This window comes from Hymenobacter gummosus (genome assembly GCF_003970915.1).
Lineage (GTDB): Bacteria > Bacteroidota > Bacteroidia > Cytophagales > Hymenobacteraceae > Solirubrum > Solirubrum gummosum.
Genome location: NZ_RXOF01000008.1, coordinates 168,241 through 225,911, shown reverse-complemented (window position 1 = coordinate 225,911; position 57,671 = coordinate 168,241). Strand labels below are relative to the sequence as shown.

Sequence of the window (57,671 nt, the reverse complement as noted above, 5' to 3'; positions counted from 1 at the left end):
TAACTCGGTGACGGGCGGCGGCGGCGGCGGCGACGGTATTGAGTTTCAGCAGCTCGACAACTTCAACATCCCGGCCACCAACCCCGTCATCAACCGCCTCTGGGGCGGCTGCTACGTGGGCATCGGCCGCGCCAACGTGGTGATTCAGCGCGTGCCCGGCATTGCCAACATGAGCGACGCCCTCCGCCGCCGCTGCATTGCCGAAGCCAAGTTCCTGCGCGCCAAGTACTACTTCGACCTGGTGCGCGCCTACGGCGAAGTGCCGCTGATTACGGTGCCGCCCACCTCGCTCGACCAGGTGAACATCCCGCGCAGCCCCGTCGACCGGGTGTACGACCAGATTGTGCAGGACTTGACGGAAGCCTCCACCGGCAACGATTTGCCCAACAGCTACGCCGGTGCCGACCTCGGCCGCGCCACCAAGCTGGCCGCCATGGGCCTGCTGGCCAAGGTGCAGCTGACCCGCGGCAACCGCTCCGAAGCCGCCCGCGTGGCCAACGAAACCATCACGGCCGCCCGCGCCGCCGGCAAGGACCTCTGGGCCGACTACGCCGACAACTTCAAGGTAGCCAACGAGAACGGCAAGGAGTCGTTGTTTGAGGTGCAGTACGTGTCGGGCCTGAACCAGTGGACCCAGGACGGCCTCGGCTTCAGCGGCAACGAGTTCTTCGGCCCCCGCGGCCAGGGCCTCACCCCGCAGGGCGGCTACGGCTTCAACATTCCCGAGGCCGAGTTCGTGAACGGCTACGAAACCGGCGACCTGCGCCGCGACGTGACCATCTGGAAGCCCGGCGACGCGTACCCGGCCGGCAGCACTTCGCCCTCGCAGCCGGCTTCCCTGCCCGGTTCGCCCAACGGCTACGGCCTGAAGAAGTGGTTTGTGGGCAAGACCAACACCAACATCTGGGACTCGCCGCTGAACATTCCGGTGCTGCGCCTGGCCGATGTGTACCTCATCCTGGCCGAAGCTGACGGCCCCACGGCCCGCGGGCTGGAGGCCATCAACCGGGTGCGCCGCCGCGCCTTTGGCCTGCCCCTCGACCAGCCCTCCACCCGCGACCTGACGGCTAGCACCCCGAACTTCACCGACGCCGTCATTCGGGAGCGGCGCTACGAGCTGGCCTTCGAAAACGACCGGTGGTTTGATTTGAAGCGCACCGGCAAGCTGCTGACCCTGCCCGCCCTGCAGGCCAAGGGCGTGAAGCCCTTCAACATCGTGCTGCCCATTCCGCAGTCGGAGCGCGACGCCAACCCCAACCTGACGCAGAACCCCGGCTACTAACCCAGTAGGAGAGAGGCGGCCGCCGCGCCCCTGCGCCGACGGCCGCCCGCTGCCTTCCCCCAACCCTGCTGCCTGCCCCTGCGCTGCCCTCTGCGGGCGGCTGCCCGGTGCGCTGTTGCCGCGCTATTCCCCTTCGTTTCAACCTCACACGCCCATGACTTCTTTATTCTCAACGATATACCACCGCCCGGCCGCTTGGCTGCTGTTGGCCGGCGCCTGCTGCGCCCTGAGCGCCTGCGAGCAGGAAGAAGGCAAGCTGGACGGCCCCGCACCGGCCGCCAGCTTCACCGTGCAGCTGAATACCGCGCAGTACCCGGTGGTGGCCACCTTCACCAGCACCAGCCAGAATGGCTTCCTCTACCAGTGGGACTTCGGCGACGGCTCCTCCCTGGAGTCGCGCGAGACGGTGACGCACACCTACACCCGGCCCGGCACCTACACCGTGAAGCTGGCCGTGGCCGGCCGCGGCGGCACCAGCTTCGTGCCGCAGACGGTGACCATCCCGACGGCCTGCTCCAACGCCGCCTTCGGCGTGCTGGCCGCCTGCTCGGGCTCGGGCTCCACGTCGTGGACCTTCAGCGACCAGGCCGGCGCCATCAAGCGGCTGTCGGCCTCGGGGGCGGTGCTGTCCTCGTCGGCGGCTCCGCTGCCGGCCTGTCAGGCCGACGACCAGTTTTCGTTCACCAATAACTTCTCGTACGCCTACGACGCGGCCGGCGGCACCTACGCCGGCGGCGCCTGCGGCACGGCCCGCAACAGCAACGGCGCGTTCGTGTTCCGGCCCAACGGCAACCTGGGCCAGATCGTGCTGCAGGGCCGGGGAGCCTTTATCGGCCTGCCCGACTCGGTGAGCAACAAAACCTACGACATCCTGGAGGCCACGGCCACCCGCCTGCGCCTGCAGGGCACCAACCCCGACGGCACCAAAACGGAGGTGACGCTCATGCCCCAGCTGTCGGCCATCGACCGGGCCAAGCAGCTGCTGACCGGCGGCTCCTCGCGCACCTGGGTGCTCGACAACACCCAGCCCGCCGCCATCGTGGTGGGCCCCGACGACGCCAACCCCACCACGTACTACCCCGGCGGCGCGGCCGGCTCGCTGCCCGCCTGCCAGGCCGACGACGAGTTTACCTTCACCACCGCCAACCAGTACACCTACAACGCCCTGGCCGAAACGCTGGTGGCCGGCGGGGCGGGCTGCTCGGCGCCGCGCTCGGGCACCTCGGCCTTCACCTTCGGGGCCGCCACCGGCGCCGGCATTGCGCAGTTTGAGCTGACCTCGCCCACGGCCTTTATCGGCGTGACGGACGCGGCCAACCGCATCTACCGCATTCTGTCCATCGACAACACGCACATGGTGCTGCGCGTGGGGCCGCCCTCGGGTGCCGTGGTGCACACCATGAAGCTGCGCGTGAAGTAATTCCTGGTAGGTGGAAGTGGGTATCAGGTAGTAAAAAGCAGGGCCGGTTTTCGGCAGCTCGAATCTTTCGGTGCCGCGCCCCAGTTACCTGATACCACTTTCCCACCGCCCAATACCTACTACCAAGTATCCCTGATGTTTCTGCTTCCGACCACCCTGCTCCGCACCGCCGCCGGCCTGGGCCTGGCCCTGGGCCTGACGGCCTGCACCGAGGAGCCGCCCAAGCCCATTCCCCAGCCGGCCAAGCCCGAGCCCAACGCCGCCGCCCGCGAGTTTGCGGCCTACACCCAGCTGGTAGCCAGCCACAGCGACGAATTCGACGGCGGCGGCCTGGACCCGCAGAAGTGGACCTACGAAGTGCAGGACGACTGGTACAACCAGGAGCTGCAGGCCACCACCAACTCCACCAACAACCTGTACCTGCAAAGCGGCGAGCTGCACATTCAGGCCCGGCGCGAGCAGCTGCGGGCCAAGCAGTTCACCTCGGCCCGCATCGTCACCAAAAACAAGATGAACTATGGCTTCGGCCGCCTCGACGTGCGCGCCAAGCTGCCGAAAGGGCAGGGCATCTGGCCCGCCATCTGGATGCTGGGTACCAACGACGGGCAGGTGGGCTGGCCGGCCTGCGGCGAAATCGACATCATGGAGCTGCGCGGCTCCCAGCCCGACGTGAACGTGAGTACCGTGCACTACGGGGCCAACACCGCCAGCCACCAGTACAAGGGCACCACCTACCGGCTGCCCACCGGCGACTTTTCGCAGGACTTCCACACCTTCTCGCTGATCCGCAGCGAAAACCAGCTGCGCTGGTACGTCGACGGCACGCTGACTTACACCATCACGCCCAACGACGTGGCGCCGTACCCCTTCAACAACCCGTTCTACGTCATCCTGAACGTGGCCGTGGGCGGGCACTTCGACGGCAACCCGTCGGCCTCGGAGCCCTTCCCGAAGGAAATGGTGGTGCAGTACGTGCGCTTTTATCAGTACCCGGAATAGCGTTGATAGTGCTTCGTGCTTAGTTATTGGTGCCTGGTGCTTAGGTCGTTCTGGCGGGCCTGCATGAACAAGCCTGACCGCACGGCCAACCAGGCACCAAGCACTACCAACCAAGCACCAACCCCCCAAAACGGGGCGGCCCGCGGCAGACGAGAATAGACTGGCCAGGTTGTGGGACCGGCCTTTCTGGGAACAGGGGCGTCTGCCGGGGCCGCACCCACTGGGGCGGTTTGGCCCTGCCTCCGCCGGTCCGCCGGCGCGTTTTTCCACCGACTTTCTTTTCGACCAGCTTATGGCCGCTCCCGTTATTTCCGCTACTTCGCCGCCCGCGGCCTCGGCCACCGGCCCGCAGCCGCGCTACGGCTCCGCCCTGGCTTCGCTCACGGTGCTGTTCTTTATGATGGGGTTCATCACCTGTCTGAATGACATCCTGATTCCCTACCTGAAGGCGGTATTCCAGCTCAGCTACACCCAGGCCAACCTTATCAACTTCTGCTTTTTCGGCGCCTACCTGGTGATGGGCGTGCCGGCGGGGCTGGTGGTAAAGCACCTGGGCTACAAGCGCGGCATGCTGGTGGGCTTCGTGGTAGCGGCGCTGGGGGCGTTTTTGTTTTACCCCGCCGCGGCCAGCCACACCTTCGGGCTGTTTCTGGGCGCGCTGTTCGTGCTGGCCACGGGCATCGTCACCTTGCAGGTAGCCGGCAATCCGTACGTGGCCATCCTCGGTCCGCCCGAAACGGCTTCCTCGCGCCTCACGCTCACCCAGGCCTTCAACTCCCTGGCCACCTTCCTGGCGCCGCTGCTGGGCTCGGCCCTCATCCTGACCAACCTGCCCAAGCTCGACAAACTCTCGGCCGCCGCTGCCGCCGCGCTGGATGTGTCGCCGGTGCAGCGCCTGTACCTGGGCATCGGGGCGGTGATGCTGCTCATTAGCGGGGCGCTGGCCTTCCTGAAGCTGCCGCAGATTACGCACGCCCCGGCCGCCTCCGGCGACACCCGCCGCGCCTGGCACTACCGCCATTTGCTGCTGGGCCTAGTGGGCATCTTCACCTACGTCGGTGCCGAAGTGGCCATTGGCTCGCACATCGTGAGCTACCTGGAGCAGCCCGAGGTGCTGGGCCTGAGCGCCGCCGCGGCCGGGGTGCGGGTGTCGCTGTACTGGGGCTGCGCCATGGTCGGCCGCTTCCTGGGCATCGGGGTGCTGCGCGTGGCCCGGCCCGCCCGGGTGCTGACGCTGACTGCCGTGGGTGCCGTGGCCTTGGTGCTCATTTCCATCAATACCACCGGCGCGGTGGCCATGTGGACGCTGCTGGCCGTGGGGCTGATGAACTCAATTATGTTCCCGGTCATCTTCACGCTGGCCGTGGCCGGCCTGGGCCGCCACACCGAGGACGCCTCCGGGCTGCTGTCGGCGGCCATTGTGGGCGGGGCCATCATTCCGCCGCTGTTCGGCATGGTGGCCGACAGCCAACTGGGGGGCGGCGGCGTGCACGCCCTGCGCCTGGCCTTCCTGCTGCCGGTCGTGTGCTACGTGTACATCGGCTGGTACGGCCTGCGCGGCCACCGGCCCGATTTTACCTCTTACTTGGCGTAGCAGTATGGGCCGCCACCGTGACTCGCTCCGCCTCGACGTGGCCCAGCGCGCGGCGCTGCTCCACTACCTGGCCCGCCCCGACCTGGACCCGCGCCAGCGCAACCGCGCCGAAACCCTGCGCGACTGGGACGCCGCCCGCCCCGTGGCCGACACCGCCCGGCGCCTGGGCATGACGGTGGGCCGGGTGTACGCCCTGCGCCGCCTGTTCCGCCAGCAGGGCCTCGACACCTACCTCAACGCCCCGCCCCAGGGCGGCGCGCCCACCAAGCTCACCCCGGCCGTGGAAGAGGCCCTGGCCGGCCTCATCAGCGGCCCCGAGGCGCCGCAGGCCCGCCACTGGCCGCTGCGCCGCCTGGCCGCCTACCTGGTGGAGCAGGGCTGCACCGCCTCCATCAGCCCCGCCACCGTGGGCAAGGCCTGGCAGCGCCTGCGCCGCCTGCTGCCCGCCGACGCCCCGGCCACCGCGCTGGCCTCCTAGCGCCGCTGGCTTCTTTCCCGATTTCTCATTACCTGATTTCCCCGGCGATGTACCTCCAACGACTTGCCCTGCTCACCCTGCTGACCGGCGCCCTGGCTTTCGACGCCCAGGCCCAGAAGCAAAAAACCAAAACCAAGACCAAGGCCAAAGCCGCCCAAAGCAGCACGCCCGCCCCCAGCGCCGCCGACGTGGAACGCCGCGTGGAAGCCCTGCTGGCCCAGATGACGCTGGAGGAGAAAGTCGGGCAGATGGCCCAGGTGACCCTGGACGTGGTGGGCGTGGGCTCCAACCGCTTCAGCAGCGCCGAGCCCTTCGCCGTGGACCCGGCCAGGCTGCGCGACGCGGTGGTGAAGTACAAGCTGGGCTCCATCCTGAACGCGGCCAACAACCGCGCCCGCACTCCGGAGGTCTGGGCCCGCATCATCCAGCAGATTCAGGCCGCCGCCGCCGAAACCCGCCTGAAAATCCCCGTCATCTACGGCATCGACGCGGTGCACGGGGAGACGTACACGGCCGGCGCTACCATGTTTCCGCAGCAGATAGCCCAGGCCGCCGCCCGCAACCGCCAGCTGGTGCGCCGCGGGGCCGAAATAACGGCCTACGAAACCCGCGCCTCGTCTATTCCCTGGGCCTTTTCGCCGGTGCTCGACCTGGGCTCCGACCCCCGCTCCCCGCGCCAATGGGAAACCTACGGCGAAGACCCCTACCTGGCCGCCGAGCTGGGCCGCGAGGTAATAAAGGGCTACGAGGGCGAGCAAAACAACGTGAACGACCCCACGCACGTGGCCGCCAGCCTCAAGCACTTCATGGGCTACCAGGTGCCGCAGTCGGGCAAGGACCGCACCAACGCCTACATTCCGCTGGAGTCGCTCTACGAGTACCACCTGCCGGCTTTCAAGGCCGCCATTGATGCCGGGGCGCACACCATCATGATCAACTCGGGCCTGATCAATGGGGTGCCCATGCACGCCAACTACGACATCCTGACCAAGCTGCTGCGCGAGCGGCTGGGCTTCCAGGGGCTTATCGTGACGGACTGGGGCGACATCGACAACCTCTACAAGCGGGACCACGTGGTCGGCAACGTGAAGGAAGCCATTGCCCTGGCCATCAACTCGGGCATCGACATGGGTATGCTGGCCTACCAGTACGAGGAGTTCTGCGACAACCTGGTGGCCAACGTGAAGGAGGGCAAAGTGGCCCAGGCCCGCGTCGACGACGCGGTGCGCCGCATCCTGCGCCTGAAGCTGAAGCTGGGCCTGTTTGAGCGGCCGGTGACCTTCCCCAAGGATTACCCCAAATTCGGCAGCCCCGAGCACGAGCGGGCCGCCTACGACATGGCCGCCGAAGCCATTACCCTGCTCAAGAACCAGAACAACGTCCTGCCGCTCAAGAAAACGAGCAAGGTGCTGGTGACGGGCCCCAACGCCAACTCCATGCGTGCCCTCAACGGGGCCTGGACCTACTCCTGGCAGGGCGAGAAAGTGGAGGATTTTGCCGCCAAGTACAACACCATCCTGGAGTCCTTGCAGAAGGAAATCGGGGCCCCGAACGTGCGCTACGTGCCCGGCGTGAGCTACAACCCCAAGCAGGACGGCAAGTACTACGACGAAACGGCCGACCGCATGGACGAGGCCGTGGCCGCCGCCAAGGACGTCGACGCCGTTATCCTGTGCCTGGGCGAGAACAGCTACGCCGAGAAGCCCGGCGACCTGAACGACATGACCCTTTCGCCCCTGCAGATTGAGCTGGCCCGGCGCCTGGCCGCTACCGGCAAGCCCGTGGTGCTGGTGCTCAACGAGGGCCGCCCGCGCGTCATTTCGGCCTTCGAGCAGCAGATGGCGGCCGTGGTGCAAACCTACCTGCCCGGCAACCACGGCGGCGAGGCCCTGGCCGACATCCTGTTCGGCGACGTGAACCCCTCCGGCAAGCTGCCCTACAACTACCCGCGCTACCCCAACGCCCTCGTCAGCTACATCCACAAGTACGCCGAGGAGCAGAAGAAAGGGGAGGGCGTGTACAACTACGAGGCCGACTACAACCCGCAGTGGGAATTCGGCCACGGCCTGAGCTACACCTCCTTCCAGTACGCCGGCCTGGAGCTCGACAAAACCTCCCTCACCAAGGACGGGCAGCTGACGGTGAAGGTGCAGGTCACCAACACCGGCCAGCGCGAGGGCAAGGAGGCCGTGCAGATGTACACCAGCGACCTGGTAGCTTCCCAGATTGCCCCCGACGTGCGCCGCCTGCGCCGCTTCGATAAGGTGAGCCTCAAGCCCGGCGAAACGAAAACGGTGACCTTCACCCTGCCCATGCAGGAGCTGAGCTACACCGGCCGCGACGGGGAAAAAGTGCTGGAAGCCGGCGAGTTTGAAATCCGCATCGGCAACCAGGTGAAGAAGTTCACCCTGACTGATTCGGGCTCGGCCTCGGCCAATTAGCCTGCGCGCCACGACGCCAACAGCGCATAAAAAACTAAACGCCCCGGCCAGCAATGGCCGGGGCGTTTGGCGTTCTGGCCACCGGCGGAGTTGCACAATCGGATACGAATGGTATTTTATATAAATTAAGTATAAAATAATATTGTTTAAAGCCTAAAATGTTCTTTCTTAGCCAATGTAAAGCAGCCGGCAGTCGGTCGGCTTGCTGAGTCCCAAATCTTGTCTCCCGTAGCTACCTCTCCGCCTCGTTATGGAACGCTACCGTCACTACTCCGATGCCTCGCGCATCGTGCTGCCCGTCGTGGACGTGCTGCTCATTTTGGGCGCCTTCCGTGTTGCCGGCTTCATCACCCTCGGCAACTGGTCGTTCGGGGGGCTGTTTCCGGCCCTGTACGCCGTATTTGCGCTGCTGTGGTGGATTCTCTCGGGCCATTACGCCAACGTGTACCGCGTCGACAAGCTCATTACCTACCCCGAGAAGCTGCTCTACGTGGTGCGCACCTTCCTGCTGCACGCCGTGCTGCTCCTGACCGGGGCCGTGCTGCTGCAGCAATATTGGGTACCCGCCCGCTTCCTGGTGTCGGCCTACACCTTGTCGGTGCTGGCCGTGGTGGCCGGGCGCTTTGTCATCACCTTCTCGTACCGGCGCTACGTGCAGTATCTGGCCCGGCCCATCAGCCGCTACGTCATCGTGGGGGTGGGGGAGAGTGGGCAGAGCCTGTACCGCTTCCTGATGTCGCACGACCCGGACGGCAACCAGTTTGCCGGTTTCTTCGCCGACGAGCCCATCCCGGGTGGGCTACGGCCCCTGGTGCGCGGCCGCCTCGACGAGCTGAAAGCCTACTGCCAGCAAAGCCAGATCGACGAAATCTACTTCTCCCTGCCCCTCGACCGGCACGCGCTGATTGAGGACCTCTCGCGCTTTGCCGACGAGCATTTCCTCTCGTTCCGCATCGTGCCCGATTTCAGTGGCACCGTGCGCAAGGACGTGAACGTGTACTTCTACGACCACCTGCCCATCCTCACCATCCGGCACGCGCCGCTGGGCATCCGCACCAACCAGGTGCTCAAGCGCCTGTTCGACATTGCCTTCTCCGGCGCCGTCATCCTGCTGGTTTTCCCCTTCATCCTGCCCGTGCTGGCCCTGCTCATCAAGCTCGATTCGCCCGGGCCGGTGTTCTTCAAGCAGCTGCGGCCCGGCAAGCGCAACCAGCTGTTTCCGTGCTACAAGCTGCGCACCATGCGCCAGGGCCACGGCCGCAGTGAGCTGCAAGCCACCAAGAACGACGTGCGCGTAACCCGCGTGGGCGCCTACCTGCGCAAGTACAACCTCGACGAGCTGCCCCAGTTTTTCAACGTGCTGCTGGGCCACATGTCGGTGGTCGGCCCGCGGCCCAACATGATTTCCCAGCTCGAAGAGTACAGCAAGCACATCAGCCAGTACCAGCTGCGCCACGCCGTGCCACCCGGCATTACGGGCTACGCCCAGGTCAACGGCTACCGCGGCGAAACCCGCGAAGCCGGCACCATGGAAAAGCGCGTGGAATACGACCTGAAGTACATGGAAAACTGGTCGTTCGGCCTCGACATGAAAATCATCGGCCAGACCGTGTGGAACATGGTCCGCGGCGAAAAGAATGCCTACTAAACGGTGAAATAGTGAAGTGGTGAAATGGTGAGTTTGCTGTGCTGACTGCACATACTGCGCAGTTCCGCGCCTTCTGAACGTCAACTCACCATTTCACCAATTCACCAACTCACCACTTGCTTCCCCGGAGGTGGACCGGGGTGTCAAAGTCCTGACCGGGCGCTTCGGACTTACCGGAGCGGGTTCCGGTCAGGGCTTTGAACCCCGGCCGCCGCCGCGGCTTCCGCCTTTACCTGCTCCGCCCGTGCTGCCCCGCTACCCCGTCCTCGATTCGCTGATTTCCACTGGCCCGCCCGCCGCCTTCGTCGATACCGTGCTGCGGCTCGGGGCGGCCCGCTCCTCGTCGTACGTGTGCTTTGCCAACGTGCACATGGTGGTGGAGGCCCACCGCCAGCCCGATTTCGGGCAGGTGGTCAACCGCGCCGCCGTGGTAGCCCCCGACGGCAGCCCCGTGGCCGCGGCCGTGCGCTGGTTTGGCGGCCCCGTCCAGCCCCGGGTGGCCGGTATGGATACGCTGCCGCTGCTGCTGGCCGAAGCCGAGCGGCGGGGGCAGTCGGTGTATTTCTACGGCACTACGCCCGCGGTGCTCGGGGCCATCGAGGCCCGCATCCGGCGGGAGTTGCCCGCGCTGCGCCTGGCCGGCCTGCACGCCCCGCCCTTCCGCCCGCTCACCCCCGAGGAAGACGCCGCCGACGTGGCCCGCATCAACGCCGCCGACCCCGATTTGCTGTTCGTAGCCCTGGGCTGCCCCCGGCAGGAAGAGTGGATGGCCGCCCACCAGGGCCGCGTGCGAGCCTGCATGCTAGGGGTGGGCCAGGCCTTTATGACCTACGCCGGCCTGGAGCGCCGCCTGCCCGCCTGGGCCCGGCGGCTGTGGCTGGAATGGGCCTACCGCCTCTGGCTGGAGCCGCGCCGGCTCTGGCGCCGCTACCTGCTCACCAACTCCCGCTTCCTGTGGCTGATGGCCCGACAAGGCGTGCGGCAGCTGGTTAATCCGCCGAGTGAGCCGGTGGCGTGGTAGAATCACATTCACAGTTCGCTTGGCAGCTGAAAACGGTGCAGGCGCCCTCTTTTATCCAAGAGGTAGCCTTGCGACAGAAGGAGTGGGACGATTAGCGCGAGTATTATGTATTATTCTAATTATGATTATACTTTAAAAAATATTTGATGATATTTATTATTTATAAATTATAATTAAAAATACCTTTAGTTATACTGAGTGATGAGCAAGACGTCAGGCCCTGATTCCGAATAGCGCCTTCTGGCCACCTCAGCCTTTCTCCACCATTTACCGTCTGCGCGATGAAAGCAGTACTACTCGCCGGGGGCTACGGCACCCGCATCAGCGAAGAAAGCGGCATCCGCCCCAAGCCCATGGTCGAAGTGGGCGGCAAGCCCATCCTGTGGCACATCATGAAGATCTACGCCCACCACGGCATCCGCGACTTCGTGGTGTGCTGCGGCTACAAGGGCCACCTGATCAAGCAGTATTTCTCCGACTACTTCCTGCACAGCGCCGACGTGACGTTCCGCATGGACCGCAACGAAATGCAGGTGCACCGCCACCACGCCGAGCCCTGGACGGTGACGCTGGTGGATACCGGGCAGGAAACCATGACCGGCGGCCGCCTGCGCCGCGTGAGGGAGTACATCGGCGACGAAACCTTCTGCATGACCTACGGCGACGGCGTCGGCGACGTGGACATCCGCGAGGCCATCCGCTTCCACCGGCAGCAGGGCGTGCTGGCTACCCTCACGGCCGTGCGCCAGCCGGGCCGCTTCGGGGTGTTCAACCTGGCCGACAACTCCGGTACCATCAATTCCTTTACCGAGAAGCCCGAGGGCGGCGAGACGCCCTGGATCAACGGCGGCTTCTTCGTGCTGGAGCCGGGCGTGTTCGACTACCTCGAAAACGACGGCACCATTTGGGAAAAAGCCCCGCTGGAGCGCCTGGCCGCCGCCGGCGAGCTGGCCGCCTACCGCCACCACGGCTTCTGGCAGCCCATGGACACGCTGCGCGACAAAAACCTGCTGGAAGACCTCTGGAACAGCGGCAAGGCCCAGTGGAAGCTCTGGGGCGACGAGCCCACGCCCGCCCACGAAGACCCCGTGCTGGCCGAAATCCTCCGCTCCCCCGTGCAGGCCCCCCAAGGCCAGCGCGTAGCCAGCCCCACCGTGCTACCGATTGACTAAAAAGGGCAGGAGGGTATGAGGGTAGGAGGGTAAGAGGGAAAAGAGTCTGCTCCAGACCTGACTCCCCGATTCGACTCCTAAACTCCTTCCCTCACACCCTCATACCCTAACCTCCCTCCACCTCGCATGAAACGCATCCTGATTACGGGCAACATGGGCTACGTGGGGCCGGGCGTGGTACGCCGCCTGCGCCAGGCCTTTCCCGGCGCCGAGCTGATTGGCTACGACCTGGGCTTCTTCGCGCACTGCCTCACCGGGGCCGAGTGCCTGCCCGAAACCCGCCTCGACCGCCAGATTTTCGGCGATTTGCGCCACTTGCCGCTCGACTTGCTCACGGGCGTCGACGTGGTGGTGAACCTGGCGGCCATCAGCAACGACCCGATGAGCCACGCCTTCGAGGAAGTGACGCTGGCCGTCAACCACCGCGCCGGCATCGAGCTGGCCCGCCGCGCCAAGCTGGCCGGGGTGCGCTCCTTCGTGTTTGCCAGCAGCTGCAGCATGTACGGCGCCGGCGCCGACGCCCCGCGCCCCGAAACAGCCGTGCTCAACCCGCTCACCGCCTACGCCCGCTCGAAAGTGCTCAGCGAACAGGACCTGGCCCCGCTGGCCGACGACAACTTCCGCGTGACCTGCCTGCGCTTCGCCACCGCCTGCGGCTGGAGCGACCGGCTGCGGCTCGACTTGGTCATCAACGACTTCGTGGCCGGGGCCGTGGCTACCGGGCGCATCAACATCCTCAGCGACGGCACACCCTGGCGCCCGCTCATCCACGTGCAGGACATGGCCCGGGCCATCGAGTGGGCCGTGGAGCGGCCGGCGGCCAACGGCGGGGCCTTCCTGGCCGTGAACGTCGGCGCCGACAGCTGGAACTACCAGGTGCACGAGCTGGCCGCCGCGGTGGCCGCCGCCGTGCCCGGCACCGCGGTGACGCTCAACGCTGAAGCCCCGCCCGACAAACGCTCCTACCGCGTCGATTTCAGCCTGTTCCGCCGGCTGGCGCCCTTCCACCAGCCCCAGCGCACCCTGGCCGACACCGTGGCCGAGCTGCGCGACAACCTGCTGCGCATCGGCTTCCGCGACGCCGATTTCCGCGCTTCCCAGCTCATGCGCCTGCGCGTGCTGACGGCCCTGCGCGAAGCCGGCCGCCTCAACGAGCAGCTGGAATGGCAGCGCAGCCCGGTCCCCGTCGCCGCCCGCCCCACGCTCACCGCCGAACCCGAGCTGGTAAGCGGTGAAATGGTGATTGGTGAAATGGTGAGCTGACGGCCTGGCGGCGCAATGCTGCGCCAGCTACGTCGTCCGCGCACCAGCACATCAAACTCACCATTTCACCACCTCACCATTTCACCTCCTTCGCCATGATCTTCACCGAAACTGAACTTGCCGGCGCTTTTATCATCGACGTGGACCGCATGTCGGATGAGCGCGGCTTCTTTGCCCGCAGCTGGTGCGAAGACGACTTTGCCGCCCACGGCATCCTCACCCCGCCGGTGCAGGCCAATCTTTCCTCCAACCCCAAGCGCGGCACCTTGCGCGGCATGCACTACCAGCTGGAGCCCTTCGGCGAAACCAAGCTGGTGCGCTGCACCCGCGGCGCCATCTACGACGTCATCGTGGACGTGCGCGAGGAGTCGCCGACCTACGGGCAGTGGCTGGGCGTGGAGCTGACGGCCGATTCCTTCCGCATGCTCTACGTGCCGGCCCGCTTCGCCCACGGCTTCGTCACGCTGCAGGACAATACCGACGTGTGCTACCAGGTGTCGGCCAAGTACGCGCCGGGCTACGAGCGGGGCATCCGCTGGAACGACCCCGCCATCGGCATCGAGTGGCCCATAACGCCCACGCTGATTTCCGATAAAGACCGAAAACACCCCGATTCCCAGCTGCTGGTGCCGCACGCCTAGCGCGGTGCCGCGGCTTGCACCTATTCATTTATCCGCCTCCTTTCTGACCCCCAACGCGCCATGAACTGCCGTCACTGCGGAACCGAGCTGCACCACGTGTTTGCCGACCTGGGCCACTGCCCGCCCTCCAACGCCATGCTCACGGCCAGCCAGCTGGAAGAGCCCGAGTTGAACTACCCGCTCAAAACCTACGTCTGCGACAACTGCTGGCTGGTGCAGATTGGCGAGGTGAAAAAGGCCGTCGAGATTTTCGGGGCCGAGTACACCTACTTCTCCTCGTACTCCACCTCCTGGCTGGAGCACGCCCGCCGCTACGTGGAGATGATGATGGACCGCTTTGGCTACACCGAGGACTCCCTGGTGATGGAGGCGGCCAGCAACGACGGCTACCTGCTGCAGTACTTCCACCAGCGCGGCGTGCCCGTGCTCGGCATCGACCCCACGGCCAACACCGCCCGCATTGCCGCCGGCAAGGGCGTGCGCACCCGCGTCGACTTCTTCACCACCCAGCTGGCCCGCGAGCTGGCCGCCGACGGGCAGAAGGCCGACCTGCTGATCTGCAACAACGTGCTGGCCCACGTGCCCGACATGAACGACTTCGTGCAGGGCATGCAGCTGGTGCTCAAGCCCGGCGGCGTGGCCACCCTGGAATTTCCGCACCTGCTGAACTTGGTGGCCGAGTGCCAGTTCGATACCATCTACCACGAGCATTTCAGCTACCTCTCGCTCAGCACCGTGGCCCGCGTCTTCGCCGCCCAGGGCCTCACCGTGTTCGACGTGCAGGAGCTGCCCACCCACGGCGGGTCGTTGCGCGTGTTTGCCCGCCACTCCGCCGACCGCTCGAAGCCCGTCAGCGACGCCGTGCGCGAGCTGCTGGCCCGGGAGCGGGCCGCCGGGATGCTCACGCTGGAGTACTACCAGGATTTCCAGCCCCGCGTCGATACGGTGCGGGCCGAGTTTCTGGAGTTCCTCTTGGAGCAGCGTCGCGCCGGCAAGAAGGTGGTGGGCTACGGGGCCGCCGCCAAGGGCAACACCCTTATCAACTACTGCGGCATCCAGGGCACCAACCTCATGCCGCTGGTGGTCGACGCCTCGCCCTACAAGCAGGGCAAGTACCTGCCGGGCAGCCATATTCCGGTGTTGTCGCCCGAGGCCATCCGCGAGGAGCGGCCCGATTTCGTGGTCATCCTGCCCTGGAACATCCGCCAGGAAGTGTCCGAAAACCTGCGCTTCATTCATGATTGGGGCGGGCAGTTCGTCGTGGCCATTCCCAGCCTGGAAACCTTCAGCTATGCCGGTAGCCCCGCCCACGTGGCACTCACCTGAGGTAGCGGCCGTGCTGCCCGAGCTGGCCCCGGCCGAGCGGCCCGGCCAGGCCATGCACGCGCTGCTGCGCGAGCTGTACCCCCTGTGCCGGAGCATCACCGGCGAGGGCGTGCGCGAGACGCTGCGCGTGCTCGGCCGGTACCTGCCGCCCGGCCTGCAGGTGCGCGAGGTGCCCAGCGGCTCGGCCGTGCTCGACTGGACCGTGCCGCCCGAGTGGAACATCCGCGACGCCTACATCAAGGACCAGCAGGGCCGCCGGGTGGTCGACTTCCGGCGGCTGAACCTGCACGTGGTGGGCTATAGCCAGCCCCTGCCCCGGCAGTGGCTGAGCCGGGCGGCGCTGGATGCGCACCTGCACTCCTTGCCCGCGCAGCCCGCGCTGACGCCCTACCGCACCAGCTACTACCAGCCCGCCTGGGGCTTCTGCCTGCCGCACCAGCTGCGCGAGCAGCTCCGCGACGAGCAGTACGAAGTCTGCATCGACGCCACGCTCGACGCGGCCGGCTCGCTCACCTACGGGCAGCTGGTGCTGCCGGGCGACACGGACGAGGAAGTGCTCTTCAGCTGCCACATCTGCCACCCCTCGCTGGCCAACGACAACCTCGCCGGGGTGGTGGTAGCCACCTGGTTGGCCCGCTGGCTGGCCGCGCGGCCCCGGCGGCGCTACACCTACCGCTTCGTGTTCGTGCCGGGCACCATCGGCGCTATCTGCTGGCTGCACGAGCACCGCGAAACCGTAGTGCCGCGCATCCGCCACGGGCTGGTGTTGAGCCTGCTCGGCGGGCCGGGCGAATTCACCTACAAACGCTCCCGGCAGGGTGCGGCGGCCATCGACCGGGTAGTGGCCCAGGTGCTGCGCCAGGCCGCGCCGGAGGCCCATCAGCTGCGCGAGTTCACCCCCTACGGCTACGACGAACGGCAGTACTGCTCGCCGGGCTTCAACCTGCCGGTGGGCTGCCTCACCCGCACGCCCTTCGCCGAATTCCCGGAGTACCACACCTCGGCCGACAACCCCGGCCTGGTGCGGCCCCGGCAGCTGGCCGCCTCGCTGCGGCTGCTGCGCCAGATCTGCCGCGCCCTGGAGCAGCACGACCGGCGTTACCTGAACCGGCAGCCCTACGGGGAGCCGCAGCTGGGCCGCCGCGGCCTCTACGGCGGCCTGAAGGGCACCGGCAACCCTAAGCAGGCCGAAATGGCCCTGCTCTGGATCCTTAACCTGGCCGACGGGCAGCACGATGTGCTGGCTATGGCCGAGCGCAGCGGCATGAGCTTTGCCGCCCTGCGCCGGGCCATTCGCAGCCTGCGCCGGGCCGAGCTGCTGGCTCCGGTGCCGCCGCCCCGGGAATAGAATCATCAACTGCCGGCTGCGGCCAGCCTTGCTGGAAGTCTTGGCAGCCATCAGCCGGATGGCTGCGCCGCCCCGCCCGGGGGCGCTGGTTTGCTTATTTTCTCGCGTCTGGTGTCCGCAATGGGTGGGGAGCAGGGGTGGGGCCACACTTCAACCTGCTACTGCTATGAATACCGTGTACTACGCCGCTCAAGTCACGGACGACGAGCGTCGCGCTCAGTTGTTCAACGGCCAGATCTTCGTTTATCCGGCCCTGCCCGGGGCTACGGCCCTGGTCAACTTCGCCCGGCAGCTCATCGAGGAGGCCTTCGGGGAGCTGGACCCCGAAACGGCCCAGAACCAACTGCCACCCGCCGCCTACGAGGGCATTCTGAACTCGTTCAAGCCGGTGTTCATCAACCACGGCCGCTCCAAGAAGCTGGTGCGCCAGCTGCTCATCGAGGCCGGCTGCGACCCGGAGAAAACCTACTTCGACGTGCCGCGCATGCGCACGGCCACCAGCAACCGCTACCTCACCCGGGGCATTGCCTACGCCTTCGAGCCCCACCGCGACACCTGGTTTTCGGGCCCGCTGGCGCAGATCAACTGGTGGTTTCCCATCTACGAGCACTACCCCGGCAACGGCATGGCCTTCCACCCCAACTACTGGGCGCAGGCCATTCGCAACGGCTCGGCGGGCTACAACTGCCACGAGTGGTACGCCGAGGGCCGCCGCATTGCGGCCGCGCCCGGCACGCCCGACCGGCGTCAGCGCCCCCAGCCCCAGGAGCCGCTGATGCTGGAGCCGCAGCTGCGCCTGCTCTGCCCAGCCGGCAGCATGGCCGTTTTTTCGGCCGCGCACCTGCACTCCACCGTGCCCAACTGGACCGGCAAAACCCGCTTCAGCATCGACTTCCGCACCGTCAACATCGACGACCTGCGGGCCCACCGCGGGGCGCCCAATTACGACTCGGCCTGCACCGGTACCACCCTGGCCGACTACTACCGCGTGTCGGACCTGGCTCCGCTGCCGGCCGAGCTGATAGCCGAATACGAAAACGGCACCCCACTGCTGCCCGCCCCCGAAGCCCCCGCCTGGACCGCCGCGCCGACGGTGGAGAAGGTGTGATTGAACGACTTAATCTTGAACGTCATGTCGAGCGAAGTCGAGACATCTCGCGTGCTGACTCCTGATAGTAGCCTCAACAATGAAATTACTATCCGGCGGGATGTCTCGACTTCGCTCGACATGACGGCCTGAATACCTCAACGCCCTCCCGACCTTCCGACTGCCGCGTCCGGCGCAGCTTCCCGATTCTCCACCAATCCACCACCAACGCCCATGGATCCCCTGCTGACTTCTGCGCCCCCGGCCACCGCGGCGCCGCCGTCCTTCGCCCACACGCCCCGCCGCTTCGATGCGTCGGTGGCGCTGGGGCCGCGCTTTCACCAGCTGATTCCCGGCGGGGCCCACACCTACGCCAAGGGCGACGACCAGTGGGCCGAACACATGGCGCCCTACCTGGTGCGCGGCCAGGGCTGCCACGTCTGGGATGTCGACGGCAACCAGTTCGTGGAGTACAACGCGGGGCTGCGCTCCGTCACGCTCGGCCACGCCTACCCGGCGGTGGTGCGCGCCGCCCAGCGGCAGATGGAGCTGGGCACCAACTTCGGCCGGCCCGCCGTGCTGGAGCTGGAGCTGGCCGAGGAGTTTCTCGACTTCACCGGGGCCGGCGACATGGTCAAGTTCGCCAAGAACGGCTCCGACGTGACCAGTGCCGCCGTGAAGCTGGCCCGCGCCTACACCGGCCGCGACTTGGTAGCCATCTGCCACGACCACCCCTTCTTCTCCGTCGACGACTGGTTTATCGGCAGCACCCCGCTGCAGGCCGGCGTGCCCCGGGCCGTGCAGCAGCTCACCGTGAGCTTCCGCTACAACGACCTGGGCAGCCTCCAGGTGCTGGTCGACCAGTACCCCGGGCAGCTGGCCTGCGTGGTGATGGAAGTGGAGAAGGATACCCCGCCGGCCGAGGGCTTCCTGCCGGGCGTGCAGGCCCTGTGCCGGCGCGAGGGCATCGTGCTCATCTTCGACGAAATCATCACGGGCCTGCGTTGGCACAACCGCGGCGCCCAGGGCCTGCACGGCGTGCAGCCCGACCTCTCCACCTGGGGCAAGGCCCTCGGCAACGGCTTCAGCATCGCGGCCCTGGCCGGGCGGCGCGAGCTGATGGAGCGCGGCGGCCTGCAGCACCCCCACGAGCGGGTGTTCCTGCTCTCGACCACCTATGGCTCGGAAAGCCACGCCCTGGCCGCCGCCCGCGCCGTGCTGCACACCTACCGCACCGAGCCGGTGGTGGAGCAGCTGCACGCCCACGGCGAGCGGCTGGCCCGCGGTATGAACCAGGCCATCCAAGCCCACGGCCTGCAGCCCTACGTGCAGGTGCTCGGCCGCCCGTGCTGCCTCACCTTCGCCACCCGCGACGGGCAGGGGCAGCCCTCCCAGGCCCTGCGCGCCCTGTTTCTGCAGGAAATGACGCGCCGCGGCGTGCTCTGCCCCAGCTTCGTGACCAACTACTCCCTCACCGACGCCATTGTGGACGAAACCGTGGCCAGCATCTACGAGGCCCTGGCCATCTACCGCCGCGCCCTCGACGAAGGCGTGGGCCGCTACCTCGAAGGCCGCCCGCTCAAGGTGGTGTACCGCCGCTACAACTAACCCGCTCTTGCGCGGCCCGCGGCTCCCCGGTGGCCGCCCGCCGCGCGCCCGTGTACCGGGCGAGAAACTGAAAGGTGGAGCAGTTTCCGTTCAGGTGCCGCGCCGTCGGTCCCGCCAGGGGCCGGCGGCGTTGTTATTTGGAGGCGGTTTGTGCGGTGCCGCAGTCACGCGGCGTAGCCGCGCGACGCCTATATGGCTCGGCTGTGCCGAGCGCGGGGCCGCGCCACATGAGCGTCGTTGTTCTGGCGGCGCGGGCGGGTGCTCGGCACAGCCGAGCCACATAGGCGTCGCGCGGCAATAGCCGAGCGAGTGCGGGCGTCCAGTGCGGTGGGTGGGGACAGCGGGCTTACAGCGGCAGCGTCTGCAGCGGGCCACTGGGACAGGCGCTGCTGAGCGGGTAGTGCTCGGGGGCCGTGACCAGGCCGGCCGCCACGGTGTTGTTGTGGACGTAATCCAGTTTCTGGCGCGTGACGGCGGGCGTCCAGAGCGGGACGGGGTGGGTGGTCTTCTGCCAGAACATGTACTGCTCGTTCTGGCGGTAGGGGCGGGCGTAGTAGGCAAACAGGCGCATCATCCACTCGCGGCGGCTTTCCTGCTCGTTGTCGGCAATGCAGTGCAACAGCTCACGGGCAGTGTGGGCTTTCATATCGCGCAGCACGTCGCTGAGCCGGCCCTCGGTGCGGGCCGCAATCAGGTGTACGTGGCTGCTCATGATGCAGTAGGCGTACAGCTCCAGCCCCTTGCGCTGCTGACAGTAGCGCAGGCTATCCACCAGGATATCCACGTAGCGCGGGCGGATGAACACATCGACCCAGCCGACGACGGTAAGCGTGAGGAAGAAGAAGCCACCGGGATAGGTTTTGCGCAGTTCGGACATGGATAAGGAAATGAATAGGTAAAGGCTAAATGTAGCTATTCGCTTAGCCTCTTACAAAAGACGCGGCTGCACTCGCTCGGCTATTGCCGAGTGAGACCTACGTAGCTCGGCTGTGCCGAGCACCCGCCCGCGCCGCCTGAACGAGCTGGCCATACGGCGCGGCCCCGCGCTCGGCACAGCCGAGCTACGTAGTCGTCACGCGGCGTAGCCGCGCGACTGCGTAGCTCGGCTGCGTCTCTGCGGCCGCGGCTACGCCTAAAACCAACAAAGCCCGCCCCCAAGTGGGAGCGGGCTTTGCGTTTGTGTTGGGGCAGGGTCAGCGCGCCAGGGGTACCGGCGGGGCGGGGGCGCGCAGGTCGGAGAGGGCGTAGCGGAAATCGAACAGGGGGCGGGTGCTTAGCAGCGCGTGCTGCTGCCGGAACTCGGGCCAGCCGGTGAGTAGCACCAGGTCGTCGGCGCGCTCCACCAGCTCGGGCAGGGAGTCGGCGTAGGCAATGGGCAGGCGAGTTTCGCGGGCGAAGACCTCGTTGGCCATGGGGTCGTAGGCCACGATGCGGGTGTAGCCGCGCTGCATGAGCTTCTCGATGATGGCCCGGCTGGGGCTCAGGCGCACGTCGTCGGAGCCGCTCTTGAAGGAGAGGCCCAGGATGCCCAGGCGGTGGGTAGGCGGCACCTGCCGGGTAAGCTTGTCGACCACGAAGTCCTTGATGTCCTCGTTGATCTGCAGGTTGGCCGGCAGCAGGCGCGGCTCGTAGCCGTGGGCCTGGGCAATGCGGTGCAGGGCGGCCGTGTCCTTGGGCAGGCAGTAGCCCCCGTAGCCGCAGCCGGGGAACACGTAGCTGGCCATGGGGGCCGGGGCGCCGGTCCAGCGCCGGTCTTGGTGCAGCAGGCGGAAGGCCGCCGGCACGTCGATGCCGCCGATGTGCTCGGCAATCATGGCCATTTCGTTGGAGAAGCTCACCAGCGTCGAGAGCAAGGTGTTCGAGAGGTACTTCACGAACTCGGCCGTGCTGAAATCCACGAAGTGCACCGGGGCGTTGAAGGGCAGATACAGCTCGCCGAGCACCTGCTTGGCCTCCTCGTCCTGCATGCCCACCACCACGCGGTCGGGCTGCATGAAGTCCTCCCAGGCGTGGCCCTCGCGCAGAAACTCCGGGTTCGAAGCCAGCCCGATGCGCCGCTCGTACCGGCCGGCCAGCTCGGCCACGAAGGGCTGCACCTGTCCGGCCACCGTGGAGGGCGGCACCGTCGACTTCACCACCAGCACCTTGTAGGCCGCGTCGCTGACTTCAAACACCGCGCGCACGGCCTCGAGCAGGTAGGTCAGGTCGGCGTGGCCGTCGGGCAGGCCGGGCGTGCCCACGCAGATGATGACGGCCCGGCTGTCGTTCACGGCCTCCTGCAAAGAGGCGTCCACCACGAAGTTGTGGCCCAGCTCCTCGCGCAGCGCGTCTTCCAGGTGGGGCTCGTAGAAGGGCACCTCGTAGCGGCGGATGCTTTCCACCCGCGCCCGGTCCACGTCGATGCCGTAGACCTTAAAGCCTTTTTTGCTGAAGCCCAGGGCGGTGGTCAGTCCCACGAAGCCCAATCCGAGTACCGTAATCATAGCGCCGCGACGGGAAGGGAAGCGTGGAGAAACTGCAGGTAGCGCCGCACGCCGGCGGCCACGTCCACCGCCGGGGCGTAGCCCAGCTCCCGGCGGGCCTTGGTCAGGTCGGGGCAGCGGCGGTTGGGGTTGTCGGTGAGGTACTGCTTGTCGGCGGAGGTCTGGAATGAGATACGGCCCTGGTAGCCGAATACCTCGCGCCCGGCCTGGGTAAACAGCTCCGCGTACTCCCGCACCGACAGCTCCGGCTGGTCCTGCCCGATGTTGTACACCCCGAACTCGCCGTGGAGCAGCACCTTGAGGTAGCCGCTGATGGCGTCGGAGATGTAGCAGAAGGTGCGGGTAGGCGAGCCGTCGGAGAGGATTTCCAGGTCGCGGCCCTCCACCACGGCCTTAGCGAAGTCGGCCGGCAGGCGCTTGTCGTTCAGGTTCATGCCCGGGCCGTAGTTGTTGAAGGGCCGGGCAATGCCGATGGGCATGCCATACTTCTGGGCAAACAGGTAGCAGAGCGTCTCGCCGAAGCGCTTGGCCTCGTCGTAGCAGGCCCGCGGGCCGATGGTGGCCACGTTGCCGCGGTAGTCCTCGGGGGTCGGAATGCGGTCGGGCGCCGGGTCACCGTAAATCTCGCTGCTGGAAAAAAACAAAAAGCCGCGCAGGGGCCGCCCGGCGTAGAAATCAAGCAGGCGGCGCAGGCCGGTAATATTGGCGTCGACCGTCTCCAGGGGGTAGATGCGGTAGTACGTGGGCGAAGCAATGGAGGCCAGGTGAATTACCAGGTCGGCCTCGGCCGCCCCGGGCACCTCGGCCACCGAGTCGGTAATGACGTTGAACTCGCGCAGCCCGATGAGGTCGGGGTGGCGCCGGGTCAGCTCGTCGAGCCAGTCCTTGGTGCCGGTGAGGAAGTTTTCCAGCCCGATGAGGCGGCGCAGGCCCAGCTCCTGGGCGTACTCGGCGAAGAAGTGCAGGAAGAAGTAGCCCAGAAAGCCGCCGCAGCCGGTCAGCAGAATGGTGCTGCCCTGCAGCTTGGCGCGCTCGGCGGCCGTGAGCGTGGCGTACACGGCGGCCAGGTCTTCGCGCAGGACGGGGTTGGTGGTTGATGCTTCCATTGGTGGAGGTTGCCGCGCCCCCGGCTCTCGGGTTTCCGTTGGCAAGCGGAGAAGGCCGGATGATGCGGGCGTTAGAAGTTGGAGGTTGGGTCAACTTGGCTCGGTCTGGCCGCAGTCGCGCGGCTGTGCCGCGTGACGACTACTTGTGAGGGGCTGTGCCCCGAATCCGGCCGGGCGGCCTCGTTCAGGCGGCGCGGGCGGGTGCTCGGCACAGCCGAGCCACGTAGGCCTCACTCGGCAATAGCCGAGCGAGTGCGGCAGTGCGGCTGGGCGGCAATGCGGCGCGGGCGGCGAATCAGACCAGCGCGGCGGCGGTATCGGCCGGTACTGTGGGGGCCGGCGGGTAGGCGGCGGCGGCCAGCTCCAGGTGCGGGAAGAAGCGGGCAAACTGCTCGCGCCAGAGCCGCTGCACCAGGTTGTCGGGCGGCAGCGTGACGTCGTCGAAGGTGAGCGGGGTGTCGCGGGGCACGGCGCGGCGCAGGGTGCAGCCCTCGGCCAGGCCCACGGGCAGCAGGTTTTCGCGGCGGGCGGTTTCGGCGTTTTCGCACTGCCCGTAGGTGTCGTAGCCGCCCAGCCCGTCGAGGGTGTGGCCGGCCGCCAGGGGCGTTTTGGTGAGGGTAATGACTTCCACCACCGGGCCGGCCAGCGGGGCCATGGTCACGTCCTGCAAAAGCACGAGGCGGGCAATGGAGTGCGGAATTTCGGCGTAGATGAGGTGGTAGGGCTGGTAAAACGAGTACAGCGGCCCCGGGCCCAGCTTGCCGTAGGCCAGGTAGTGCCTGGATTTCGGGTCGTCGGTGGTGGCGTACACGAACACGCCCGGCCCCGGCTTGGGCCCCACCACGTAGTCGACGATGCCGCCCAGGCGCTTCAGCTCCTCGATGTCGTACCAGGAGGTCATGTCGTCCACGTGGCCGTCGGGGTTGCGGTGGCCGATCATGCCGCGCCGGGCCACGCCCATGCCGGTGGCGTTGGCCACGCAGGCCTGCTCGATGCTGATTTTGGTGCCGTCGGCAAAGCAGGTCACCATTTCGGGCGTCAGGTGCCACTGCGCGGCAAAGGCGGCCTGGGTGGTGGGGTTGCGGTAGTAGTCCTGTAGCCCCTTGATGTTGCCGCAGAGCAGCGGCGTGAGGCCCATGCCCTTCACGAACCGAAACAAATCCATAATACAGCCGGGCTGGTCGCCGGAGGAGCCGCTGAGCAGCACCCCGGCCTGGTCGGCGTACACCTTCAGCAGCGGGCCCACGGTGGCGTCCAGCTCGGGGCTGAACAAGAGCACGTTGCGCTTCCACTCGATGGCCTTCATGATCAGCTCGGCCGAGAAATGGATGGTGCCGGTGCACTCCACCAGCACATCCAGCCCTTCCACTTCGCAGAGCAGCTCGGCCCGGTCCGTCACGGCCAGCCCGCCGGCGTCGAGGCAGGCCTGCAGCGAAGCCAGGTCGAAACACTCGGTGGCGGTGTGGCCGGTGTACGCGTAGGCCTGGTGGGCCTTGCTGAGGGTGCGGTTGGCCACGACGCTGACCTCCATGCCGGGGGTGTAGCGCATGATCTGGTTGACCATGCCCTGGGCCATTTCGCCCGCGCCCCACAGCCCGACGCGGATGGGCTTGCCGGCCCGCTCCCGGGCTTCCAGCAGGTTGTCGATGATTATCATACTCGGTACGGAAGGCAGGCCGGAGCCTTGGTGGAAGATTGGGGCAGGCGGGCGGGGTGGGCGGCAGGCGGAAACGGGGCGGAGGAGAGAAGAAGCGGCGGCCGAACAGCTGCGCAGTGCTGCGCGGGGCCGCTCAGCTGGCGGGCAGCTGGTGCGGCGGCGCGGGCAGCCACTCCGAGCCCAGCAGCCAGAGCGTGAGGCCCAGGCGGGCGGGCAGCCAGCGCAGCGGCACCGCGAGGTGCTGCAACTCGGGCAGCTCGAAGAGACGCAGCACCTGCCGGGCGGCGGGCAGGTCGCGCTGGCGCAGGGCGCGGTACACCCCGGCCAGGATGAACTGGTGCAGAAACTTGCTCTGGGCCTGCTCCAGCTGCTCAAACGGCAGCAGCCCGAGCCGCTCGGCCTTGCCAAACAGCCGCAGCAGCAGCCCGATGCCGGTTTCGTTGAAGAAGCTGGTGGTTTCCGCGTCGGGGTGGATGGTGTAGGCGGCGGTGCGCGCGGGCACGCACTGCAGGCCGTGGCGGGCAAACAGACGCATCCACAGGTCGGTGTCGTCGGAGCCCTGCTGGGCGGGGTCGAGGCCCAGCGTGAGGCAGGCGCGGCGCTCGGCCACCAGGGCCGGAATGCGCACCAGCGAGGAGTTGGTCAGCACGGCCTGCAGGGCTTCGGCGGGCGGCAGGTAGCCCGCCCGCGGCACCGGCTGCCGGCGCAGCACCCGCCCGCCCACGTCCACGATGTCGACGCCGAACAGGTAGGCGGCCTGGGGCTTGGGGTCGTGGCGCAGGGTCTGCAGGATGCGCTGCAGGCCGCCGGGCAGCAGGTAGTCGTCGTCGTGCAGCATGAGCACGTAGCGGCCCCGGGCGCGGCGCAGGCAGGCCTGCCAGTTGGTGGTGGAGTTGCCGCCGGGCGCGTTGTGGTAGTAGCGCACCTGGGCGGCGGGCTGCCGGCGCAGGGCGTAGCGGGCCACCAGCGGGTTGCGCCAGTCGTCCCGGGGCGAGTTGTCGGATACCAGCAGCTCCACCTCCGCCGGCAGCGGCCCCACGGAGCGCAGGGCCCGGGCCAGCAGCTCGGGGCGGCGGTAGGTGGGCACGCAGATGCTCAGCAGCGGCTCGGGGGCCGGGGCGCCCAGGGCCGGCTGCCAGCCGCGGCGGGCCCGCGCCTGCACCAGCCAGCGGCTGGCCAGCACGGCCCGGCGGTGCTGCCACACGTAGCGGTAGGCTCGCAGGGAGCTGGGCTCCCGCAGCAGCAGGTAGGTGAAGATGGCCAGCTGCCGGGGCAGGGCGCGCAGCCAGGTGCGCCAGGCCCGGCCGGCGGGGGCGTTTTTGAGGAGCAGCAGCAGCTGGTTTTTCACCGCGTCGGCCTTGATGGCCCCGGCCAGGCGCTGGCGCAGGGCCAGGTTGCCGGGGCGGAACACCCGCGGGTGCAGGGCCCGGCAGCCGGGCTCAAACCAGGTGCGCCAGCCGTAGAGCTGCCCGCGCCAGGCCACGTCCCAGTCTTCCTTGTGGGCGAAGAACCGCTCGTCGAAAAACTGCCCTTCCACCCGCAAGTCGTCGATGTAGCGGCGGCGCAGCAGGGGCAGGGCCCCGTCGGCGCCGTCCACGTAGCCGGGCTGCAGGTCCACGGTGCTCAGGGGCCGGGTGTACAGGCGCAGGCAGTAGCGGCCGTCGGGCAGGGCCTGCATGCCGGCCGAGTCGATGCGCGGGTCGGCGTCGTGGCTTTGCAGCAGCAGCCCGCACACCACCCCGATGCGCGCGTCCCGGCGCATGGCCTGCAGGGCGCGGGCCAGGTAGTCGGGCGCCAGCTCCACGTCGGGGTTGACGAGCAGCACAAACTCGGTGCGGGTGCGGTCGAGGGCGTAGTTGTGCCCGCCGCAGAAGCCGGTGTTGGCGCTGAGGCGGTAGAGCTGAATGCGGGCGTCCCGGGCGGCCACGGCGGCCACGCGGGCGCAGGTGTCGTCGGCCGAGGCGTTGTCGGTAACCCACACCGTGAAGTCGGTGTAGGTCTGCGCCAGCAACGAGGCCAGGCAGGCTTCGATGCTGGCGGCGCTGTTCCAGGTGACGATGGACAGCAAAACGGAAGGCGTAGGGGCTACCATGACGAGGCGGAAGTCAGGCGTCGGAAAAAGCGGCTGCGGGTGGCGCCGGGCCGCGGCGGTAGGGGCAGGCAGGGGCCGCCGAAGCCAAGCCGAAGTCAGGCCGGCACGGCGGGCTGGCCGAAAAGCTGCGCGAGGTGCTGGTGCAGCGCGTCCAGGTCCACGGTCAGGTCTTCGCGGCGGGCGTCGCCGAGGCTGGTGGCGGCCTGCGGATGCGGGCACACCAGCCAGTCGTAGCGCAGGCCGAGGCGGTAAGCCAGCTCCATAAAGTCGGGCACCACGAAGCCCTGGGGCAGCAGCTCCAGCAAGCAGGTGCCGGGGGCGCAGAAAGTCAGGTTGCTCAGCCCGGCGCCCACCGGGGCAATGATGGCCCGGGCGCCGGCAAACAAGGTCACCTTTTCGGCGAAGGAGAGCTGGCTGAGCACGTAGGTGCGGAAACCGTAGGGTCGCAGCAGCTCCTCCACGGCGGCCTCGTTCACCACGTGCCGGGCCTCGGCGTCGCGGCGGCTGATGTACACGTAGGGGCTGTACTGGTGGGCCGCTACCAGGGCCGGGTCGGGCGGCAGGAAGCTGCGGCGCAGAAAGTCACAGGCCCAGGCGGGCGTGTGGGCCCCGGTGCCGCGCACCGGCGAAGTCACCAGCAGCCGCTCGGCCCGCAGGTGGCGGTGCGTGGTCACGTCGATGAGCTGCTCGGGCCGGATGCCCAGGGCCGCCATTGTCTGCTGTACAAAGCGCCAGTTGCGGTTGTACACCAGGAAGTAATCGACCTCCCCGAGCAGCCCGGCCGCCTGCAGCAAATGCAGCCGCGGCACCGAGTCAATCAGCCAGTGGTAGTAGTTGCCGATGGCCGCCCCGCCGCCCGCGAGCAGGCTGCAGACCGTGCCGGCTACGGGCACCGGCTCCAGGAAGTAGGCCTGCCGGAAGATGTTGTTGTCCTCGGGCCGGATGGTTTCCCAGGTTTTATTGGTGTACTGAAACGAGGCGTCGCCCACCAGCCGGTCGTCGGCCGCAATGACGGCCACGGAGTCGTTGTTGTCGGCGTACAGGCGGCCCTGCTGCAGCTCCAGCACGAAGGCCGCCGGCACCTGCTCGGTGCGCGGGGGCTTGCTGTGCAGGTGTCCGCCGTAGGCCGAGGCCGCCTCGAAAAACGCCGCCGGAATGTCGGTGTGCGAGGTGTGGGCCGCCACCACCTCGTAGTAGGTGGCGGCGGCTTTGGGTACCTCGGCCAAGTCCCGGCTGCGGGCGTGAATGCCCACCGGGCGGTAGTGCAGGTTGTGGGGCAGCCACTCGCGCAGCAGGCGGCCGGCGCGGCGCTGGGCTCTTTCCAGTAGCTGGTGCATGAGCAAGGCGGGAACAGAGGGTGGAGACTCGCCCGGCCTCAGGCGGCCAGCAGCGGCTCGGGCTGCGGGGCGACGACGCGGCGCCACTCGGCGTCGGCAATGGTGCGGGCCAGGCCCTCGCGCAGGCTGATCTGGTGGCGCCAGCCCAGGCCGTGCAGGCGGCTCACGTCGAGCAGCTTGCGCATGGTGCCGTCGGGCTTGCCCGAGTCGAAGGTGACCTCGCCGCGGAAGTCGGTCAGCTCGGCCAGCAGGGTGGCCAGCTCCCGAATGGTGAGGTCTTCGCCGGTGCCCACGTTCACCGGCTCGCGGCCGTCGTAGTGCAGCATCAGGTGCAGGCAGGCGTCGGCCAGGTCGTCCACGTGCAGGAACTCGCGGCGCGGCCCGCCGGTGCCCCACACGGCCACCTGCGGCAGGCTCAGGGCGGCGGCTTCGCTGAACTTGCGCAGCAACGCGGCCATCACGTGCGAGTTCTGCAGGTCGTAGTTGTCGTGCGGGCCGTAGAGGTTGGTGGGCATCACCGTGATGAAGTTGCAGCCGTGCTGGTCGCGGTAGGCCTCGCACATCTTCAGCCCGGCAATTTTGGAAATGGCGTAGGGCTCGTTGGTGGGCTCCAGCTGCCCGGTCAGCAGGTACTCCTCGCGGATGGGCTGCGGGGCCAGCTTGGGGTAGATGCAGGACGAGCCCAAATACAGCAGCTTCTTCACGCCGTGGCGGTAGGCCTGGTCGAGCACGTTGCCCTCAATCATGAGGTTGTCGTACAGAAAATCGGCGCGGTAGGTGTTGTTGGCGTAGATGCCGCCCACCTTGGCGGCGGCCAGCAGCACGTACTCCGGCTTTTCCTTGGCGAAGAAGTAAGCCACGGCCGGCTGGTCGCGCAGGTCCAGCTCCTTGGACGTGCGGGTAACGATGTTCGTGTAGCCGGCCTGGCGCAGGCGGCGCACAAAAGCCGAGCCCACCATGCCGCGGTGGCCCGCCACGTAGATTTTGGCGTTGAGGTCCATGAGGTTAGGGTATGAGGGTAAGATGGCAAGAGGGTGTGAGTCTGGCAGGGGCGGGAGGGTATGGTGGTAGAGGTTTAGGAGTTTTTATTCGGTTGACTCCTACCCTCATACCCTCTTACCCTCACACCCTTATTCATAGTAGTTGAGCACGCGGTGGCCGGCTTCGCGCAGCACGGCGTCGCGGCGGAACAAATCCAGGTCGGCCTGCACCATGTCCTGCACCAGGGCCGGCAGGTCGTACTGCGGCGTCCAGCCCAGCTTGGTCTGGGCCTTCGTAGGGTCGCCGATGAGCAGCTCCACCTCGGTGGGCCGGTAGTAGGTGGGGTCAACGGCCACTACTTCCTTGCCCAGCGGCAGCTGAAACTCGGGGTTGTGGCAGGCCACCACGTGGCCGGTTTCGTCGGCGCCCTCCCCGAAGAAGGTCAGCTCTACGCCCATTTCGGCGAAGGCCATACGCACGAAGTCCCTGACGGTGGTGGTAATGCCGGTGGCAATGACGAAGTCCTCCGGCGCGTCCTGCTGCAGGATGCGCCACATGGCTTCCACGTAGTCCTTGGCGTGGCCCCAGTCGCGGCGGGCGTCCAGGTTGCCGAGGTAAATCTTGTCCTGCAGGCCCAGGGCAATGCGGGCCGCCCCGCGGGTGATTTTGCGGGTCACGAACGTCTCGCCGCGCAGCGGGCTTTCGTGGTTGAAGAGGATGCCGTTGCAGGCGTACATGCCGTAGGCCTCGCGGTAGTTCACCGTAATCCAGTAGCCGTAGAGCTTGGCTACGGCGTAGGGCGAGCGGGGATAGAACGGCGTCGTTTCGCGCTGCGGCACTTCCTGCACCAGCCCGTACAGCTCCGAGGTGCTGGCCTGGTAGATGCGCGTCTTCTGCGTGAGGCCCAGGATGCGCACCGCCTCCAGCAGGCGCAGGGTGCCGATGCCGTCCACGTCGGCCACGTACTCGGGCGTGTCGAACGACACCTTCACGTGCGACATGGCGCCCAGGTTGTAAATCTCGTCGGGCTGCACTTCCTGCACGATGCGGATCAGGTTGGTGGAGTCCGTCAGGTCGCCGTAGTGCAGCTTAAAGCGCACGTCCGACTCGTGCGGGTCCTGGTAGAGGTGGTCGATGCGGTCGGTGTTGAAGAGGGACGAGCGGCGCTTGATGCCGTGAACCTCGTAGCCTTTGCTGAGCAGCAGCTCGGCCAGGTAAGCTCCGTCCTGGCCGGTGATGCCGGTAATGAGGGCGCGTTTCATGGGCAAGTCAGTAAATGGTGGTGGACTGCTAAAAAGCTCATGTAGAACTTTGCCAGCAAATAATTGTATTTAGTTTGGTAATAGCAATGCGTTATATGAGAAAAGTTATTTTAAAAAAATAAAAAGTGATATATGACGAGGCTAAACACAAAAAAGCCCAGTCCGGTACGGACTGGGCACAGGCCCTACGTCGGTATTTGACGCCCGCCGCAGCGGTAGCGCGGGCTAAAGCCCGCGGCCCGTGGGGCAGCATTGCGGAAACTACCTACTTCACCGCTAGGCTGCATAGCTTCGGTGCCACCCGCAAGGCTAGCAAAGTCAGCCCTACGTGAAGCATACGCCTCAAGGGCCGGCGCCTACCCCCCGCGCCTGCCACGCGGGCTAAAGCCCGCGCTACAACTACAGCCGCCCACCAACAGACAACGCCCGACCAAGGGCCGGGCGTTGTCGCGGTGGAATCAGAATGCTTTAAGCGGCAGGCGAGGCTTACTGGACGCGGTAGATTTCCAGGCCCGACACGTTCAGGTAGCCGCCGGTGCTCTGCAGCGTAATCTGCCCGTTGGTCACCGTCACGCGCACCGGGGTGGTCTTGCGCCAGGTGCCGGCCGAGCCGGTGCTGTAGTTGGTCAGTACGGCCTGGCCGTTCACCGTGGCGCTTACCGTTTCAGCGGCGTTGTCCTCGAACACGTAGTAGGCCACTTCGTAGGTGCCGTTCGGCACGCTCTGCACGCTCAGGTTCAGGTTCAGGCCCCAGATGAAGGAGCGCAGCATGCTGGTGCGGTTGGCGTCGGTGGCCGGGTTCGGGTTGACCGTCGAGGCCACCAGCTTGCCGCCGTTCGTGCTGATGTTGCGGGCCGTCGTGCCGGCTTCGAAGGCCACGCCGTCGATGGTGGTGGCGGCCCCGTTCAGGTTCACGGCCCGGTACAGGGTGCGCGTCGGCGTGGTCGGGGTCGTGGTGGTCGTGTTGTGCTTCCACACTTCCAGGCCCGAGAGGTTGGGGTGCCCGCCCGTGGTCGACAGGGCGATGGTGCCGTTCGTGACCGTTACCTGGTAGGGGCCCACCCGCTGCCAGCTGCCGGCCGCGCCGGTGTTTACGTTAGCCTGCACCGTGGCGCCGTTCACAACGATGTTGGCCGTTTCCGGGGCGTTGTCTTCCCACAGGTAGGCGTACACCGAGTAGGTGCCGGCCGGCACGCCCGAGAGCGAAGCGCCGACCGTATTGCCGCCCACGGCGTCGGTCAGCATGCTGGTGCGGTTGGCATCAGCGGCGGGGCTCAGGGTGGTGTTGCGGTTGTTGAACACCATGCCCGTCAGCGTCACGCCGGTGGCGGTGCCCGCCTCCCAGTTGTTGCCGTCGATGCTCAGGGCCGAGCCCCCCACGTTGATGCCGCGGTAGAACGTGGCGTTGGCCGGAGCCGGCAGCGAGGTGGTCGGAGCCGTCGGGGCGGCATTCACCGTAACCGATACGGCCGTCGAGGTGGTCGTGGCAGCGGCGTTGTCGGTAGCCTTGGCCGTCAGCGAGAGGGTGCCGGTGGCCGAGGGCGTGTAGCTCAGCGAATAAGGGGCCGAGGTGTCTTCGCCGATTTTGGTCGTGCCGTTGAAGAACTCCACTTTGCTGACCGTCCCGTCGGCGTCAGCGGCCGTGGCCGTCAGCGTCAGGGCGGTGTTCACCGTCACCGAAGTGGCCGAAGAGGCCAGGCTCACGGTCGGGGCCTGGTTGGCCGGGGCCGCGTTCTGCTTCCAGATTTCGATGCCCGAGAGGTTGGCGTCGCCGCCCGAGGTGGCGATGCTGATGCTGCCGTTGGTCACGTTGGCCGTGAAGGGACCCACGCGCTGCCAGCTGCCGGCCGCGCCGCTGTTGAAGCCGGCGCGAACCGTCTGGCCCTGCACCGAGATGTCGAAGGTTTCGGGCGAGTTGTCCTCCCACAGGTAGAGGTACACGCCGTAGGTGCCGTTGCTCACCCCGCCGATGCTGGCCGTCACGTTGCGGCTGTACACGAAGGAGCGAATCATGTCGGCGCGGGCGGCCTCGGTGTTCGGGCTGATGCCCACCGTCGGGGCCGACAGGGCCGTGCCGTTCACGGTTACGTTGGCGGCGCCGCTGGCAGCTTCCCAGGCGTTGCCGTCCAGGGTTACGGCCGCGCCGTTCACGTTGATACCGCGGAAGAAGGTGTAGCCGCTCGGGCCGCTCATCGGCGTGCTGCCGGTGTTGCCGCTGCCCGTGCTGGGGGTAGTCGGCGTCGTCGGCGTGGTCGGGGTCGTGGGGGTGGTCGGCGTGGTGGTGGTGCCCGTCGAGGTGCCCGAGCCGCCTACGCCCAGGGTGATGCCGTTCTGCGCGAGCTTCTGGGTCCAGAGCGTAAACTCGTTCTGCTCGGTTTGCACCGTGATGGGGTTCGGCAGGTGGGTGTTGTTCGGGCAGTTGGCGCAGGCACCCGAGCTCAGGTCGTGGCGGTCCTGGTAGGGCGAGGAGTAGCCCCACTTGATGAAGCCGATGGTGTTGTTGTCAACGGAGTTGTTGTACATCACCGAGCTCGGCTGCTGGTAGGCGTTGAAGATGGCCGTAGCCGCGTAGGTACCGTTGAGGCGGCGCCCGTCGGGCAGCATGGCGCTGGTAATCATCCGGTTGTTGTAGAAGCGGATGTCGTGGCCGGCGGCAATGTTCATGGCCGCGTTGCAGGTCGAGATGAACTGGTTGTTGTAGGCCTGAATGAAGGCCGCCGTGGTCGAGGCCGACGACCCGTCGCCGTCGGTGGTGAAGCCGGTGCCCGAGAAAACCGGGTCGGTAGCGGGCAGCGGGTAGGCGCCCTGCACGTAGTTGTCGTGCACGCGGGCCGGCGAGGAGCTGGTGCCGCCCGAGTTGTAGAAGTTGATGTTGTCTTCCACCGAGCTAACGTCGGGCTCGTTAATCACCTGGTTCCAGGCAATTTCGATGTTGCCCACGTTGCGCACCGTGTTCAGGCCCACGAAGTTCGACATGGTGAAGCCCCCGTTGCGGTGGCGCCCGTCGATGTTCTTCACCTTGTTGCGCAGGATGGTCACCGTCTGCGAGGGCGAGCCGTCGCCGCTCCACTGGTAGATGGTGAAGCCCGTGGTGTGCTCCAGGTAGTTGCTGGTCACGTTCAGGTTGCGGGCGCTGGAGGCGGCCAGGAAGCGGCCCCGGCCGCGGCCGTCCTGCGAGGGAGTCAGGCCATAGGCCTGGTTGTTGCGAATGGTCAGGTTCGCGGCGCCGTTGTTGGCCCAGATGATGTCACCGGCACCCGCCAGGATGCTGTTTTCGATGATGACCGGGTCGGCGGTTTCGATGCGGATTACCGGCGTGTTAGAGTCGGTGCTACGGTAGTTACCGGAGTAAGTACCGCCGCGGGTGATGGTCAGCGGCCCGTTGTAAGTAACGTTCGGCGCCTGGGCCAGGGCCGGCGCGGGGCGCAGACCAAGAACGAAGAGCACGAACGCCAGCATGGGCAGAAAGCGTGCACCAGAGGATTGGCTGGGGCGGGAAACAGTCCGCGGCAGGATTCCAGAGGTTTTTTGCATTCTGATTTGGTTTAGAGAAGAATCTCTATTGTTGAATGTTACCCCCTAACCCGAGACAAATTCAATTTCGTTCCCGGGCGTCAGGTGGTTTTTGTGCTATTGCTTGTTTTAGCCCCGTAGTCCAGCTTTTTCGCCCTGAAAATTTACTTCTGACCCGGCCGTATCACCGTGGGGGCCGGCTCATGCGTTGAGCGCGGGGCATCCCGTGGCGGGGCAGAAAGCAAATGATTAAGCGGTTATTCGGCTGAATTTCAAGATTGAGCGTCCAACTAGCACCTTCCCAACTTCATCAGGCGTTGCCCTAGTGACAACCGCCTCGCTCAGTTCCCTGCGTGCCGGCTTTGGATTCGGCCACCGCGGCCAAAAGCCCGGCGCAGCAAAGAATCTTGACTGATAGACTAAGAATAGTCATAATTCAGTACCAGGTGTTCGATACAAATGTATAAAAAAACGTTTTGGTCAAGCCACGTAGGGTTATTTTTTTTATTGCACTATTTTTATTTACAATGGTAGTCATATATTCAAAAATCCCCTTGCTGGGCCGCAGAGCGCGACAACCGGCAAGGGGATTAAAATGAGGGGGTTAAGAAAAAAAATGCGCGGACCTCAGTAAGCGTCGGCTACCAACGGCGCAACCTGGACTCTTCGGGCCTGCTTCTGCTGCCAGAGCAGCCACTCCTGCCGCTCCGAGTCCAGGGTTATCGGGTTGGGCAAATGCTCGTTATCTGTGCAGGGCTGGCAGTTCTCGTGGCTCAGGTCGTGGCGGTCGGGCAGCGGAATGCGGTAGCCGGGCTTGGCGTAGCCAATCACGTTGTGGTCGACGCGGTGGGCAAAAAACACCGTGGCGGGCTTGTTGTAGGCGTTGAACACGGCCGTGGCGGCGTAGGTGGTCGGCAGCGGGCGGCCATCGGGCAGGCGGCTGCTGGTCACCAGGCGGTTGTGGTGGTAGCGGATGTGGTGGCCGGCGGCAATGTTCATGGCCGCGTTGCAAGTGGAGACGAACTGGTTCTGGTAGGCCTCCACGTAGGCCGTGGTGGTCAGGGCCGAGCTGCCGTCGCCGTCGGTGGTCATGCCCGTGCCCGAAAACTTGGTGCTGGCAGCGGGGTAGGGGTAGGCGCCCTGCACGTAGTTGTCGTGCACGCGAATGGGGCTGGCGGGCGTGCCGGAGGAATTGTAGAGGTTGATGTTGTCCTCCACCATCGACTCGTCGGGGCGGCTTATTACCTCGTTCCAGGCTATTTCGATGCCGGCCACCCCGCGCACCTGGTTCAGCCCCACGAAGCTCACCGTCAGCCCGCCCCCGTCGCGGTAGCGCCCGTCGATGTTGCGCACCCGGTTGCCGAGCACCTTCAGCGTCTGCCGGGGCGAACCGTCACCGCTCCATTTGTACACGTAAATGCCGCTGGTTTGCTCTAGCAGGCACTGCTCCACGCGCACCGAGCGGGCTTCACTGACCGTCAGAAAGCGGCCCCGGGGCGTCTGGTCCTTGGTGGGCGGCAGGCCCCGGCCCACGCAGCGCCGGATGGTCAGCCGGGCGCCGGCCAGCTGGCACTCCACCAGGGTGCCCGCGCCCTCGAACACGCACGAATCCAGCACGACGGGCTCGGTGGTGGCAATGCGCACGCAGGGCCGGCCCGAATCGAGGCTGCGGAAGGTGCCCGAGTACGTGCCCCCGCGCCGGATGACCAGCGTGGCCGCCGAAGGCCCCTGGTCGGAGCGGGTGGCCGGCAGCACCAGGCAAGCCGCCAGCATGAGCGTCACGAGCAAGCGCAGCATAAAGAAAGGGTGGGTTCGTGGACGAATCGGCGGCGGAGCGGGCGGCGGATGGTAATCAGCGGGGCATGGCGCGGGCAGGTATCAGGAGCTGGATGTCGATGAATTTTCCGGTTGATGCAGGTGCGGATTGGCCGCTTTATCATCCGCGCTGAGTCTACAGCTTACTGGTCCTGGTACACCGCAAAATCGGCCAGCGGCACGGCTTGGGTGGGCGTTTCCACGTGCAGCAGGGGCACTTCGCCGTAGAAGGAGGCCCACATGGAGTAGGAGCTGGGCGGGCCGAGCAGGTAGTCGCAGCCGGCCAGGGCGTACATGTCCTCCACGAAGTGCCCGGAGGCGTAGCGCACCGTGAGGCCCAGAAAGGCTTCGGGCGGGGGCGGGGCCTCGGAGGCGGCTACCAGGAAGGCCACGCGGGTAGCGGGCGGAAACTGAGCGGCCAACTCGCGCATCAGCCGGTGGTAGGTGGCGTCGTCGTAGTAGTAGCGGCCGTCGAAGTAAGTGGCGTAGTCGCCGCGGCGGATGTGGATGCCCACCAGCACGTCGGCCTCCTGCCGGGCCCGGGCCAGCACCTGGTCCACGGCGGCGCGGTGCGGCTCGATGAGGTCGAACAGCCGGCGGATCAGCGCGGCGTGCTTGCGCAGGTTGGGCCGGTCGCGGAAGCACCAGCCGTGCAGCAGCACCGGGCGGTGGCCCTGGGCCAGGCGCTGGAAGTCGGGCTGGTTGAGGTCGTAGCCGTGGTCGTCGTTGAGGTAGAGCAGCTCGGGCAGCCGCGGCGTCGCCAGGCGGCGGCGCAGGCGGTGCAGGGCGTCGAAAATCTGCGGGCGCTGCACCAGGCCGAACAGCCGGTCGAGCCACCGCTCCTTGTCCGGGGCTTCGGGCAGCACGGGCACGCGGATGGGCAGGCCGCCGAAGTCGCCGGTGGCGGGGGCGCGGAAGAAGCGGGCGTAGCCGTTGAAGCTGGGGTTGGCCAGGGCGTAGCCGTGCTCGGCGGCGTTGGCCACGAGGTGGGCGAAGAGAAACAGCCGGTTGCCCAGCTGGCCGAAGCGTTTGATGAGGATGACCATCAGGTCAGATGGTGAGGTGGTGAAATGGTGAGTTGGCGTGGGAACCGGGGCGCTGGCGCCGCATTCGTCAGGTCGTCATGTCGAGCTTGTCGAGACGTCTCGCGTGCTCAATTAGGCCGTCATTCCGAGCGAAGTCGAGGAATCTTGTCCGATAGTAATTCACTTTTTGGACTAAGATTTTACTATCTGCTGTCAGCACGCGAGATGTCTCGATCCTCGCTTGATGCGCGACATGCTCGACATGACGTTCTTTCTTACCAGCAACTAGCAACTCAACTAGCAACGTCAGTGCAGGAAGTAGCCGCCCAGGCGGCGGGCGTAGCCGTTCAGCAGAAAGGTGGGCAGCAGCAGTGGGGGGCAGTTCTTGAGGGCGAAGTGGGTGAAGTTGCGCAGGTTACCGCCGCCGCGGATGCCGAACAGGTGCTCGGCGTAGCCCCGCAGGGTGCGCTGCTTGCGCGTTTGCTCCTGCCCGCTTTCTTCGGGGTAGGTCAGCAGCCGGGCGTCGTAGTTGAGGTACACCGGGAAGCCGTGGCGGCGGGCCACAGTGGTGTAATCGTAGTCGGCGAGGTAGTGGGGCAGGCGCTTTTCGTCGAACAGGCCGATGGCGGCTACTACCCGGGCCGGAATCAGCAGGCCGCGGCCGGGCAGGTAGCTGACGGCGTGCAGCCCGCGCTGCTGGGGCGGGGCCAGCAGCGGCAGCAGCTCCCGGCTGCGGTGGGTCAGCCAGCTGAACTGCTCCCCGCCGTACACCGGTTGCTGGGTTTTGATGTCCAGCTCCAGGGCCCCCAGCAGGGCCTCCGGCTGCCGTGCCGCCCAGTGCAGCATGCGCGCCACGAAGTCCGGGGCGGCTTCCACGTCGTTGTTCATGGTCATGAGCCGGTCGGCGCCTTCGCCCAGGGCGTAGCGCAAACCCAGGTTCACGCCGGCCGTCCAGAACAGCTGGCCGGTGCCGGGCAGCACGGTCACTTCGGGGTAGTCGCGGGCCAGCGCCTCGGCCGTGCCGTCGGTGCTGCCGTCGTCGACGACCACCGTGCGGAACTGCTGGTTGGTCTGGCGGCGCAGCGCGTCGAGGCAGGCGCGGGTGTAAGCCAAGCGGTTGAAAACGGGGATGACGATGTAGAGCATCGGTAAAATGGCGAGGTGGTGAAATGGTGAGTGGCAGGCGGCCCGTTGTTTAAGCTGTCATCCTGACGCAGGAAGGACCTTATCAAGTCTGAGCGACGCGGCGTTAGGGAGTATCTATCTGACGTGGTAAGGTCCTTCGCTCTGCTCAGGATGACCGCGCCGATTTCACGACGCCGCCAGCACTGCCGGGGCCGGCTCGGGCAGGGGCAGGCGGGTAGTGGCGGGGCGGCGCAGGGGCAGCGAGTCGAGCAGGGCGCGGAAGCGGGCGGCGCGGGCGGGCCAGGTCTGGGTGAGGGCAAACTCGTAGGCGGCGCGGGCCATGGCGGCGCGGCGGACGGGGGCGGCGGCCAGCTGCTCCACGGCGCGGGCCAGGCCGGCGGAGGTTTCGGCGGGCGTGGTCACGGGCACTTTTATCGACGCGCTAAGCGGGATAAAGTCGCGGGCGCCCTGGTGGTCGAGGGTAATGATGGGCAGGCCGCAGGCCATGGCTTCGAGAAACTGCGAGGCAAAGGCGTCGCGCAGGCTGCCGAACAGAAACACGTCGTGGGCGCGCAGCTGGGCCGGAATCTGGGGCCAGGGCACCTCGCCCAGCCAGGTCACGCGCTGCTGCAGGCCGTACTGGCTGATCCAGCCGGGCACCAGCGGCCCCATCGGCCCGTCGCCGATGACGGTGAGGCGGAAATTGACCCGCGGGTCGACCTTGCTCAAGGCTTCAAGCACCAGGGGCAGGGCTTTGCGCGGGTAGAGGCGGGCCAGCCAGAGCAGGCGCAGCTCGGCGTGGGGCGGCCGCTCGGTGAAATCCTGGCCGTAGAACGACTCGGGCAGGCCGGTGTCGAGCAGCAGCTCCACGCGGCGGGCGCCCAGGCGGCGGGCCATTTGGGCCGTTTCGCGGTTGGAAGTCAGCACCACGGCGGCGTGGCGCATGGTCTGGCGCACGTTCGGGTCGAAGGTCATCAAGGCCCAGCCGATAAAGTCGCGCAGGGTTTCGGTCTTGAACCAGTTGGGAATGTAGCCGCGGAAATCCTTGGGGGCCCGTTGCCCGCCGCCCACCGGCCCGAACACCAGCGGCTTGCCCAGGCGCCACAGCCAGGAGCCCATCTGCAGGCTGCCGTAAGTGGCGTGGTGCACGAGGTCGAAATCCACGCTGCGGTCGAGGAGGCGGGCGCAGCGCCAGGCCTGGTACTGCCACACCAGGTAGTGCAGATACACCCCAAACTGCCAGCGGTAGAGGAAGCGCACCCAGCTGGCTACCAGCACGTACACCACCTCGATGCGGGCGGCCACCGGGTCGTCGGGGCGCCCGGCCAGGTAGGAGTCCAGGTCGTCGCGCTCCAGGTCGGTGGTGAGGCACCACACGCGGTGGCCCTGCCGGGCCAGCTCCCAGGCCCAGTGGAAGCCGTTGCCCGATTCGCCGCCCTGGCGGGGGTTGCAGGCGTAGGCGGAGAGCAGCACGTTCATGAGCGGGCGAGGTTGATGGTGGCGGAAAGCCCGGCGGGCGCGGCGTTGGGCAGCCCGGGCGCCGGAGCCGCTGAACCGGTGGCAAGGTTGGGTTGGGGCAGGGCAGCGGCGGCCGGAGTGGCGGGCCGCCCGGGCAGCAGGCGGGCGGGCAGGCGCTGCAGCAGGGCCCACACGCGCCCGAGCATAAACTCACGGAAGCGCTGCCGGTCGCGGGGCCGGTCGCGCAGCACGGTGGGCGGGTGCTGCAGGGGCCAGCGCAGCTCGGCGGTGGGCACGTCGGCGAAGGAGTCGCCGGCGTGCAGGGTGTGGGTGGCGTCCTGGCCGAAGCCGATGTTGCGCACCAGGTTTACGGCCGGCACGATGCACAGGCCGGCGTGGGCGGCCACGGCGAAGTGCCACTGGTAGTCCCAGATATCGGGTGGGGTGGGGGCGGTGTGCAGGGCGCGGAATTTGGGCAGCCAGTAGCGCCGTTCCAGGGCCGAGGGGTAGAGCTGCCGCAGCTGCCCGCGGCGCTCCAGCTCGGGCCACAGGCCCAGGTGGAAGTCGAACAGGTGCCAGGCGCGGCGCCAGGTGGCCCAGCCCCAGCTGTTGACTTGCCCGGAGAAGTAGTAGGAGTCGGCGCCGGCGGGCTGGGGGCGCTGGGCCTCGCGGCTGAAGTTGTTGCCGCCCACGTGCAGCACGCGGGTATCGTGGCGGTAGCGGCTGAGCATTTCCGCGCAGAAGCGGAAAAAGGCCGGCGTGGGCAGGCAGTCGTCTTCGAGGATGATGCCCTCCGACTCGTGGCCGAAAAACCAGCTGATGGCGGTGGCCGGGCCCAGGCCGCAGTTCAGGTTTACCTCGCTGAAGCGGGTGCGCAGCTCGCAGGGCCAGTCGACGCCGGCCAGCACCAGCTCGCGCACCTGCTGGCAGAGCGCGGCGTCGGCGGGGCGGTGGGCGCGGGGGCCGTCGGCGGCCACGTACAGGCGGGCGGGGCGCAGCCGGCGCAGGGCCGCCAGCACCTGCCGCGTGGTATCGGGGCGGTTGAACACCAGCAGCAGCACCGGCGTCTGGTAAAGGTCGTCAGGAGTAGGTGTGGTGGTCATGGGGTGGAGGGGTAGTTGTGTTGCTTTCTGTTATCCTTCATCTGGCGTACGGCGCAGCCGAAAGAGCTTACCACGTCCGCACGGGCGGCGTCAGAGCGTTGGCATCAGCGGCGGTGCGGGGTGGGAGGAAGGTCCTTCGGCTGCGCCTCAGGATGACAGCCGATTTTCTATTCTAGCCCGCGCCCTGGCTCAGCAGGCGGTACAAGTCCACGGTGCGCTGCACGATGGTGTCGGGGTGGTGGCGGCGCAGGGCTTTGGCCTGGGCGGCAATGGTGAGGCGGCGGCGCAGCGGGGCATCGTGGTAGAGGCGGCGGACGCGCGCGGCCAGCTGCTCGGGCTGCAGGGAGCTGAGCAGGCCGGTTTCGTCGTCGCGCACCAGGGAGCTGACGCCGCCCACGTCGGAGGCCACCACGGCCAGGCCGGCCATCTGGGCCTCGCACACGCTGTTGGGGCTGTTGTCGATGTAGGAGGGGTGCAGCAGGCAGAAGCAGCGCCGCATCCAGCCCACCAGCTCAGCCGCCGAGAGGTTGCCCACGCACTGCACGTCGTCGGGGCCCAGGTCGAGGAGGCCGGCGCGCCGGCTTTCCTCGGCCCACTCCCGCGCGCCCACGTGGCCGGCCACGATGAGCTGCAAACCCGGCATTTCGGGGCGCAGGCGGGCGTAGGTGGCCAGGGCTTCGCGGAAGCCTTTCATCACCTGGTGCCCGCCCACGAAGAGAATCTGCGGGTTCCGGGCCACGTCGGGCTGGGGCAGGGGCTGCCGGGTGGCGGCGTAGAACTCGGGCCGCAGCATCTCCCAGTTGTGGTGAATCCGGGCGCCGGGGCTGAGGCGCTGCATGTGGGCCGAGTCCCAGTGGGTGCGGCAGAGAAAGTGCTGAATGTGGGGCAGGTAGCGCCGCTCGTAGAAGCCGGCCAGCGTCCACAGGGCCTTGTACCACGACAGCTCGGGCACGTACTTCACGCACTCCGATACGATGCCCTGCACCGACAGCACCACCGGCACTTCATCGGTGGGCAGGCCGGCCACCACGGCGGGCAGCTGCAGCTCCGAGCCGTGCAGGTGAATCACGTCGTAGTGCCGGTAGTGGCGGCGCAGCCAGCGGGCCACCACGGCCACGCGCCAGCGGTAGAGCGTGAGGATGTCGTGGCGGGTGCGGGGCGTGCGCAGGAACACGAAGTGCAGGCCGTCCTGCTCGTAGTGCTCCTCGTCGGTGCGCAGGGTTTCTTCCCAGTTCACGATGGTCAAATCGACCTCGGCGGGCCGGGCGGCGAGGCGCTGGGCCAAGGATACCACCCACGGCACCGGGTGCGTGGTGGGCGTGTAGGAGTAGGGGTAGGGCGCCAGCCACAGCACGCGCAGCGGGCGGGCCGGGGCCAAGGGGGGCGACGCCGGCGTCTGCGCGGCCCGGGGCGGGCGCAGCGGCAGGGTGTCGGTATCAGGCAGGTACATGACGCAGCAAGTGAGGTTGAGGCGGAGCAAGTGGTTCAGCGCGGCGCCGGGGGGCGGGCGCCGCCGCGGGTAGCGCAGCCGGCTGGGTAATGGCAGCCAGCACCAGGCCCAGCATCCCGTAGAGGTACACGGGCCAGTCGTAGGAAATGCCGTAGGTGACGGCGCTGCCGGCGTAGGCCAGCAGGGCGGCGGTTTCGGGAGTGAAGGGGGCCGGGTTCAGCAGCCGGCGGCCGGCCACGATGAGGGGCACCAGCAGCACCAGCAGCACCCCGGCCAGGCCGAAGTAGAAGAGCCGGTCGAGGTAGAAGCTGTGGAAGTGGTGGCCAGTGCCGTTTTCCCACACTGGCGCGTCGGTGTCGAGGCTGTAGAACTGCACCGGCAGCTCGAAGCCATCCAGCCGCCAGCCCAGCAGGGGCCGCTCCTGCACGAAGGGCGTGTACGACTCCACCTGCTGCATGCGCCAGCTGCCGGTGCCCTGCTTGGTGGGGTTCTGAATGTCCTCGATGCTCTGCACCAGCTTCTTCACCACGTTGGGGTTTTCCAGCGCCGCCGCCAGCCCGCCCGTCGAGAGGGCCAGCACGGGCACCAGCACCAGCGGCCCCAGGCGGTGCAGCGAGAGGCGGATGCCGGGCACCTTGCGCCAGATCAGCAGCAGGTTGAGCACCAGGGCCACGGCGGTGGCAATCCAGACGGTGCGGTGCTGCAGGAAGATGATCAGGCCCACGCAGCCCAGGAAAGTGAGCAGCCACAGCCAGTTGCCCCGGCTCAGGTACCAGTTCAGGGCCAGCATGGCGCAGGGCAGCAGCAGGTAAGCCGACGTGACGGAGAAGCCCCGCTCGTTGTCGAGAAAGGCGCTGAGCGAGAGGGCGTCCTGGTTGAAGAAGGCGAGGTTGATGGCCAGCCCGAGCAGAATCAGGCGCACCAGCAGCGGCAGCGGCGGCAGCCCGCGCCGGCGGTAGTAGCCGTACACCGCAAACAGGGGCAGCAGCACGGTGAGCTTGCTGAACACGTGCGGGTACACCGCCCAGCTGCCCCAGCCGTGGTAGGATTCCAGCGCCAGCCCGCCCAGGCAGCCCAACAGCACCAGAAACCAGGTGCGCATCAGCGGCTCCATCGTGCGGAAGTAGAACAGGCCGCCGGCCAGGCCCAGGCCCACCAGCAGGTACTGGTACTTGCCCAGCAGCGGGTCGTCGTCGCGCTCGAAGGCAAACTGCGTAAAGGCGCGGTCGGAAAGCAGCACCAGCACGATGGCCGTCAGCAGCAGGAAGCGGAGGTGGATTTTCATGGCACCAGCACGCTAGCCGTGGATTCCGATACCGACACCCGCCCGGCGTGGCGCCGCAGCCAGCTCTGCAGCCCGGCCGTGCCCGGCACCGCCAAATGACCCAGGTGCTGGGCCACTTCCAGCTGCAGCTGCCGCAGCGGCAGCAGCACGGCCAGCCCCGCCAGGCTCACCGCCCCGGCCAGCACCTCGGCCCCGAAGGCCAGCGGCAGCGGCCAGCCGGCCTCGTGCCCCAGCCAGGCCACCGCGGCTATGCTGCTGGCCACGCCCAGGCTCAGCACCAGGGCCGGCCCGTAGCAGGCCAACACTTTGATTGGCGCCACGTCGAGCACGCGGCGCATGAGCAGGATGTAGAACACGGTGCGCAGTAGCTCGCCCAGCAGCACGCCCGCCGCTACGCCAATCAGTCCGAAGCCGCGCAGCAGCGCGAACAGTCCCAGCAGCGCCCCGGCGTGGGCCAGCGTCAGCCAGAATTTGCGGGTGAGCGTGGCGGTGGCGTCGGCCACGGTGGCGGCAAACATGTTCATCATGCTCAGGGCAAACACCCCGCACACCAGCCGAAACACCGGCACGGCCTCCAGCCACTTGTCGCCGAGCATGACGCGCACGATTTCCGGGGCGGCGGCGGCCGCGCCCAGGCACAGCGGCGGAATCACGCTGCCGATGAGCACCAGGCTGCGCAGGTAGGCCGCGCGCAGCCGGGGCCGGTCGTGCTGCACCTGGCTGAACGAGGGCAAAGCCACCCGCGCCACGCTGGAGGAAAGGGTGTAGATGGGCAGCCCGATAAGCATCCAGGCCCGGGAATACAGCCCCACGGCGGCGGCGCCCCACAAGCGGCTGATGCTGAGCTTGTCCAGCTCCCCGGTCATGTACTCGCAGAAGCTGATAACCGACGACCAGCCGCCGTAATGCACCAGCGGCTTGTAGGTAGGCCAGTGAAACAAGGGCTTCACCGCGTGGCGCGTAGACCCGTAGGCCAGCACCATCAGCACGGCGGCCTGGGCCAGCTGGGCGCCCACCAGGCTCCACACCCCGTACCCGCGCCAGGCCAGCACGATGCCCACGCCCGCGTAGCCCACCAGAAACGCCGTGACTTCCACCAGCGCCAGCGTGCGGAAGCGCATCTGCCGGCGCAGCAAACTAATGGCGGTGGCAAACAGCCCCGTAAACAGCAGCCCCGCGGCCAGGGCCCGCACCACCGGCACCACCGCCGGCTGCTCCAGCAGCTGCCCGCCCAGCGGGGCCAGCCCCACCAGCAGGCCGCCAAACAGCACGCTCAGCCCCACCGAGGAGGTGAAGGCGGCGCGCACGTCGTGCTCGGTCAGCTCGGCCTTCTGAATGATGGCCTGCTCCATGCCCATCTGGGCGAAGTAGGTGCCGAAGCGCAGCAGAATGCCCGCCAGCGCCACCAGCCCGAAGGCCTCGGGGGAAAGCAGCCGCGCCATTACGGCCGTGTAGCCGACCTGCAGCACGGAGGTCGTCAGCGTGGCCGCGGTCGTCCATTTCACGCCCTGGACGGCAGCGGCGGTAAGGCTCTGGGGCGGAGCCTCGGCGGTAGAGGTAGCCATACGCGCATGGAGAAAAGGTGGAGGAAGCGGCGCGGTGGGAGGTAGGGCGGGATGTGGGAGCGAGTGGTAATCCTGGCGGCGCAGTCGCGCGGCTATGCCGCGTGACGACTACGCCTGAGGGGCTGTGCCCCGAATCCGTCCGCGCCGTGGGGGTATCGTCGTGCCAATGGCGCGGGCGGGTGCTCGGCACAGCCGAGCCACGTAGGCCGCACTCGGCAGTAGCCGAGCGAGTGCGGCGGGGTACGTCGGCCTAGCTGTAGCCATAGGCGTAAGCCTGCTTCTTGTAGCGGTACTCGTAGGTTTTGTTGAAGTGCATGTCGTTGATGACCATGTACACGTGCTTGATCTTGCCCTCGGCGTACAGCTCGTTGATCTGCGTGATGTACGACCGGTCGGTGTAGTTCTGGCGCACCACGTAGATGTTGGCGTCGAGGTAGCACAAGAGCACGAAGTACTCCGACACGTAGCCCACCGGCGGGGTGTCGAGCAGCACGTAGTCGTACTCCTGGCGCAACTGCTCCAGCAGGCCGGCCATGCGCGGGCTTTCCAGCAGCTCGGTGGGGTTCGGCGGGATGGGGCCGCAGATGAGCACATCCAGGTTCGGTACCGAGGTGGCCCGCAGGCACATGCCCAGGGGCTGCTGGTTGCTGAGGTAGGCGGCCAGCCCCGGCGCATCGGCGTCCATATCGAAGTAGCCGGCCACGGTCGGGCGGCGCAAATCGGTTTCGACCAGGGCCACCCGGCGGCCCGAGTGGGCCAGCTCCACGGCCAGGTTCACGGCACAGAAGCTTTTGCCCTCGCCCGGCACCGACGACGTGACGCCCAGTACCTTCTTATCCAGCCCGGCCGAGAGGTACTGCAGGTTCACCCGGATGGAGCGGAACGACTCGGCAATGGGGCCCTTGGGGTTGCGCAGCATGTCCTGGCGCTCGGCCTTGGAGCCGTGGGCCACCACGCCCAGCATCGGAATGTCCGTCACCCGCACCAGGTCTTCCTTGCTCTGGATGCGGCGGTTGGCCTTGTCGAGCAGCAGGGCCAGGCCCAGCGGCCCGAGCAGGCCGGCCAGCACGGCCATCAGGCCCACAAACATGGGCTTGGGCGCCGAAGGCCCGTCACCGTTCATGGCCGCCGCGTCGATAACCTTCTTGTCGGTGGAGTTGGTAGCCAGCGTAATGGCGGCTTCGGCCCGCTTTTCCACCAGGAAGTTGTAATTCTTGTCGTTGAAGTCCGACTTGCCCTTGAGCACGGCCAGCTCCCGCTCGTTTTCGGGCATGCGGCTCATGTCGGCCCGCACCCGGCCCAGCTGCCCGCCCATGTCGGCCAGCTGAATGTCCATGTTGCGGATCATGCTGCTCAGGTTCTGCTCCAGCGAGGCTTTGGTGGTCTTGATGCGTTCATCGAGCACCGTCACCAGCGGGTTGTTCACGCTGGCATTCACCACGAGGCCGGCTTTCTGGTTCGAGAGGTCGGCCAGCTGCAGAATCAGGGAGCTGAGCACCCCGTCCTGCACCCCGGCGGCGGCGGCGGCCGTCACCGCGTGGTCGGCGCGGAGCTGCCCGAGCAGGTTCTGGTAGTAGCTGCGCTGCGAGGTCAGGCGGCTGCGCTCCAGCTCCAGGCCGGCGGCCTGCTGAATGCCCGCCGACGACTGCGCATTCACGTCGACCACCCCGCGGGTGGCGCGGAAGGTGCTCAGCGCCGCGGCCGACTGCTGCCGGGCCTGGCTAAGCTTCTTGATTTCCGAGTCGAGGAAGGCCACCGTTTTCTGGCCGGTCAGGTTTTTCTCGCGCAGGTCCTCGGCAATGAACACGCTCATCAAGGTGTCCAGAAACTGCTTTTCCTTGGCCGGCACCGTGCCCTTGGTCGTCAGCTCGATGATGCGCGACTCGTGGTCGACCGAACGGACCTGCAAACGGCCCTGGTAGTCGCCGGCCACGCTGCCCAGGTCGTTGAGCACGAAGTAGTACCGCTCCTTGGGGTCGGCCGGCACGCCGGGCTCGGGCTGGATGGTGAGGCTGAGCAGCGGGTGTTGCAGGGGCTGCCCGGCCTGCACGGTCTGGTCCACGTCTACGCCCAGCACCTCGCGCACCAGTTCGCCGGTGGGCAGACTGGTGAGCTGGCCCTGCTTGGCCTTGGCCGTCACGCGGTAGCGGCCGCCGGCCAGGGGCTGCACCTGCACCCGCACCCCGCTGAGCTGGGCGGCCGCCAGGTCGGGCACGATGCGGAAGGGCACCGAGCCGGCCGGCCGCTCCCGGATTTGCAGCAGGCGCAGCTTATTGAGCCAGTTAGCCGGCGCGGCGTAGTAGCTGACCTGGAACTCGGGCAGGCGCTGCACGGCCTGGCGCACCATGCCGGCCGAGCTGATCAGCCCCACCTCGTCCTCCAGCTTGATGCCCCGGTCCTTGACTTCCAGCAGGTTCAGCAGCTCCTGGGCCCGCTTCGAGCCGGAGCTCTGGTTGCCCAGCAGCATGGTGGCCCGGAAGTCGTACACCGGCGCCTTGGTCTGCAGATACAGCCAGGCTGCGGCGCCGGCCAGCACGAGGCTGACCAGAAACAGCGGCCAGCGGGCCCGCAGCTTGAAAAAGAGCAGGTGCAGGTCGAGTTCATCGGAGGCATTGACGCGTTGTTCCATAGCCGGGTGGGGTTATGGGCTGCCGGGGCGGGGCGCCCCCGCCGCCTAGTTGTTTTTGGTAATCTGGATGTAGTTCAGAATCAGCACCACCGACGAAATGCCGGCAAACACCAGGGCCCAGTTGCCCGCGTTGGCGCGGTTGGTCCGGGCCGCCAGCGGCTCCACGTACAAGGCGTCGTTGGGCAGTAGGTAGAAGTTGGGCGAGGCCAGCAGGGCCGGGTCCGTCAGGTCCAGCAGGGTTACCTCGTTGCCCTGGGGCGTGGGACGAATCAGCTTGACGTTCTGGCGGTTGCCGAATTCGGTCAGGTCGCCGGCCAGGCCCAGGGCCTCCAGCACGGTGGCCTGCCCGTTGTACACGAAGTAGCGGCCGGGGCTGCGCACCTCGCCGAGCACGGTTATCTTGAAGGAGAGCAGCTTCACCAGCACGTTCGCGTCGCGCACGTAGCGGCTCACCTGCTGCTGCACCAGGGCCTGGGCCTCGTCGATGGTGAGGCCCTGCACCTTCACCTTGCCCACGGTGGGCAGGTTGATGGTGCCGCCCGCATCCACGTTGTAGCCGGCCAGAAACATGTTGCCCGGGTCGCCGCCCATGATGTTGCGCCCATCGGTGACGTTGAAAATATCATTCAGCGCGGGCTGCACGCTCTGCACCCGCACCGACAGCACGTCGTTAGGCTGCAGGCGGTAGGGCGGGGGCGTATTGGGCACGGCCACGGGCGTCCGGGTCGAGTAGTCCTTGCCCTGCAGGTAGGGCAGCCGGCGCTGCGAAACGCAGCCCGCCAGCAGCACCGACAGGCACAGCACTGCCAGCCGCAGGCGGTTTATCAAGAGGTAAGCCATGGTGGTGGAGAGTTTGGCTTATCCGCCGCTCTGCTCCCGTGGCCCGCCGGTCAGTGGCGCGGCCGGATGGGCTGAGGGAGCAAATCAGCACGGGAAGCGTTGAAGAGTCGTACTGATAGAATATTTCCTTAAACATATAGGACTTAACTCGAAGTGTCAAGTTATTTTTAAATTATTATCATAATAATTTGTAATAATTTTTGTTGGAAGTGTGGGCCGCAATGCGTATTAAAGGCTTATTAAAAGCAGGAAGCCAGGCAACTAACCGGCCGCAACTGCCTACCTTCGGGAACGTATTTCTTGCGCGTATGAAGATTCTCCTGGTTGAAGACGAGCCTAAAGTGGCCGCCTTCCTGCAAAAAGGGCTCAGTGAGCAAACTCACGCCGTCGACATTGCTGCCGATGGCCTACTGGGTCTGCGTCAAGCACTTTCCACGCCCTACGACCTTATTATTCTCGACCAGCTGCTGCCCGGGCTGAGCGGCCTGGAAGTATGTCGGCAAGTGCGCGCCCAGAACCCGGCCGTGCCCATCCTGATGCTCACGGCCCTGGGCGAGACGGACGATAAAATCCGCGGCCTCGACGCCGGCGCCGACGATTACCTGGTCAAACCCTTCGCCTTTCAGGAGCTGCTGGCCCGCATCCGCGCCCTCTCGCGCCGCCGCCAGGAGGCCCCCAGCCAGCCCCAGCTCCGCCTCGCCGACCTCACCCTCGACCCGGTGAGCAAGATGGTCACCCGCGCCGGCCAGCCTGTGCAGCTGACCGCCCGCGAGTTTGCTCTGCTCCACTACCTGCTGCGCAACCAGGGCCGCGTCGTCTCCCGCGTCGACATCCTGGAGCACGTCTGGGAAACCTCATTCGACACCGGCTCCAACGTCATCGACGTGTACATCAACTTCCTGCGCAAAAAAATCGACAAGGACTTCACCCCCAAGCTCATCCATACCCTCGTCGGCATGGGCTACGTGGCGAAGGTCAATGAATAAAGGTGAGATAGTGAGATGGTGAAATAGTGAGTGCCGTTCTGGCTGCGCGAAATGCGCGGTCGTGGCCATCTGAACATCAAACTCACCATTTCACCACTTCACCATTTCACCGCTATGTCCATTCGTCTGCGGCTGGCGCTGCAGTTTGCGGCCATTGTGGCCGTGACGCTGCTGCTGTTTTCGGCGCTGATTTACGTCTTCACCTACTACTCGCGGGGCGAGTTTTTTGCCGACAGCCTGCGCAACCGCGCCCGGGTGGTGGCCCACGTGTACTTCGACGGGCAGCACCCGCTCACCGACCAGCAGCACCGCGAGGCCTACAGCCGCTACCTGCGCCAGCTCTACCGCAGCCTGCCCGACGAGGAAGTGCGCATCTACGCCCCCGACGGGCGGGTGCTGTTTCGGGAAGGGCAGACTACGCAGCGGGCCCTGCCGCCGGGCTGGCTGAACACCATTGCCGCTCCGCTGAAAGTGCGCGAAGCCGACCAGCGCTACACCATCGGCATCCATTACAGCGTGCCGGGGCAGGGCCGCTTTTTGGTGGTGGCCTGGTCCGTCGACGTGGATACGCAGCGGCAGCTGCGCACCCTGCGCGGCATTCTGGGCCTGGGGCTGCTCGTGTCGATGGTGCTGACGGGCATCGGCGGCTGGGTGTTTGCCGGGCAGGCGCTGCAGCCCATGCGCCGGGCCGTGCAGGAAATGGGCAGCATCACCGCCTACGACATGCACCGCCGCCTGTCGGGGGCCGATGGGCAGGACGAGGTGTCGCAGCTGGCCAGCACGTTTAATAGCCTGCTCGACCGGCTCGAAACGGCCTTCGTGGGCCAGCGCACCTTCGTGCGCGACGCCTCCCACGAGCTGCGCACCCCGCTGACGGTCATTATCGGGGAGCTGGAAGTGGCCCTGCTGCAGGAGCGCAACGTGGAGGGCTACCAGCAGGTGCTGCGCAGCACCCTCGACGCGGCCCGCCTGCTCAAGGACCTCACCAACGGCCTGCTGCAGATTGCCCGTGCCTCCGACGACCCCTCGCAGGTGCCGCTCAAGCCCCTGCACCTCGACGAGCTGCTGCTGCAGGCCCACGAGGAAGTGCAGCGCCGTCACCCCACCTGCCGCATCGACCTGCACTTCCAGCTCCCGGCCGAGGCGCCCGACCCGCTGGTGCGCGGCAACGAGGCCCTGCTGCTCTCGGCCATCCTGAACGTGCTCGAAAACGCCTGCAAGTTCTCCAGCGGCACGGAGCAGCCCGTGGTGGCCACCCTGGCCGCCCTCGACGGCCGCATCAGCCTGGAAGTGCGCGACCAGGGCGTGGGCATGAGCGAGGCCGACCGGCAGCAGGTGTTCGTGCCCTTCTTCCGCGCCGACAACGCCCGCGGGGTGCCCGGGCACGGCATCGGCTTGCCGCTCACCCACAAGATCATGGAGCTGCACGGCGGCTCCATTCAGGTACAAAGTGCGCTGGGGCAGGGCACTACCGTCACGCTGGAGCTACCGAAGCTGCAGTAAGGAATGACAGATGACACGTCGGGAGGTGTCAAAAAAGGCAGGTGGTTTCAGCCGAGCGTAACTCCTGACTAGGAAGCCAGTACGCCCTGTCACCTGTCACCTGTCACCTGTCACCTGTCACCTGTCACCTGTTTTAATGCGCTTTTAACACCCTTTTAACCGGAGATTAAGATTGGCGAAGACATTTGGAGCCAAAGCCTGGTAACGTGCCCGACTTGCGCGGCAGCAGGTGGGCTTGGTTGTGGCTTCAGTTCTACCCACCCCCATGGAAGCTCCCCAAGTCCTGACGGCGTCCGCGCCTTCTACTAATTCTGCCGCGCCCTCTGCGCCGCGGCCCACCGGCAATACGCTGGCTAAGGATCTGCCCGCGGGGCTCGTCGTTTTTCTGGTGGCGTTGCCGCTGTGCCTGGGCATTTCGCTGGCTTCGGGGGCGCCCCTGCTGGCGGGCCTCATTGCCGGTATTGTTGGGGGGCTGGTAGTGAGCCTGATGAGCGGCTCGCAGCTGAGCGTGAGCGGCCCGGCCGCCGGCCTGACCACCATCGTGCTGGCCGGCATTCAGCAGATGGGCACCTATGAGGCCTTCCTGGTGGCCGTGGTGCTGGCCGGGGTGCTGCAGCTGGGTCTGGGTATGCTCAAGGCGGGCGTCATTGGAATGTATTTCCCCACCTCGGTTATCCGGGGTATGCTGGCGGCCATCGGCCTGATTTTGATTCTGAAGCAGATACCGCACTTTCTGGGCGGCGACAAAGACTTCTTCGAGGACCTCAACTTCTTCCAGCCCGACGGACTGAACACGTTCTCGGCCATCGGGCAGGCGCTGGCCGGCCTGCAGCCGGGCGCCTTGCTCATCGGCTTCGTCTCGATGCTGGTACTGGTGCTCTGGGAGCAGCCCTGGGTGAAGCGCAACAAGGTGCTGGCCCTGGTGCCCGGCGCCCTGGTAGTGGTGCTGCTGGCCATCGGCCTGAACCTGCTGCTGATCCGGGTGCGGCCTGAGTGGCAGGTGGCCACCACCCACCTGGTAAGCCTGCCGGCCATCAACAGCATCGACGACGTGCTGGGCGCCCTGCGCTTCCCCGACTGGTCGGTGCTGACCAAGGGCGGCGAGGTGTACCTGCTGGCCGGCACCATTGCGGTGGTAGCCTCGCTGGAGTCCTTGCTGAGCGTGGAAGCCGTGGATAAGCTCGACCCGCAGAAGCGCCGCACGCCCACCAACCGGGAGCTGCTGGCCCAGGGCACCGGCAACCTGCTGTCGGGCCTGATTGGCGGGCTGCCGCTGACGGCCGTTATCGTGCGCTCCTCGGCCAACATCAACGCCGGCGCCCAGACGCGCAAGTCGGCCTTCTTCCACGGCCTGCTGCTGACGGCGGCGGTGCTGTTCCTGGGCCAGGTGCTGAACCTGATTCCGTTGTCGGCGCTGGCCGCGGTGCTGCTGACGGTGGGCTACAAGCTCACCAAGCCGGCCCTGTACCGCACGCAGTGGCAGCTGGGCTGGAAGCAGTTTCTGCCCTTCATCGTCACGGTGGGGCTCATCATCGTTACCGACCTGCTCAAGGGCGTGGGCGTGGGCCTGGCCGTGGCCGCCTTCATCATCCTGAAAGACCACGCCGAATCGGCCTACTTCTTCCACTACGAGCCCGACCACGCCCCCGACACGGTGCACCTGAAGCTGGCCGAGCACGTGACCTTCCTCAACAAAGCCGCCATTGCCACCACGCTGGACCAGTTCAAGCCCGGCACCCGGGTGCTGCTCGACGGCACCGACTCCGAAACCATCGACTACGACGTGCTGGAAGCCATTGAGAACTTCCGGCAGGGCGCCGCGGAGCGCGGCATCTGGCTGGAGCTGCGCAACATTCCGCCAGTACAGGTGCCGGGCCACTAAGATGGCGCAAAACAGAACCGGGGAAATTTGTTCTGCCCGCCCCGCCCGCCCTGAACCGCGTGCGTAGAATACCTTTGGCGCCGGACGCGCCCGCCGGTACCGGGCCGCAATTTCCCTTTTCCTTACCTGAACCCCATGAAACGAATCCTGGAAGGCAACCGCCGCTGGGTCAAAGAACAACTGGCCAAGGACCCGCAGTACTTTGAAAAGCTGGCTATGGGTCAGAAGCCGCGCTATCTGTTCATTGGCTGCTCCGACTCGCGCGTGCCCGGCTCGGCCATCACCGGCACCGGTCCGGGTGAGATGTTCACCCACCGCAACATCGCCAACCTGGTGGTGCACACCGACATCAACCTGCTGTCGGTGCTCCAGTACGCGGTGGAAGTGCTGGAAGTAGAAGTGATTATGGTGGTGGGCCACTACGGCTGCGGCGGCGTGGCCGCGGCCGCTAGCAACCAGCAGTACGGCCTTATCGACAACTGGCTCACCAATATCCGCGACGTGATTCGTCTGCACGAGACGGAACTGCTGCGGATCGAAGACAAGGAGGAACGCCTGCGCCGGCTGGTGGAGCTAAACGTCATTGAGCAGGTGCGCAACCTGGCCAAGACGACCATCATCCAGAACGCCCGCAAGCGCCCGAATCCACCCCGCCTGCACGGCCTGGTGTACGACATCCGCGAAGGGCTGCTGCGCGACCTGGAAGTGGACCTCGACCTGCGGGACGAGTACAGCCACATCTACACCCGCGACGAGCCGGTGCTGAATGCGGGCACTCAGGTGATAATGGAGCAGTTGGGCCAGCAGTACCAGGAGCAGCAGGCGCACCAGCACGCCGCCGACGCGAAGCATCCGCTGGCCCCGGGCATGTCGGAAGCCGAGCTGGCAGAAGCGGAGAAACCAACCAGCAAGAAAGCCGGCCGCTAACCCGAATTGCGGCTGACCACCGCAGCGCCGGCTGGGTTCTAATAGCTCACCCCGCCGGCCCGAAACCTCCGCTGCCCCTGGCGCGGAGGTTTTTTGGTTTAAGGCGGACTGCGGCCCGGCGGCCTCGTACCTTGGGGGCTCGTCGTCGGCCGCTCATGACTACCCCCGAACTACTCCACCTCCGCCTGCACCAACAGCACCCGGCCCCATCTGCCACGCCCGATGCGGCCGGCTTGGTGGCCCATTTCGGTGCCATGCAGGCTCAGGACTACGCTCAGAGCCTGTGGGCCGTGGGCGCGCGGCTGCCCGGCAGTACCGCCGCCGCGGTGGCGCAGGCCCTGACCGAGGGCCGCCTCGTGCGCACCTGGCTGCTGCGCGGCACCCTGCACCTGGCCGCCGCCGCCGACGTACGCTGGCTGCTGGATTTGGTGGCCCCGCGCCTAGTGGCGGCCTGCGCGGGCCAGTACCGGCAGCGCGAGCTGGACGCGGGCACCTTCCGCCGCAGCTTCGCGGTGCTGGAAGAACTGCTGACTACCCAGCCGCCGCAGCCGCGCAGCGCGCTGGCCGCCGCGCTACGGCAGGCCGGCATCCGCCCCGACGGGCCGCGCCTGTACAGCCTGCTGCAGCGGGCAGTGTGGGAAAAGCTCATCTGCCCGGCTGGCCGCCTCGGGGCCGAGCCCACCTACACGCTGCTCGACAACTGGCTGCCGCCCGCCCCGCCGCGCAGCCGCGCCGAGGCCATTGCCGAACTGGCCCGCCGCTACTTCTGCAGCCACGGCCCGGCCACCGTCGCCGATTTTGCCTGGTGGGCTGGCCTGCCGCTGGGCGAGGCCCGCCGCGGCCTCGAAGCCGCTCAGCCGGGCCTGCAGACTGCCCAGCTTGACGGCCAATCATATTGGTGGCCCGCCGACTCCGGTCCGGCCCCGGCCGCGCCGCCCCGGCTGCTGGCCGGCTTCGATGAGTACTTGGTGGCCTACAAAAACCGGGAGCTGCTGCTCGACCCCGCCCACGCCCGGCAGGTGCTGACCGTCAACGGCATCTTTCGCCCGATTATCGTGGTGGACGGGCGGGTGGTAGGTACCTGGCAGCGGCCGCCGGGCAAGGCCGGCGGCGTGGAGCTGCGGCCGTTCGGGGAGCTGCCGGGGGAAGCCGCCACGCCGCTGGCGGAAGCAGCAGTAACCATCAATCGGTTTTGGAATGCATAATCAACTTAGCTGGCGCCGGTGGCTGATACTGGGGGCGCTGGGGCCGGCTGCCTGCTCCCCACCCGAGGCGGAGCAGGTGCAGCGGGTGGAGCAGCCGGCCGCCGCGCTACCGCCGCCGAAGCCCCGCAAGCGCTTTGCCTCCGCCGCCGCCGTGCTGCACGATTCGACGCTAACGTACTGGGAAGGCACGCCGCCGGATACCAGCAAAAGCAGCCTGATTCGGCTGGTATTCAGCTTTCATCCGGACACGGGCGTGTACTCCTTTCACGGGCAATGCCAGGCCATGTACCCGGCCCGCCTGCAGGACGGCGCCATCATCCTCAACTGGTCGGAGGAGGTGGACTGCGTGTTTGACCGGGGGCTGGACCGCCGCTTTGCCGGGGTGCGCAGGCCGGAGCCGGGGCGGCCCTTTGTGCGCTACGTACTGCGCAACGATACCACGCTGCGCGCCACCTATTACTACCCCGGGTGGACGACGCGCTTCAACCAGACTTCCGGTGAGCAGGATACGCTGTTTCCCAGCACGCTGCACGTCAACCAAGACTTTCCCGACGGACTCTGAGGCGGGAAGGTATGGGCAGTGCGGCCAACCGCGACCTGAGCGCGGCGGCCGACGCGACGGATTCGGCGGCCCGGCCTCGCGCCGCGTAAGGGCAGCTAACACCAGCTGTTGCTAGCATGAAAGCCATTTACTACACCGAGTACGGTTCCGCCGACGTGCTCCGGTACGGCGAGCAGCCCACGCCCGAACCCAAAGCCGGCGAGCTGCTCGTGCGCGTGCACGCCAGCAGCGTCAACCCCGTCGACTGGAAAATCCGCCGCGGGGAGCTGCGGCTGGTGTCGGGCTTCTGCTTCCCGCAGATTCCGGGGCGCGACGTGGCCGGCGTGGTGGCGCGGGTGGGCGCGGGCGTCAGCGGGTTCGGGCCCGGCGACCGGGTGTTCGGCATGGTCGATGCGCTGGGTGGGGCCGGGGCCGAGTACGCCGTGCTGCCCGCCAAGGTAGCGGCGGCGCTGCCCGAGGGGCTAAGCTTCGCGCAGGCGGCGGCCGTGCCGCTGGCCGGCCTTACCGCCCTGCAGGCCCTGCGCGACCGGGGCGAGCTGGCCACCGGGGAGCGGGTGCTCGTCAACGGGGCGGCGGGCGGCGTGGGCACGCTGGCCGTGCAGCTGGCCCGCCTGCTCGGGGCCGGCCATGTCACGGCCGTGTGCTCGGCCCGCAACGCGGCGCTGGTGCGCAGCCTCGGCCCCGACGAAATCATCGACTACCAGCAGCACGACTTCACCCAAGACGCCGGCCGCTACGACCTCATCTTCGACGCGGTGGCCCGCAGCAGCTACCTGCAAAGCAAGGCCGCCCTGCGCCCCGGCGGCCGCTACGTCACCACCGTCATCGACCCGAAAGACGCCCTGCTGGGTTTGCCGCTGAGCGTGTTTTCCGACAAGAAGCTCTCGATGGTGCTGGCCAGGGACCGGGGCGCCGACACGCGGCAGCTGGCCCGCTGGCTGGCCGCCGGCCAGCTCCGCCCCGTCATCGACACCACCTTCCCGCTGGCCGACGCCGCCCAGGCCCACCGCTACAGTGAGCAGGGCCATGCCGCCGGCAAAATCGTGCTGACGGTGCCGTAAACGGGACTTGTCCGGCCCGCCGGGCCGCCCGGCGCCGGCCCCGGCCGCTGCTCGTTTGGCCCGCAATGCGGCGCCGTTGGTTATCTTCAAGCTTGCGTCGGCGGCCAGGCCGGGCGGCGCGGCTTCCGATGACTCGTTCTGCTTTGATGAAACGGCTACTTGCCCTTCCGTTCCTGCTGCTTGCGGCCGCCGGCTCCGGCCAGGCCCTGACCACCGCGGCCCCCGAAATCAGCGGCTGGGCTTTGTTTCGCAGCTACGCCCCGCTGCTGGCCGTGTTTATTCCGCTGGTGGCCTACCTCACGGCCCAGTACAAGGACTGGCGCTCGGCCCAGGGCACGCTGAACAAGGCCTTTCAGGGCGAAAACGACGCGGTGGTGTACATGACCCACAAGGTGCAGCACAACGAGTGGAAGCGCCGCATGAAGCGCGCCCCCGGCTTCCGCCGCGAGGTCATTACGGCCCTGTGCCTGGCCTGGTCGGTGCAGCGGCTGGACTACATCAAGGCCCTGATCTTTGACGCGCTGCTGTGCGTGGGCCAGCAGGGCTACGCCGAGGAAACCCAGTTCGTGCTCGACAAGCTGCTGCGCCAGTACCACCAGTACCACGAGCGGTTCGAGGCCACGCAGTTTACGGGTGTTATCGACGGCATGGAGCGGCTCAAGCAGGAGCTGGCGGCGGGAGAGGCGGAGCGGCTGCAGAAGGCGGCCACGGGAGCAACGAGCCATTAGCACATCAAGCAGCACGTCAATCCGAACGTCAATTAGCACGTCAATCCGAACGTCATCCTGAGCTTGCGAAGGACCTTCCTCTAACCCCGCACCGCCGGCTTGTTCCTGGCGCAGACGCTTATTCGTCTGGCTGCGGTGGTCAACTGTTCTAGAACATAGCCTGCTCCACGACCGGTGGCTGCTCAACGAGCGGGTCGCCCGCTCCGAAACCATGTTGGGCGGCTGCGAAGACGAAAATGGCGAGGAAGCCGGCGGCTCGGAGTGGGAGGAGCAGCGCCGCTACGAGGTGCGCAACCAGGGCCGCACCCTACGCTTCGGCGGCTATACCAGCAGCGACGACAGCACCTACCACCCGGACGCGGACACCGCCAGCGCTGCCCCGGAGCTGGCCGAGGGCACTTATCGGCTGCGGCAGGGCTGGTACCGGCGCGTGGGCCGTTGAGGGTAGCAACGCTCGACGACAAACCTGAAAAACTGTCCGGGCCAACCCAACTTCCCCCAGCCGCCCCGACTTTTTCTCCGGTTATCTTTGTTGATTCAACGTGCCGCTGAGGCCCACCGGAATCAGCGCAATCAGTGAAATCAGCCTAATCAGCGGTTATGAAAGTGTGCATTGCCGAAAAGCCCAGCGTCGCCCGCGAAATTGCCAACGTGCTCGGCGCCCGCCTGCGCATGGACGGCTACTTCGAGGGCAACGGCTACCAGGTCACCTGGACGTTCGGGCACTTCTGCACCCTCAAGGAGCCCCAGGACTACCACCCCG

Annotated in this window: 44 protein-coding genes (2 of these 44 only partly in view); 25 read left to right on the top strand and 19 right to left on the bottom strand. The window is 67.0% G+C overall.

Going from position 1 to position 57,671, the window contains the following annotated elements:
• The 15 genes from EJV47_RS15420 to EJV47_RS15350 form a co-directional block, all read left to right on the top strand.
• On the top strand, window positions 1–1,282 hold the 3' portion of the coding sequence (locus tag EJV47_RS15420) for a RagB/SusD family nutrient uptake outer membrane protein (RefSeq protein ID WP_126694053.1). 224 nt of this gene lie to the left of the window's left edge; only the last 1,282 of its 1,506 coding nucleotides appear in the window; the start codon falls outside the window, past its left edge; the stop codon is at window positions 1,280–1,282.
• Window positions 1,283–1,436: 154 nt separating this feature from the next.
• Window positions 1,437–2,702 (top strand): PKD domain-containing protein, encoded by a 1,266-nt coding sequence (locus EJV47_RS15415; RefSeq protein WP_126694052.1) that lies wholly within the window; start codon window positions 1,437–1,439, stop codon window positions 2,700–2,702.
• A gap of 135 nt (window positions 2,703–2,837) precedes the next feature.
• Window positions 2,838–3,701 carry a glycoside hydrolase family 16 protein gene (locus EJV47_RS15410; protein WP_126694051.1) on the top strand — a complete coding sequence of 288 codons (864 nt, stop codon included), beginning with the start codon at window positions 2,838–2,840 and terminating at the stop codon, window positions 3,699–3,701.
• Window positions 3,702–3,993: 292 nt separating this feature from the next.
• Entirely contained in the window at window positions 3,994–5,295 is a 1,302-nt protein-coding gene (locus tag EJV47_RS15405; protein ID WP_126694050.1) for a sugar MFS transporter, read from the top strand.
• Between the two features lie 4 nt (window positions 5,296–5,299).
• On the top strand, window positions 5,300–5,773 hold the full coding sequence (locus EJV47_RS15400) for a helix-turn-helix domain-containing protein (protein ID WP_126694049.1): 474 nt from the start codon (window positions 5,300–5,302) through the stop codon (window positions 5,771–5,773).
• Window positions 5,774–5,820: 47 nt separating this feature from the next.
• Window positions 5,821–8,214, top strand: a complete 2,394-nt coding sequence (locus EJV47_RS15395; RefSeq protein WP_126694048.1) for a glycoside hydrolase family 3 N-terminal domain-containing protein — start codon at window positions 5,821–5,823, stop codon at window positions 8,212–8,214.
• 250 nt (window positions 8,215–8,464) lie between these two features.
• Window positions 8,465–9,862, top strand: a complete 1,398-nt coding sequence (locus EJV47_RS15390; protein WP_126694047.1) for an exopolysaccharide biosynthesis polyprenyl glycosylphosphotransferase — start codon at window positions 8,465–8,467, stop codon at window positions 9,860–9,862.
• Window positions 9,863–10,106: 244 nt separating this feature from the next.
• The gene (locus EJV47_RS15385) at window positions 10,107–10,883 is read left to right on the top strand and encodes a WecB/TagA/CpsF family glycosyltransferase (protein ID WP_243651178.1); all 777 of its coding nucleotides are present in this window, start codon (window positions 10,107–10,109) and stop codon (window positions 10,881–10,883) included.
• 281 nt (window positions 10,884–11,164) lie between these two features.
• A complete protein-coding gene (gene rfbF, locus EJV47_RS15380) occupies window positions 11,165–12,055 on the top strand; it encodes a glucose-1-phosphate cytidylyltransferase (protein WP_126694046.1) in 891 nt (296 codons plus the stop codon).
• A 126-nt stretch (window positions 12,056–12,181) separates the two neighbouring features.
• Entirely contained in the window at window positions 12,182–13,318 is a 1,137-nt protein-coding gene (locus EJV47_RS15375) for an NAD-dependent epimerase/dehydratase family protein (RefSeq protein WP_126694045.1), read from the top strand.
• A gap of 95 nt (window positions 13,319–13,413) precedes the next feature.
• Window positions 13,414–13,959, top strand: a complete 546-nt coding sequence (gene rfbC, locus EJV47_RS15370; RefSeq protein ID WP_126694044.1) for a dTDP-4-dehydrorhamnose 3,5-epimerase — start codon at window positions 13,414–13,416, stop codon at window positions 13,957–13,959.
• A gap of 60 nt (window positions 13,960–14,019) precedes the next feature.
• Window positions 14,020–15,285: a class I SAM-dependent methyltransferase gene (locus EJV47_RS15365; RefSeq protein ID WP_126694043.1), complete on the top strand. Its 1,266-nt coding sequence runs from the start codon at window positions 14,020–14,022 to the stop codon at window positions 15,283–15,285.
• Complete coding sequence (locus EJV47_RS15360; RefSeq protein ID WP_207895908.1) at window positions 15,251–16,633, top strand: DUF4910 domain-containing protein; 1,383 nt, start codon at window positions 15,251–15,253, stop codon at window positions 16,631–16,633. Before EJV47_RS15365 ends, EJV47_RS15360 begins: the two co-directional genes overlap by 35 nt.
• A gap of 166 nt (window positions 16,634–16,799) precedes the next feature.
• Complete coding sequence (locus EJV47_RS15355; RefSeq protein WP_207895907.1) at window positions 16,800–17,741, top strand: phytanoyl-CoA dioxygenase family protein; 942 nt, start codon at window positions 16,800–16,802, stop codon at window positions 17,739–17,741.
• Between the two features lie 213 nt (window positions 17,742–17,954).
• The gene (locus EJV47_RS15350; protein ID WP_126694042.1) at window positions 17,955–19,328 is read left to right on the top strand and encodes a glutamate-1-semialdehyde 2,1-aminomutase; all 1,374 of its coding nucleotides are present in this window, start codon (window positions 17,955–17,957) and stop codon (window positions 19,326–19,328) included.
• Between the two features lie 346 nt (window positions 19,329–19,674).
• On the opposite strand, the gene EJV47_RS15345 is transcribed toward EJV47_RS15350, so the two are convergent.
• The 19 genes from EJV47_RS15345 to EJV47_RS15255 form a co-directional block, all read right to left on the bottom strand.
• On the bottom strand, window positions 19,675–20,205 hold the full coding sequence (locus EJV47_RS15345; RefSeq protein WP_126694041.1) for an REP-associated tyrosine transposase: 531 nt from the start codon (window positions 20,203–20,205) through the stop codon (window positions 19,675–19,677).
• Between the two features lie 316 nt (window positions 20,206–20,521).
• Window positions 20,522–21,811, bottom strand: a complete 1,290-nt coding sequence (locus tag EJV47_RS15340) for a UDP-glucose dehydrogenase family protein (RefSeq protein WP_126694040.1) — start codon at window positions 21,809–21,811, stop codon at window positions 20,522–20,524.
• Window positions 21,808–22,917: an NAD-dependent epimerase/dehydratase family protein gene (locus EJV47_RS15335; RefSeq protein ID WP_126694039.1), complete on the bottom strand. Its 1,110-nt coding sequence runs from the start codon at window positions 22,915–22,917 to the stop codon at window positions 21,808–21,810. Before EJV47_RS15335 ends, EJV47_RS15340 begins: the two co-directional genes overlap by 4 nt.
• Before the next feature lie 295 nt (window positions 22,918–23,212).
• Window positions 23,213–24,574: an NAD(P)H-dependent oxidoreductase gene (locus EJV47_RS15330; RefSeq protein ID WP_126694038.1), complete on the bottom strand. Its 1,362-nt coding sequence runs from the start codon at window positions 24,572–24,574 to the stop codon at window positions 23,213–23,215.
• Window positions 24,575–24,707: 133 nt separating this feature from the next.
• Window positions 24,708–26,642 (bottom strand): glycosyltransferase family 2 protein, encoded by a 1,935-nt coding sequence (locus EJV47_RS15325; RefSeq protein WP_165903781.1) that lies wholly within the window; start codon window positions 26,640–26,642, stop codon window positions 24,708–24,710.
• A gap of 119 nt (window positions 26,643–26,761) precedes the next feature.
• Entirely contained in the window at window positions 26,762–28,003 is a 1,242-nt protein-coding gene (locus tag EJV47_RS15320; RefSeq protein ID WP_126694036.1) for a glycosyltransferase family 61 protein, read from the bottom strand.
• Between the two features lie 38 nt (window positions 28,004–28,041).
• Complete coding sequence (locus EJV47_RS15315; protein ID WP_126694035.1) at window positions 28,042–29,004, bottom strand: GDP-L-fucose synthase family protein; 963 nt, start codon at window positions 29,002–29,004, stop codon at window positions 28,042–28,044.
• Between the two features lie 129 nt (window positions 29,005–29,133).
• Window positions 29,134–30,246, bottom strand: coding sequence for a GDP-mannose 4,6-dehydratase (gene gmd / locus EJV47_RS15310; protein ID WP_126694034.1), 1,113 nt, complete (start codon window positions 30,244–30,246; stop codon window positions 29,134–29,136).
• 486 nt (window positions 30,247–30,732) lie between these two features.
• Window positions 30,733–33,693 carry an Ig-like domain-containing protein gene (locus tag EJV47_RS15305; RefSeq protein ID WP_165903780.1) on the bottom strand — a complete coding sequence of 987 codons (2,961 nt, stop codon included), beginning with the start codon at window positions 33,691–33,693 and terminating at the stop codon, window positions 30,733–30,735.
• 693 nt (window positions 33,694–34,386) lie between these two features.
• A complete protein-coding gene (locus tag EJV47_RS15300; RefSeq protein WP_126694032.1) occupies window positions 34,387–35,556 on the bottom strand; it encodes a hypothetical protein in 1,170 nt (389 codons plus the stop codon).
• Between the two features lie 161 nt (window positions 35,557–35,717).
• On the bottom strand, window positions 35,718–36,620 hold the full coding sequence (locus EJV47_RS15295) for an O-fucosyltransferase family protein (protein WP_126694031.1): 903 nt from the start codon (window positions 36,618–36,620) through the stop codon (window positions 35,718–35,720).
• Window positions 36,621–36,905: 285 nt separating this feature from the next.
• On the bottom strand, window positions 36,906–37,745 hold the full coding sequence (locus EJV47_RS15290; RefSeq protein WP_126694030.1) for a glycosyltransferase family 2 protein: 840 nt from the start codon (window positions 37,743–37,745) through the stop codon (window positions 36,906–36,908).
• Between the two features lie 165 nt (window positions 37,746–37,910).
• Window positions 37,911–39,203, bottom strand: coding sequence for a glycosyltransferase family 4 protein (locus EJV47_RS15285; RefSeq protein WP_126694029.1), 1,293 nt, complete (start codon window positions 39,201–39,203; stop codon window positions 37,911–37,913).
• Window positions 39,200–40,285, bottom strand: coding sequence for a nucleotide-diphospho-sugar transferase (locus tag EJV47_RS15280; RefSeq protein ID WP_126694028.1), 1,086 nt, complete (start codon window positions 40,283–40,285; stop codon window positions 39,200–39,202). Before EJV47_RS15280 ends, EJV47_RS15285 begins: the two co-directional genes overlap by 4 nt.
• A 172-nt stretch (window positions 40,286–40,457) precedes the next feature.
• A complete protein-coding gene (locus tag EJV47_RS15275; protein ID WP_126694027.1) occupies window positions 40,458–41,735 on the bottom strand; it encodes a glycosyltransferase family 4 protein in 1,278 nt (425 codons plus the stop codon).
• A complete protein-coding gene (locus tag EJV47_RS15270; protein ID WP_126694026.1) occupies window positions 41,722–43,020 on the bottom strand; it encodes an O-antigen ligase family protein in 1,299 nt (432 codons plus the stop codon). The genes EJV47_RS15275 and EJV47_RS15270 overlap by 14 nt, the downstream gene beginning before the upstream one ends.
• The gene (locus EJV47_RS15265; RefSeq protein ID WP_126694025.1) at window positions 43,017–44,585 is read right to left on the bottom strand and encodes a lipopolysaccharide biosynthesis protein; all 1,569 of its coding nucleotides are present in this window, start codon (window positions 44,583–44,585) and stop codon (window positions 43,017–43,019) included. Before EJV47_RS15265 ends, EJV47_RS15270 begins: the two co-directional genes overlap by 4 nt.
• A 250-nt stretch (window positions 44,586–44,835) precedes the next feature.
• Complete coding sequence (locus tag EJV47_RS15260; protein WP_126694024.1) at window positions 44,836–47,214, bottom strand: polysaccharide biosynthesis tyrosine autokinase; 2,379 nt, start codon at window positions 47,212–47,214, stop codon at window positions 44,836–44,838.
• A 45-nt stretch (window positions 47,215–47,259) separates the two neighbouring features.
• Window positions 47,260–48,054 (bottom strand): polysaccharide biosynthesis/export family protein, encoded by a 795-nt coding sequence (locus EJV47_RS15255; RefSeq protein ID WP_126694023.1) that lies wholly within the window; start codon window positions 48,052–48,054, stop codon window positions 47,260–47,262.
• Window positions 48,055–48,362: 308 nt separating this feature from the next.
• Between EJV47_RS15255 and EJV47_RS15250 the strand changes: the two genes are divergently transcribed.
• The 10 genes from EJV47_RS15250 to EJV47_RS15205 form a co-directional block, all read left to right on the top strand.
• Window positions 48,363–49,040 (top strand): response regulator transcription factor, encoded by a 678-nt coding sequence (locus EJV47_RS15250; RefSeq protein WP_126694022.1) that lies wholly within the window; start codon window positions 48,363–48,365, stop codon window positions 49,038–49,040.
• A gap of 114 nt (window positions 49,041–49,154) precedes the next feature.
• Window positions 49,155–50,543 carry a HAMP domain-containing sensor histidine kinase gene (locus EJV47_RS15245; protein WP_165903779.1) on the top strand — a complete coding sequence of 463 codons (1,389 nt, stop codon included), beginning with the start codon at window positions 49,155–49,157 and terminating at the stop codon, window positions 50,541–50,543.
• Window positions 50,544–50,808: 265 nt separating this feature from the next.
• A complete protein-coding gene (locus tag EJV47_RS15240) occupies window positions 50,809–52,425 on the top strand; it encodes a SulP family inorganic anion transporter (protein ID WP_126694020.1) in 1,617 nt (538 codons plus the stop codon).
• Between the two features lie 135 nt (window positions 52,426–52,560).
• Window positions 52,561–53,352 (top strand): carbonate dehydratase, encoded by a 792-nt coding sequence (gene can, locus EJV47_RS15235; RefSeq protein ID WP_243651176.1) that lies wholly within the window; start codon window positions 52,561–52,563, stop codon window positions 53,350–53,352.
• Between the two features lie 155 nt (window positions 53,353–53,507).
• The gene (locus EJV47_RS15230) at window positions 53,508–54,557 is read left to right on the top strand and encodes a winged helix DNA-binding domain-containing protein (RefSeq protein ID WP_126694019.1); all 1,050 of its coding nucleotides are present in this window, start codon (window positions 53,508–53,510) and stop codon (window positions 54,555–54,557) included.
• On the top strand, window positions 54,550–55,119 hold the full coding sequence (locus tag EJV47_RS15225) for a hypothetical protein (RefSeq protein ID WP_126694018.1): 570 nt from the start codon (window positions 54,550–54,552) through the stop codon (window positions 55,117–55,119). Before EJV47_RS15230 ends, EJV47_RS15225 begins: the two co-directional genes overlap by 8 nt.
• Before the next feature lie 116 nt (window positions 55,120–55,235).
• Window positions 55,236–56,180 (top strand): NAD(P)-dependent alcohol dehydrogenase, encoded by a 945-nt coding sequence (locus tag EJV47_RS15220; RefSeq protein ID WP_126694017.1) that lies wholly within the window; start codon window positions 55,236–55,238, stop codon window positions 56,178–56,180.
• A 146-nt stretch (window positions 56,181–56,326) separates the two neighbouring features.
• Window positions 56,327–56,908, top strand: a complete 582-nt coding sequence (locus EJV47_RS15215; protein ID WP_126694016.1) for a hypothetical protein — start codon at window positions 56,327–56,329, stop codon at window positions 56,906–56,908.
• A 211-nt stretch (window positions 56,909–57,119) separates the two neighbouring features.
• Window positions 57,120–57,350, top strand: a complete 231-nt coding sequence (locus EJV47_RS15210) for a hypothetical protein (protein WP_126694015.1) — start codon at window positions 57,120–57,122, stop codon at window positions 57,348–57,350.
• 158 nt (window positions 57,351–57,508) lie between these two features.
• On the top strand, window positions 57,509–57,671 hold the 5' end (the start) of the coding sequence (locus EJV47_RS15205; protein WP_126694014.1) for a type IA DNA topoisomerase. It continues 2,402 nt past the right edge of the window; only the first 163 of its 2,565 coding nucleotides appear in the window; its start codon is at window positions 57,509–57,511; the stop codon falls past the right edge of the window.

What these genes read in the sequence shown, in the direction of transcription:
- EJV47_RS15335 (WP_126694039.1), bottom strand. Translation starts at nt 22,917, where the DNA reads ATGGAAGCATCAACCACCAACCCCGTCCTGCGCGAAGACCTGGCCGCC.
- EJV47_RS15415 (WP_126694052.1), top strand. Translation starts at nt 1,437, where the DNA reads ATGACTTCTTTATTCTCAACGATATACCACCGCCCGGCCGCTTGGCTG.
- EJV47_RS15400 (WP_126694049.1), top strand. Translation starts at nt 5,300, where the DNA reads ATGGGCCGCCACCGTGACTCGCTCCGCCTCGACGTGGCCCAGCGCGCG.
- EJV47_RS15225 (WP_126694018.1), top strand. Translation starts at nt 54,550, where the DNA reads ATGCATAATCAACTTAGCTGGCGCCGGTGGCTGATACTGGGGGCGCTG.
- EJV47_RS15230 (WP_126694019.1), top strand. Translation starts at nt 53,508, where the DNA reads ATGACTACCCCCGAACTACTCCACCTCCGCCTGCACCAACAGCACCCG.
- EJV47_RS15275 (WP_126694027.1), bottom strand. Translation starts at nt 41,735, where the DNA reads ATGTACCTGCCTGATACCGACACCCTGCCGCTGCGCCCGCCCCGGGCC.
- EJV47_RS15260 (WP_126694024.1), bottom strand. Translation starts at nt 47,214, where the DNA reads ATGGAACAACGCGTCAATGCCTCCGATGAACTCGACCTGCACCTGCTC.
- can (WP_243651176.1), top strand. Translation starts at nt 52,561, where the DNA reads ATGAAACGAATCCTGGAAGGCAACCGCCGCTGGGTCAAAGAACAACTG.
- EJV47_RS15405 (WP_126694050.1), top strand. Translation starts at nt 3,994, where the DNA reads ATGGCCGCTCCCGTTATTTCCGCTACTTCGCCGCCCGCGGCCTCGGCC.
- EJV47_RS15360 (WP_207895908.1), top strand. Translation starts at nt 15,251, where the DNA reads ATGCCGGTAGCCCCGCCCACGTGGCACTCACCTGAGGTAGCGGCCGTG.
- EJV47_RS15290 (WP_126694030.1), bottom strand. Translation starts at nt 37,745, where the DNA reads ATGCTCTACATCGTCATCCCCGTTTTCAACCGCTTGGCTTACACCCGC.
- EJV47_RS15295 (WP_126694031.1), bottom strand. Translation starts at nt 36,620, where the DNA reads ATGGTCATCCTCATCAAACGCTTCGGCCAGCTGGGCAACCGGCTGTTT.
- EJV47_RS15245 (WP_165903779.1), top strand. Translation starts at nt 49,155, where the DNA reads ATGTCCATTCGTCTGCGGCTGGCGCTGCAGTTTGCGGCCATTGTGGCC.
- EJV47_RS15265 (WP_126694025.1), bottom strand. Translation starts at nt 44,585, where the DNA reads ATGGCTACCTCTACCGCCGAGGCTCCGCCCCAGAGCCTTACCGCCGCT.
- EJV47_RS15300 (WP_126694032.1), bottom strand. Translation starts at nt 35,556, where the DNA reads ATGCTGCGCTTGCTCGTGACGCTCATGCTGGCGGCTTGCCTGGTGCTG.
- EJV47_RS15285 (WP_126694029.1), bottom strand. Translation starts at nt 39,203, where the DNA reads ATGAACGTGCTGCTCTCCGCCTACGCCTGCAACCCCCGCCAGGGCGGC.
- EJV47_RS15215 (WP_126694016.1), top strand. Translation starts at nt 56,327, where the DNA reads ATGAAACGGCTACTTGCCCTTCCGTTCCTGCTGCTTGCGGCCGCCGGC.
- rfbF (WP_126694046.1), top strand. Translation starts at nt 11,165, where the DNA reads ATGAAAGCAGTACTACTCGCCGGGGGCTACGGCACCCGCATCAGCGAA.
- EJV47_RS15320 (WP_126694036.1), bottom strand. Translation starts at nt 28,003, where the DNA reads ATGCACCAGCTACTGGAAAGAGCCCAGCGCCGCGCCGGCCGCCTGCTG.
- EJV47_RS15315 (WP_126694035.1), bottom strand. Translation starts at nt 29,004, where the DNA reads ATGGACCTCAACGCCAAAATCTACGTGGCGGGCCACCGCGGCATGGTG.
- EJV47_RS15255 (WP_126694023.1), bottom strand. Translation starts at nt 48,054, where the DNA reads ATGGCTTACCTCTTGATAAACCGCCTGCGGCTGGCAGTGCTGTGCCTG.
- EJV47_RS15355 (WP_207895907.1), top strand. Translation starts at nt 16,800, where the DNA reads ATGAATACCGTGTACTACGCCGCTCAAGTCACGGACGACGAGCGTCGC.
- EJV47_RS15210 (WP_126694015.1), top strand. Translation starts at nt 57,120, where the DNA reads ATGTTGGGCGGCTGCGAAGACGAAAATGGCGAGGAAGCCGGCGGCTCG.
- EJV47_RS15375 (WP_126694045.1), top strand. Translation starts at nt 12,182, where the DNA reads ATGAAACGCATCCTGATTACGGGCAACATGGGCTACGTGGGGCCGGGC.
- EJV47_RS15345 (WP_126694041.1), bottom strand. Translation starts at nt 20,205, where the DNA reads ATGTCCGAACTGCGCAAAACCTATCCCGGTGGCTTCTTCTTCCTCACG.
- rfbC (WP_126694044.1), top strand. Translation starts at nt 13,414, where the DNA reads ATGATCTTCACCGAAACTGAACTTGCCGGCGCTTTTATCATCGACGTG.
- EJV47_RS15395 (WP_126694048.1), top strand. Translation starts at nt 5,821, where the DNA reads ATGTACCTCCAACGACTTGCCCTGCTCACCCTGCTGACCGGCGCCCTG.
- EJV47_RS15250 (WP_126694022.1), top strand. Translation starts at nt 48,363, where the DNA reads ATGAAGATTCTCCTGGTTGAAGACGAGCCTAAAGTGGCCGCCTTCCTG.
- EJV47_RS15280 (WP_126694028.1), bottom strand. Translation starts at nt 40,285, where the DNA reads ATGACCACCACACCTACTCCTGACGACCTTTACCAGACGCCGGTGCTG.
- EJV47_RS15350 (WP_126694042.1), top strand. Translation starts at nt 17,955, where the DNA reads ATGGATCCCCTGCTGACTTCTGCGCCCCCGGCCACCGCGGCGCCGCCG.
- EJV47_RS15240 (WP_126694020.1), top strand. Translation starts at nt 50,809, where the DNA reads ATGGAAGCTCCCCAAGTCCTGACGGCGTCCGCGCCTTCTACTAATTCT.
- EJV47_RS15340 (WP_126694040.1), bottom strand. Translation starts at nt 21,811, where the DNA reads ATGATTACGGTACTCGGATTGGGCTTCGTGGGACTGACCACCGCCCTG.
- EJV47_RS15330 (WP_126694038.1), bottom strand. Translation starts at nt 24,574, where the DNA reads ATGATAATCATCGACAACCTGCTGGAAGCCCGGGAGCGGGCCGGCAAG.
- EJV47_RS15220 (WP_126694017.1), top strand. Translation starts at nt 55,236, where the DNA reads ATGAAAGCCATTTACTACACCGAGTACGGTTCCGCCGACGTGCTCCGG.
- EJV47_RS15365 (WP_126694043.1), top strand. Translation starts at nt 14,020, where the DNA reads ATGAACTGCCGTCACTGCGGAACCGAGCTGCACCACGTGTTTGCCGAC.
- EJV47_RS15390 (WP_126694047.1), top strand. Translation starts at nt 8,465, where the DNA reads ATGGAACGCTACCGTCACTACTCCGATGCCTCGCGCATCGTGCTGCCC.
- gmd (WP_126694034.1), bottom strand. Translation starts at nt 30,246, where the DNA reads ATGAAACGCGCCCTCATTACCGGCATCACCGGCCAGGACGGAGCTTAC.
- EJV47_RS15270 (WP_126694026.1), bottom strand. Translation starts at nt 43,020, where the DNA reads ATGAAAATCCACCTCCGCTTCCTGCTGCTGACGGCCATCGTGCTGGTG.
- EJV47_RS15410 (WP_126694051.1), top strand. Translation starts at nt 2,838, where the DNA reads ATGTTTCTGCTTCCGACCACCCTGCTCCGCACCGCCGCCGGCCTGGGC.